Annotated in this window: 39 protein-coding genes and 26 pseudogenes (1 of these 65 cut by a window edge); 35 read left to right on the top strand and 30 right to left on the bottom strand. The window is 60.0% G+C overall.

Annotated elements, in window-relative coordinates:
- On the top strand, positions 1 to 11 hold the final stretch of the coding sequence (locus RALTA_RS30075) for a GSU2403 family nucleotidyltransferase fold protein (RefSeq protein WP_232348034.1). Its footprint begins 295 nt before the window's first position; the window shows 11 of its 306 coding nt (coding positions 296–306); the start codon falls outside the window, past its left edge; it ends in the stop codon at positions 9 to 11.
- Positions 12 to 43: 32 nt separating this feature from the next.
- On the opposite strand, the gene RALTA_RS30070 is transcribed toward RALTA_RS30075, so the two are convergent.
- Complete coding sequence (locus tag RALTA_RS30070) at positions 44 to 304, bottom strand: helix-turn-helix domain-containing protein (RefSeq protein WP_256461669.1); 261 nt, start codon at positions 302 to 304, stop codon at positions 44 to 46.
- Between the two features lie 465 nt (positions 305 to 769).
- Here RALTA_RS30070 and istB (RALTA_RS28585) point away from each other — a divergent pair, with 465 nt between their 5' ends.
- From istB (RALTA_RS28585) to RALTA_RS28570, 4 genes and pseudogenes are all read left to right on the top strand, one after another.
- Positions 770 to 1537 carry an IS21-like element helper ATPase IstB gene (gene istB, locus RALTA_RS28585; RefSeq protein WP_012354821.1) on the top strand — a complete coding sequence of 256 codons (768 nt, stop codon included), beginning with the start codon at positions 770 to 772 and terminating at the stop codon, positions 1535 to 1537.
- A 133-nt stretch (positions 1538 to 1670) separates the two neighbouring features.
- Positions 1671 to 1970 carry a tyrosine-type recombinase/integrase gene (locus tag RALTA_RS28580; protein ID WP_012354820.1) on the top strand — a complete coding sequence of 100 codons (300 nt, stop codon included), beginning with the start codon at positions 1671 to 1673 and terminating at the stop codon, positions 1968 to 1970.
- Positions 1971 to 1985: 15 nt separating this feature from the next.
- Positions 1986 to 3335: a tyrosine-type recombinase/integrase gene (locus tag RALTA_RS28575; RefSeq protein ID WP_012354819.1), complete on the top strand. Its 1350-nt coding sequence runs from the start codon at positions 1986 to 1988 to the stop codon at positions 3333 to 3335.
- A pseudogene (locus RALTA_RS28570) lies at positions 3335 to 4340 on the top strand (tyrosine-type recombinase/integrase). The gene RALTA_RS28575 and the pseudogene RALTA_RS28570 overlap by 1 nt, the downstream one beginning before the upstream one ends.
- 120 nt (positions 4341 to 4460) lie before the next feature.
- On the opposite strand, the pseudogene istA (RALTA_RS28565) reads toward RALTA_RS28570, so the two are convergent.
- A pseudogene (gene istA / locus RALTA_RS28565) lies at positions 4461 to 4994 on the bottom strand (IS21 family transposase); the annotation flags it as partial.
- An 80-nt stretch (positions 4995 to 5074) separates the two neighbouring features.
- Positions 5075 to 5245, bottom strand: a pseudogene (locus RALTA_RS30065) (Lrp/AsnC family transcriptional regulator); the annotation flags it as partial.
- Positions 5246 to 5654: 409 nt separating this feature from the next.
- On the opposite strand from RALTA_RS30065, the gene RALTA_RS28560 reads away from it, so the two are divergent.
- On the top strand, positions 5655 to 6755 hold the full coding sequence (locus RALTA_RS28560; protein ID WP_012354816.1) for an IS5 family transposase: 1101 nt from the start codon (positions 5655 to 5657) through the stop codon (positions 6753 to 6755).
- 366 nt (positions 6756 to 7121) lie between these two features.
- Here the strand turns inward: RALTA_RS28560 and RALTA_RS30055 are convergent.
- Positions 7122 to 7767, bottom strand: a pseudogene (locus RALTA_RS30055) (transposase); the annotation flags it as partial.
- A 137-nt stretch (positions 7768 to 7904) separates the two neighbouring features.
- On the opposite strand from RALTA_RS30055, the gene RALTA_RS28550 reads away from it, so the two are divergent.
- The 3 genes and pseudogenes from RALTA_RS28550 (at position 7905) to RALTA_RS28545 (ending at position 11021) form a co-directional block, all read left to right on the top strand.
- Positions 7905 to 9143 carry an IS4 family transposase gene (locus RALTA_RS28550; protein ID WP_012354743.1) on the top strand — a complete coding sequence of 413 codons (1239 nt, stop codon included), beginning with the start codon at positions 7905 to 7907 and terminating at the stop codon, positions 9141 to 9143.
- Between the two features lie 80 nt (positions 9144 to 9223).
- A pseudogene (locus RALTA_RS30585) lies at positions 9224 to 9521 on the top strand (hypothetical protein); the annotation flags it as partial.
- Between the two features lie 1164 nt (positions 9522 to 10685).
- Positions 10686 to 11021, top strand: coding sequence for a hypothetical protein (locus tag RALTA_RS28545; RefSeq protein ID WP_012354810.1), 336 nt, complete (start codon positions 10686 to 10688; stop codon positions 11019 to 11021).
- A gap of 163 nt (positions 11022 to 11184) precedes the next feature.
- On the opposite strand, the gene RALTA_RS31030 is transcribed toward RALTA_RS28545, so the two are convergent.
- Complete coding sequence (locus RALTA_RS31030; RefSeq protein ID WP_240988366.1) at positions 11185 to 11412, bottom strand: ATP-binding protein; 228 nt, start codon at positions 11410 to 11412, stop codon at positions 11185 to 11187.
- Between the two features lie 2 nt (positions 11413 to 11414).
- On the bottom strand, positions 11415 to 11594 hold the full coding sequence (locus tag RALTA_RS31025; RefSeq protein ID WP_240988367.1) for an ATP-binding protein: 180 nt from the start codon (positions 11592 to 11594) through the stop codon (positions 11415 to 11417).
- 180 nt (positions 11595 to 11774) lie between these two features.
- Here RALTA_RS31025 and RALTA_RS30040 point away from each other — a divergent pair.
- The 4 genes and pseudogenes from RALTA_RS30040 to RALTA_RS28525 form a co-directional block, all read left to right on the top strand.
- Positions 11775 to 11885, top strand: a pseudogene (locus RALTA_RS30040) (transposase domain-containing protein); the annotation flags it as partial.
- Positions 11886 to 12691: 806 nt separating this feature from the next.
- Entirely contained in the window at positions 12692 to 14194 is a 1503-nt protein-coding gene (istA, locus tag RALTA_RS28535; RefSeq protein WP_012354806.1) for an IS21 family transposase, read from the top strand.
- Positions 14181 to 14948 (top strand): annotated as a pseudogene (gene istB, locus RALTA_RS28530) (IS21-like element helper ATPase IstB). The gene istA (RALTA_RS28535) and the pseudogene istB (RALTA_RS28530) overlap by 14 nt, the downstream one beginning before the upstream one ends.
- The gene (locus RALTA_RS28525) at positions 14945 to 15151 is read left to right on the top strand and encodes a hypothetical protein (RefSeq protein WP_012354803.1); all 207 of its coding nucleotides are present in this window, start codon (positions 14945 to 14947) and stop codon (positions 15149 to 15151) included. The pseudogene istB (RALTA_RS28530) and the gene RALTA_RS28525 overlap by 4 nt, the downstream one beginning before the upstream one ends.
- Before the next feature lie 100 nt (positions 15152 to 15251).
- Here RALTA_RS28525 and RALTA_RS28520 read toward each other — a convergent pair.
- Positions 15252 to 15461, bottom strand: a pseudogene (locus RALTA_RS28520) (IS21 family transposase); the annotation flags it as partial.
- A gap of 33 nt (positions 15462 to 15494) precedes the next feature.
- Here RALTA_RS28520 and RALTA_RS28515 point away from each other — a divergent pair.
- Positions 15495 to 16715, top strand: a complete 1221-nt coding sequence (locus tag RALTA_RS28515) for an ISL3-like element ISRta1 family transposase (RefSeq protein ID WP_012353615.1) — start codon at positions 15495 to 15497, stop codon at positions 16713 to 16715.
- Here the strand turns inward: RALTA_RS28515 and istA (RALTA_RS30035) are convergent.
- Positions 16716 to 17471 (bottom strand): annotated as a pseudogene (gene istA, locus RALTA_RS30035) (IS21 family transposase); the annotation flags it as partial.
- A gap of 345 nt (positions 17472 to 17816) precedes the next feature.
- A pseudogene (locus RALTA_RS28510) lies at positions 17817 to 18389 on the bottom strand (IS5 family transposase); the annotation flags it as partial.
- Between the two features lie 156 nt (positions 18390 to 18545).
- On the opposite strand from RALTA_RS28510, the gene RALTA_RS28505 reads away from it, so the two are divergent.
- Positions 18546 to 19508, top strand: a complete 963-nt coding sequence (locus RALTA_RS28505) for an IS5 family transposase (protein WP_012354594.1) — start codon at positions 18546 to 18548, stop codon at positions 19506 to 19508.
- Positions 19509 to 20403: 895 nt separating this feature from the next.
- On the opposite strand, the gene RALTA_RS28500 is transcribed toward RALTA_RS28505, so the two are convergent.
- Positions 20404 to 20607 (bottom strand): cold-shock protein, encoded by a 204-nt coding sequence (locus tag RALTA_RS28500; RefSeq protein WP_012354797.1) that lies wholly within the window; start codon positions 20605 to 20607, stop codon positions 20404 to 20406.
- 442 nt (positions 20608 to 21049) lie between these two features.
- Here RALTA_RS28500 and RALTA_RS28490 point away from each other — a divergent pair.
- Positions 21050 to 22188, top strand: a protein-coding gene (locus tag RALTA_RS28490) for an IS3 family transposase (protein ID WP_373429608.1) whose coding sequence is annotated in 2 segments (ribosomal slippage) — positions 21050 to 21317 and positions 21317 to 22188 — 1140 coding nt in all. Because the reading frame shifts where the segments join, the coding sequence is not laid out codon by codon here.
- Positions 22189 to 22247: 59 nt separating this feature from the next.
- Here RALTA_RS28490 and tnpB (RALTA_RS28485) read toward each other — a convergent pair.
- The 7 genes and pseudogenes from tnpB (RALTA_RS28485) to RALTA_RS30930 form a co-directional block, all read right to left on the bottom strand.
- Positions 22248 to 22583, bottom strand: a complete 336-nt coding sequence (tnpB, locus tag RALTA_RS28485) for an IS66 family insertion sequence element accessory protein TnpB (protein WP_012354795.1) — start codon at positions 22581 to 22583, stop codon at positions 22248 to 22250.
- 306 nt (positions 22584 to 22889) lie between these two features.
- Positions 22890 to 23021, bottom strand: a pseudogene (locus RALTA_RS31155) (IS66-like element accessory protein TnpA); the annotation flags it as partial.
- A 425-nt stretch (positions 23022 to 23446) separates the two neighbouring features.
- Positions 23447 to 24013: a TIGR01841 family phasin gene (gene phaP / locus RALTA_RS28475; RefSeq protein WP_012354794.1), complete on the bottom strand. Its 567-nt coding sequence runs from the start codon at positions 24011 to 24013 to the stop codon at positions 23447 to 23449.
- A 314-nt stretch (positions 24014 to 24327) separates the two neighbouring features.
- Positions 24328 to 25656, bottom strand: a complete 1329-nt coding sequence (locus tag RALTA_RS28470) for an IS4 family transposase (RefSeq protein WP_041232870.1) — start codon at positions 25654 to 25656, stop codon at positions 24328 to 24330.
- A gap of 615 nt (positions 25657 to 26271) precedes the next feature.
- A complete protein-coding gene (locus RALTA_RS28465; protein ID WP_012354791.1) occupies positions 26272 to 27762 on the bottom strand; it encodes a GMC oxidoreductase in 1491 nt (496 codons plus the stop codon).
- A gap of 319 nt (positions 27763 to 28081) precedes the next feature.
- Positions 28082 to 29011: pseudogene (locus RALTA_RS30935) on the bottom strand (condensation domain-containing protein); the annotation flags it as partial.
- Between the two features lie 380 nt (positions 29012 to 29391).
- A complete protein-coding gene (locus tag RALTA_RS30930; RefSeq protein WP_012354789.1) occupies positions 29392 to 31470 on the bottom strand; it encodes an MFS transporter in 2079 nt (692 codons plus the stop codon).
- Positions 31471 to 32408: 938 nt separating this feature from the next.
- On the opposite strand from RALTA_RS30930, the gene RALTA_RS28445 reads away from it, so the two are divergent.
- A complete protein-coding gene (locus RALTA_RS28445; RefSeq protein ID WP_407637549.1) occupies positions 32409 to 33452 on the top strand; it encodes an IS4 family transposase in 1044 nt (347 codons plus the stop codon).
- Between the two features lie 131 nt (positions 33453 to 33583).
- Here RALTA_RS28445 and RALTA_RS28440 read toward each other — a convergent pair whose 3' ends face one another.
- Positions 33584 to 34684: an IS5 family transposase gene (locus RALTA_RS28440; RefSeq protein WP_012354598.1), complete on the bottom strand. Its 1101-nt coding sequence runs from the start codon at positions 34682 to 34684 to the stop codon at positions 33584 to 33586.
- 198 nt (positions 34685 to 34882) lie between these two features.
- Here RALTA_RS28440 and RALTA_RS31020 point away from each other — a divergent pair, with 198 nt between their 5' ends.
- From RALTA_RS31020 to RALTA_RS28415, 6 genes and pseudogenes are all read left to right on the top strand, one after another.
- Positions 34883 to 35557 carry a serine hydrolase domain-containing protein gene (locus tag RALTA_RS31020; RefSeq protein ID WP_018003659.1) on the top strand — a complete coding sequence of 225 codons (675 nt, stop codon included), beginning with the start codon at positions 34883 to 34885 and terminating at the stop codon, positions 35555 to 35557.
- 67 nt (positions 35558 to 35624) lie between these two features.
- Positions 35625 to 35963 (top strand): serine hydrolase, encoded by a 339-nt coding sequence (locus RALTA_RS31015; protein WP_012354785.1) that lies wholly within the window; start codon positions 35625 to 35627, stop codon positions 35961 to 35963.
- A gap of 369 nt (positions 35964 to 36332) precedes the next feature.
- Positions 36333 to 36608: an IS66 family insertion sequence element accessory protein TnpB gene (gene tnpB, locus RALTA_RS28430; protein ID WP_012354783.1), complete on the top strand. Its 276-nt coding sequence runs from the start codon at positions 36333 to 36335 to the stop codon at positions 36606 to 36608.
- Between the two features lie 110 nt (positions 36609 to 36718).
- Positions 36719 to 37528: pseudogene (locus RALTA_RS28425) on the top strand (transposase); the annotation flags it as partial.
- 991 nt (positions 37529 to 38519) lie between these two features.
- A complete protein-coding gene (locus RALTA_RS28420) occupies positions 38520 to 38753 on the top strand; it encodes a hypothetical protein (RefSeq protein WP_145987456.1) in 234 nt (77 codons plus the stop codon).
- Positions 38754 to 38887: 134 nt separating this feature from the next.
- Positions 38888 to 39358 (top strand): Lrp/AsnC family transcriptional regulator, encoded by a 471-nt coding sequence (locus tag RALTA_RS28415; RefSeq protein WP_012354780.1) that lies wholly within the window; start codon positions 38888 to 38890, stop codon positions 39356 to 39358.
- A gap of 170 nt (positions 39359 to 39528) precedes the next feature.
- Here the strand turns inward: RALTA_RS28415 and RALTA_RS28410 are convergent, their stop codons facing one another.
- From RALTA_RS28410 to RALTA_RS28395, 6 genes and pseudogenes are all read right to left on the bottom strand, one after another.
- Positions 39529 to 39819 carry a hypothetical protein gene (locus tag RALTA_RS28410; RefSeq protein ID WP_018003654.1) on the bottom strand — a complete coding sequence of 97 codons (291 nt, stop codon included), beginning with the start codon at positions 39817 to 39819 and terminating at the stop codon, positions 39529 to 39531.
- A 517-nt stretch (positions 39820 to 40336) separates the two neighbouring features.
- Positions 40337 to 40453 (bottom strand): annotated as a pseudogene (locus tag RALTA_RS30920) (hypothetical protein); the annotation flags it as partial.
- 38 nt (positions 40454 to 40491) lie between these two features.
- A pseudogene (locus tag RALTA_RS28405) lies at positions 40492 to 41277 on the bottom strand (hydrogenase small subunit); the annotation flags it as partial.
- 3 nt (positions 41278 to 41280) lie between these two features.
- Positions 41281 to 41483: pseudogene (locus tag RALTA_RS31150) on the bottom strand (hydrogenase small subunit); the annotation flags it as partial.
- A 111-nt stretch (positions 41484 to 41594) separates the two neighbouring features.
- Entirely contained in the window at positions 41595 to 42350 is a 756-nt protein-coding gene (gene istB / locus RALTA_RS28400; RefSeq protein ID WP_012354650.1) for an IS21-like element ISRme9 family helper ATPase IstB, read from the bottom strand.
- Between the two features lie 7 nt (positions 42351 to 42357).
- Positions 42358 to 43859, bottom strand: a pseudogene (locus tag RALTA_RS28395) (IS21/IS408/IS1162 family transposase).
- 96 nt (positions 43860 to 43955) lie between these two features.
- On the opposite strand from RALTA_RS28395, the gene RALTA_RS30570 reads away from it, so the two are divergent.
- The gene (locus tag RALTA_RS30570; RefSeq protein ID WP_198053012.1) at positions 43956 to 44099 is read left to right on the top strand and encodes a hypothetical protein; all 144 of its coding nucleotides are present in this window, start codon (positions 43956 to 43958) and stop codon (positions 44097 to 44099) included.
- Between the two features lie 135 nt (positions 44100 to 44234).
- Here the strand turns inward: RALTA_RS30570 and RALTA_RS28390 are convergent.
- Positions 44235 to 45320: pseudogene (locus RALTA_RS28390) on the bottom strand (DDE-type integrase/transposase/recombinase).
- Positions 45321 to 45530: 210 nt separating this feature from the next.
- Between RALTA_RS28390 and RALTA_RS28385 the strand changes: the two are divergent.
- On the top strand, positions 45531 to 45974 hold the full coding sequence (locus RALTA_RS28385; RefSeq protein WP_012354774.1) for an ATP-binding protein: 444 nt from the start codon (positions 45531 to 45533) through the stop codon (positions 45972 to 45974).
- Complete coding sequence (locus RALTA_RS31065; RefSeq protein WP_012354773.1) at positions 45923 to 46456, top strand: hypothetical protein; 534 nt, start codon at positions 45923 to 45925, stop codon at positions 46454 to 46456. Before RALTA_RS28385 ends, RALTA_RS31065 begins: the two co-directional genes overlap by 52 nt.
- 117 nt (positions 46457 to 46573) lie before the next feature.
- Here RALTA_RS31065 and RALTA_RS30565 read toward each other — a convergent pair.
- A pseudogene (locus tag RALTA_RS30565) lies at positions 46574 to 46999 on the bottom strand (transposase); the annotation flags it as partial.
- 53 nt (positions 47000 to 47052) lie between these two features.
- Between RALTA_RS30565 and RALTA_RS28375 the strand changes: the two are divergent.
- Positions 47053 to 48015 (top strand): IS5 family transposase, encoded by a 963-nt coding sequence (locus RALTA_RS28375; protein WP_012354594.1) that lies wholly within the window; start codon positions 47053 to 47055, stop codon positions 48013 to 48015.
- 157 nt (positions 48016 to 48172) lie between these two features.
- Positions 48173 to 48442 (top strand): annotated as a pseudogene (locus RALTA_RS29990) (IS66 family transposase); the annotation flags it as partial.
- Positions 48443 to 48539: 97 nt separating this feature from the next.
- Here the strand turns inward: RALTA_RS29990 and RALTA_RS30915 are convergent.
- Positions 48540 to 48959: pseudogene (locus RALTA_RS30915) on the bottom strand (transposase); the annotation flags it as partial.
- Between the two features lie 87 nt (positions 48960 to 49046).
- Here RALTA_RS30915 and tnpA point away from each other — a divergent pair.
- From tnpA to RALTA_RS30560, 4 genes and pseudogenes are all read left to right on the top strand, one after another.
- Positions 49047 to 49409, top strand: a complete 363-nt coding sequence (gene tnpA / locus RALTA_RS29980) for an IS66-like element accessory protein TnpA (RefSeq protein WP_012354501.1) — start codon at positions 49047 to 49049, stop codon at positions 49407 to 49409.
- The gene (gene tnpB, locus RALTA_RS28370; protein ID WP_012354502.1) at positions 49409 to 49756 is read left to right on the top strand and encodes an IS66 family insertion sequence element accessory protein TnpB; all 348 of its coding nucleotides are present in this window, start codon (positions 49409 to 49411) and stop codon (positions 49754 to 49756) included. The genes tnpA and tnpB (RALTA_RS28370) overlap by 1 nt, the downstream gene beginning before the upstream one ends.
- A 29-nt stretch (positions 49757 to 49785) precedes the next feature.
- The gene (gene tnpC / locus RALTA_RS28365) at positions 49786 to 51357 is read left to right on the top strand and encodes an IS66 family transposase (protein ID WP_012354710.1); all 1572 of its coding nucleotides are present in this window, start codon (positions 49786 to 49788) and stop codon (positions 51355 to 51357) included.
- Between the two features lie 40 nt (positions 51358 to 51397).
- Positions 51398 to 51520, top strand: a pseudogene (locus tag RALTA_RS30560) (ATP-binding protein); the annotation flags it as partial.
- Positions 51521 to 51611: 91 nt separating this feature from the next.
- On the opposite strand, the pseudogene RALTA_RS28360 reads toward RALTA_RS30560, so the two are convergent.
- Positions 51612 to 51876, bottom strand: a pseudogene (locus RALTA_RS28360) (transposase); the annotation flags it as partial.
- A gap of 274 nt (positions 51877 to 52150) precedes the next feature.
- Between RALTA_RS28360 and RALTA_RS29975 the strand changes: the two are divergent.
- Positions 52151 to 52766: pseudogene (locus RALTA_RS29975) on the top strand (IS30 family transposase); the annotation flags it as partial.
- Here the strand turns inward: RALTA_RS29975 and RALTA_RS29970 are convergent.
- Positions 52746 to 53012, bottom strand: a pseudogene (locus RALTA_RS29970) (transposase); the annotation flags it as partial. The pseudogenes RALTA_RS29975 and RALTA_RS29970 sit on opposite strands and share 21 nt — an antisense overlap.
- Positions 53013 to 53137: 125 nt before the next feature.
- On the bottom strand, positions 53138 to 55264 hold the full coding sequence (locus tag RALTA_RS29965) for a prolyl oligopeptidase family serine peptidase (RefSeq protein WP_012354770.1): 2127 nt from the start codon (positions 55262 to 55264) through the stop codon (positions 53138 to 53140).
- 233 nt (positions 55265 to 55497) lie between these two features.
- On the opposite strand from RALTA_RS29965, the pseudogene RALTA_RS29960 reads away from it, so the two are divergent.
- Together RALTA_RS29960 and RALTA_RS28350 are read left to right on the top strand one after the other, a co-directional pair.
- Positions 55498 to 55902, top strand: a pseudogene (locus RALTA_RS29960) (transposase); the annotation flags it as partial.
- A 412-nt stretch (positions 55903 to 56314) separates the two neighbouring features.
- On the top strand, positions 56315 to 57643 hold the full coding sequence (locus RALTA_RS28350; RefSeq protein WP_012354767.1) for an IS4 family transposase: 1329 nt from the start codon (positions 56315 to 56317) through the stop codon (positions 57641 to 57643).
- The last annotated feature ends 28 nt before the right edge of the window (positions 57644 to 57671 follow it).

The raw sequence follows: 57671 nt of genomic DNA, 5'->3' as shown, positions 1-57671 counted from the left end.
TGGGTGTTTAGCAAGCCGCGCGTTGCCTGCCACATGCTGTTGTCTACTCTTCAACCCCGGCTTTCCGCTCCCTGGCTGCATTTTTGTCCATCTTGGCCGCATGAGCCGCTGCCTGTTCGAGCAACGCCGCATGCGCCCTCGGCACGACGAGCATCGTCAAACCCAGTCCGTCCATCACGCGCAGCGCGTGCGCCAGATTGACGCCCTTGCCGTTCTCCAGCTTGGACAGCATGCCAACGGAAACGCCACAATGAGTGGCGGCCTGGTCAATGGGCATACCTTCCCCTGCCCGCGTTGCCCGTATCCGGTCACCAAGTTAGTCAATGCTGCGGATGGTCGCGCGTGATGGTGGCGTTGGATCAGGAAGAGGCCTCGGCATAGGGCGAAATAAAATTTCACGAAAATGAAATTTTACCATCGCCGTCCACGCGCAATAGGAGCACCGCTTCGGTGTTGCCTTCGCCTTGGAAGCTGACAATGCTGTTGTGGGTAGCTGTCTGGTAGTTAATTGCATTTTTGATTTTTCGCGGCTTCCTGGGGTCATGACAAGAACGTGCTCGAAACCGGTCGCGATAGGCTGACCACGGCCCCTCCTGCCGAGTGGGTCAGTCCCGACCACGCACACCTGCGCGGCCCCAGCTACTACCAGTAACGCTGTCTGCCAGGCAGCACTAACTCCCGCGATTCACCTCAATGGCCCTCGCACACCGCTGGGCAGCCGCCACAGTCGATCTTGCTTGCCTGGCGCTCACAACCGGAACCCAATCTCATGATGACCCACACCACGCTCGCGCAACTGCGCTCACTCAAGCTCGACGGCTTTGCCGCCGCCCTGGAAGAACAGCTTGCCCAGCCCGGCGCCAGCGCGCTCGCCTTCGAGGAACGCCTGGCGCTGCTGATCGACCGCGAACTGCTCTGGCGCAATGACCGCAAGCTTGCCCGTCTCTTGCAGCGTGCCCGCCTCAAGTACCCCCACGCCACCATCGAGGATCTTGACGCCCGTCCAGGCCGCGGCATTGATCGGAAACAGGTCACCAGTCTCGCGCTGTCCGACTGGATCACAACCGGACATACTGTCCTGATCGGTGGCCCGACCGGCGTCGGCAAGACCTGGCTGGCCTGCGCGCTGGCGCAGTACGCCTGCCGCCGCGGGCATTCCGTCGCTTATCTGCGCGTGCCCAGGCTGGCAGAAGAGTTACGTATTCTGCATGGCAGCGGTGGCTTCGGCAAATGGCTGCTGCAGATGGCCAAAACCGACCTGATCGTACTGGACGACTGGGCGGTGGCGCCGCTGGACGCGGTCACGCGCAATGACCTGCTTGAACTCATTGACGATCGCGGCAGCAGCCGTGGGCTACTCATTACCAGCCAACTACCCGTCGAGCACTGGCATGGCTGGATCGGCGATTCCACCATCGCCGATGCGATCCTCGATCGTCTGATGCACCGTATTCACCGCATCACGCTGGCGGGCGATTCGCTCAGAAAGTCTGCTCAAAAAACGAGCACGACATCCAGCGGCAGCCACACTGCTTAGCTTGGCAGAGTAGAATCCGTCCCCGCGCAACACCCTCAACCCATCACCGGTCACGACGCCGGAATTGCCGGTCACAATCAGCCGGAAACTGCGGGGCCACAGCGGTCACGATAAAACGGAATCAGTGGTCACGATGCCGGAATCGTCGGTCACATTCACCGGAATACGCACCAACGGCTCAAGCCTGTACACCTCACTGCGCAGGCGGCTCGATGCTGCAGGCGTGCAAACCAATGGCAAGCGCGGACCGCATGCCTTCCGGCACGCGCGTGCCATCAGCCTATTGCGCGGCGGGGTGCCGCCCAAGCTGATTGAGGACGTGCTGGGGCACCGCTCATCAAGTTCCGTGTTGCCGTACCTGAAGCTCGCTGTCGATGAACTGCGCGACGTCTCCCTGGAGATCAGCGAACTCCTGACCGACGGGGCGCAATGAATACGTGGCTCGAAGATGAAGTGCGACGCGATCGAGCGTCACGTACATCACCTGGGGCTGCGCAGTCGCGATACGGCCAAGGTCTACCGTTGTGTTTTGCGCGGGTTCCAGCGTTTCGTGCGGCAACGTGGCGATGCCGCAGTCAGCACCTCTACGATGCAGGGATGGCTGCTGGAGCGCGCGCGGCACTCGCCTGTCCACATGGTGCTGCACCGGGCGTGCATCGTTGATCGCTTCCTAGATTATCTCCACTCGGAGGGCATGATTTCGCACAACCCACTGGCGGAGCTGCGCTCCTGCTATGGTCAACGATACGGCACGCCAATCGCGCGTGCGCTGCTCGCAGCCGAACCTCTGCAGGCGCTCGAGTCTCTGCGCCCGCCGGCTCGGTTCGCCAGCTTTCTCGGCGAGATGCTGCGCGAGCATGTGGAGCTCATGCGCGCGGTAGGCTACCGTTATGAGACACAGTCGGGCTGGCTCCTGCGTTTCGACCGGTTCCTGCAAGGTCGCCCGGAACTCCCCGGGCGACCGCCGGCGGTACTGTTGCAGCAGTGGGCCGCACAGGGCCGGACGCTGAATCACGCCTGGGAGTGCCAACAGGCGGGACGCGCCCTGTTGCGCGCATGGCGACGTGTCGATCCGAGCGTCGCACTGCCGCCGCCGGATCGTCGACTGAAGCACCGCATCGAATGGGAACGTCGGCGTCCGTACATCTATACCCCGCAAGAGCTGCAGTTGTTGTTCGACACCGCGCGCGCCTTCCCATCTCCTCGCGCTCCGCTCCGGCCACTTGCGCTGTACACAATGCTCGTACTCGCCTGCTGCGCCGGACTGCGTCTTGGTGAACTCGCGCGGCTGGATCTTGGGAACTTCGACCTCAGCACGGGCATGCTGGAAGTTCGCGAGACGAAGCTCTTCAAATCCAGAAGCCTGCCCCTGTCTGACAGTGTGGTGGCAGCGCTGCGCGAGTATCTCGACGCGAGACGACGCGCCGGAGCACCGCAGGACGGCGACAGCGGCTTGTTCTGGCATCAGCAGGCTGCCGGTCGCTACTCGCGGGTGATGATCGAGAAGTTGCTGGTGGCCGTGTTGAGACGCGCCGGGCTCAAGCCCGAACAGGGACGCTGCGGGCCTCGAATCCATGATCTTCGGCACGTTTTCGTCGTCTATCGGATGCTTTCCTGGTATCGCCAAGGAATCAATCCTCAGGCGCGGCTGCCGTACCTGGCAACCTACCTAGGCCACAAGGACATCAACTCCACGCTCGTCTACTTGACCGTGACGCAGGAACTGCTGCAGCTCGCCAGCGAGCGGTTTCGACATCTGGTGCTGCATCAGGTGCACATCCCCGGGAGAGCATCATGATGAAGCCGACCGATCCTTTCCCGCGACTGCTGCGGACCTTCTTCTATGAGCGGCTGGCAGAACAGCGCAACGTCTCCGCCCACACGATACGTTCCTACCGAGACGCCTGGCGACTGTTCCTGCGTTTTGTCGCTGAGCGCCGACGTTGTCGTGTCGCCGATCTCACGCTGCAAGCGCTAAACGCAACCGAGGTCGCTGCGTTCTTGCAGCACAGCGAGCGCGAGCGCAAGGTCTCTATCGGCACGCGCAAACTGTCGTCTCGCTGCGTTGCGCAGCTTCTTCAGTTTCGTCGCCGAGCGTGACCCCACAGCCATCGAGCAGTGTTCCGAGGTGCTGCGAATTCCGACTAAGAAGGCGCCGATGCCGGTGCGCCAGGAGCTCCACATGCACAAGATCGAGGCAATCCGGGCGCAGCCGGATCGCACCCAGCTGGAAGGACAACGTGATCACGTGCTGCTATGGCTCCTTTATAACACGGGTGCGCGGATACAAGAGGTGCTCAATCTTTGTCCTGCCGACATCCGATTCGACCCACCGAACTGCGTGCGACTGCTCGGGAAGGGCCGCAGGGAACGCATCTGCCCGCTGTGGCCAGAGATCGTCGAGTTGCTAAAGGCATTGCTGCAGCGGCAACCGTGCGCTAGCAACGAAAGGTTGTTTGTCAATCGATATGGCATGCCTCTGGGACCCTCGGGAGTCCGCTTCAAGCTCACGCAGTACGTGCGTAGCGCCGCTGCGGTTGTGCCGACGTTGGCATCGAATAAGATCTCGCCGCACACTTTTCGGCACGCGGCTGCGGTCCACCTGGTCGCCGCTGGCGTCGATGTCACCGTGATCCGGAGTTGGTTGGGGCACGCGAGCCTCGACACCACCAATCACTACGCCCAAGCAAATTTGGACACCAAACGCGAAGCCCTGCAGCGGCTGCAGCCGCATTCGAAGATCGACAAGCCACCACCATGGCGCCGCAACGAGGACTTGCTCACTTGGCTGGAATCGCTTTGAGCTGGCCTACCAAATCTGAAGGAACTGTCGCTGTTGGGTATGGAGGAGCAAAGGACGGGGCGAGTTCCTTCGGATTTCTCGCTGCTGCTGATTACCTGAGTAATCGGCAGCTGCCGATTATTCAGGCACGCCGCCGAAGAAAGCCAGCGCCTCTTCCAGACAGGCGCATAGCGTGGCGGTGTCCTCGCCGGCCGTGAAACGCACGAAGCTCGCGCGGCTGTAGCCCAGCGTCGCCACCAGTGCCAGCAGTGGCTCGCGCCCGCGCCGAATGACTGTGAAGTCGGCCTGCATTTGCTTGCCAGGGGCCGTCTCGAAGCGCACCAGCGGCTCGGGCTCGGCGCGCTTATGCGGCGCCAGAAACACCTCGAGCTGGCTGACGCCACCGTCGTAGCCGCGTTCGCGCAACTCGCGTAGCAGCACGGTCGCCGGAATCCAGCGCGGGCGTGCCGCTTCGATGCGCTCCAGCAAATAGCCGTGGTGCGGCGCAAGCTTCGTTGCCCTGAGCTCACGCGGCCTGTACCGACCCGCGTGTTCGTCGCCCAAATAGCGCCGCACCGTGTTGCGCGACAGACCCGTCTGCCGTGCTATCTCCCTCACCCCCGCACCTCGTTTCGCCAATACCCTGATTTCCACTGCTTGCTCCTGTGTCAGCATCGGCGGCAAATCCGCCATCCTCCACCAGGTGGGTCAGTTTTACTTCGGCGGGGTGGGTCAATTTTACATCGGCGCTAACAACTAACAAGTGCGACATAGCGCCGTATTACGCCGGCACTCGCGAGGGCTCTGACCCGAGCGAGACACGGCGACGGAGAAAGATGAACGCGGCGCGCTAGTTCAACGTTCGTTAGAGCGCTGTTCTGCTGGAGTTCATCGAGAATTCGCAGATCTGTTGTGTCGAGATTCATTGATGCCTACACAATATTTTCGCCCCGCATTGTCCAGTCCCAGTCAATCTCCACGCCGGCGTAAGCTGATATCAGACGCCGACAATTGCGACGATGCCAACATCGATTCGCTTGGACAGACTCAACGCGTTGAACTACCAGGCACGCTCGGGGTACAACGAGTTTCCAGCCTAGCAAAATGCCGACCATGGCTGGCAATGTGGATCTTGTAATGGCGGTTTCGCCGACTGATGCTGGCGCCGGTTCGTGTTCCACAACCTTCACATATTGATGCTTGGCGGGGAGTTGGAAAGAAGACTGGCTTGCCTCGGCGCTGGCGCCCTAGCAGGCCGCTGAAATACCTCCAGCGGACGTCAGCGCGACGACTGGCTGAAGCGTTGCTTTGAGGATCCCATCCAATCCCACATTCATGCGCGGCGCAGATACCTTCACGGAAAGCTTGTTCACTATGCGGAGGCTGGAGGATTTCGTGCCGCAGTCCCATCCGCTGCGCTCGATCCGGACTATGGCCAACCAGGCGCTGGTGAAGATGGACCGGCTGTTCGCGCAGATGTACGAGGCCGATATCAAGGGTGGCCGCCCCAGTATCGCGCCGGAGAAGTTGCTGCGGGCCATGCTGCTGCAGGTGCTCTACAGCATTCGCTCTGAGCGCCAGCTCATGGAGCAGACGCAATACAACCTGCTGTTTCGCTGGTTCATCGGGCTGTCGATGGACGACTCAGTTTGGGTGCCCACGGTCTTCACCAAGAACCGCGAGCGACTGATCAAGCATGATGCGGTGATCCAGTTTTTCAACGAGGTGCTGGCCATCGCGCAGAAGAAGAACTGGCTGTCGGGTGAGCACTTCAGCGTGGACGGCACGCTGATACAGGCGTGGGCAGGCCACAAGAGCTTCGTGCGCAAGGATGGCGACGACCAAGACGATGACGCCGGCGGCAGCTTCAAAGGTCGCAAGCGCAGCAACGAGACACACGAATCCAAGACCGATCCCGATGCCAAGCTCTACCGCAAGGGCAAGACATCCAGTGAGCTGCGCTACATGGGTCATACCCTGAGCGACAACCGCCATGGCCTGGTGGTTAGCGCCATGGTGACCAAGGCGGACGGACACGCCGAGCGGGAGGCCGCAAAGGTCATGCTTAACGATGCCAGGCAGGTGATTGAAGACCTGAATGTGGAAGTCACCGTGGGCGCGGACAAGGGCTATGACGCGCACGAGTTCATTGAGGCCTGCCTGGAAATGAAGGTGACGCCCCACGTGGCGCAGAACACATCGGGTCGTCGCTCGGCCGTTCCTGATGCCATTGCTTCCAGCGCCGGTTATGCCGTCTCGCAACAGAAGCGCAAGCTGATCGAACAGGGCTTCGGGTGGGTCAAGACCGTGGGGCGCATGCGTCAGGTGATGGTGCGCGGTCTGAAGAAAGTCGATCAGATGTTTGTGCTGAGCATGGCCGCCTACCACCTCGTGCGCATGCGCTCGCTGGGACAAATCCGTTCGCAGTTGCAGTAATCGCGCTAATGAGGCCGGAATGGGCGCCAAAATGCGGAAAAAGCCGAGGCAGTGACGTCCGGCTTCCGGATTGTGAAAAACAGCGCTCCCCGCCTTGCGGGGAAAAACTCATCGCTAGCGCGATGAGTACTTCAGCAGCCTGCTAGATCAATTGGTGAAGCGCCACATCAGACCGGCAGAGCGTTTAACTCGGCAGAGAATAGGGTGAGAAGCTTCGATAAGCTATTGTTCACACGACATCGTACGGGTCCCATCGAGAACCACTACTTGAATGCCGCAGATTTTGCTCCCGGTCTAAAACAGCAACTCACTGTGAAAGCATAACAGTTCGGCCCGTCATCCTGACAAGCTACCGGCGCACGCCTCCGCGCCGGAACGCGAGACGGCGCCCGACGTACTTTCAGACCAAGGCTTCGCTCCATCGCGTGGTGGAATAGCGGGCTGTGCAACTCGCGCGGCAATTTCGGCGTGGCTTGCCTTATTGTCGTAAGCGCCGTCACCTCCGATGGTATCAATCGGCGTATCTGGTGTTGGCGTCCATAGCAAGATGGACCGTGCGCCAGGTCCGTCGCTTGAAGCAACTGTGCTTGCGAACCTTCCACTCGTCTTCGCCGTAAAGTTTCAGCCCCGCGCTATCGATCACCAGATGCGGCGGCTCGCCAGTACGCGAGACGGGCAGCACGACGTTCAGATTCTGCGCGCGGCTCATTGTCGTGTAGTTCGGCGCTGGCAACGTTGGGAAGGCCAGGCTACGCAAGCTCTACTCGAAGCCTTGCAGCACGCGCAGCGGCAGCGGGAACCCCTGCTTGAGAGCGATCAGCTCCTGGATCAGCGCATCCGTATAGGCGAGCGGGTGGCCACGATAGGGCGACAGGGCTTTAGCCGGCGGCCCGAGCAAGTTCCTCACCCACCTCGGGATATCTCCTCGGGGTATCAATCCCTTGTCGAACTGCGCCCAGTTCTTGACACGGTAGCCCCCCCTGGAGCCAATCCACCCAAGTTTAGCCGTCAATAGAATCGCGATTTGCCCCCGCGAACGCTTGACATGTGACGAGGTTCGAGCGGCCGCCGCCCTGCTTGCGCTGGCTGTTTAGCGCAAGCAGGGCGGCGGCCAATAGAGGATCGCTTCTCGATCTTCGCTTGGCTCTCATGCCCCTGACCGATTTGTTCGCTTCGCTTACCGAATATCTGCACACCAAGGTCTTTCACGATCTTGCTCGCCATCCCGAACGACCCTCCGCATTCACCCGTCAGCGCAAGCTCACTCTGCCGACACTGATCGCCTTCATGCTTGGCAACTTGCGCATGGGCGTACAAGCCGAACTCGATCAATTCTTCGCCGCGCTCGCGCGCCAGAACATCTTGCGCCGTTGCGTCAGTGAACAAGCCTTCGCCCAGGCTCGCAGCAAACTCAGCGGCGATGTCTTTGCTCACCTCAATGACTGGCTGCTTCGGCAGGTGTCAGACCATTTGCCGCGCTGGCATGGCTTTCGGCTAGTCGCCGCGGACGCCTCACACCTGCGTTTCGCCATCCGCCACAGCCATCTGCCTCGAGCCGCCACTCGCGATCAACTCGCCTTCGGCCTATACCTGCCCGGGGCCGAGATCATGCTCGCCGCCTCACTGCACAGCGTGCACGAGAACGAACGCCAGATCCTGTTCGAGCATCTGGACCGCCTGCAATCCGACGACTTGCTCTTGCTCGATCGCGGCTACCCCGCCCGCTGGCTGGTGGCCGTGCTCAACCAACGAAAAATCCCTTTCTGCATGCGCGCCGACGGTAGCGGCTTTGCTGCCGTGCGGCACTTCGTCCGCTCCGGTCGCGACGAGGCCATCGTCACGCTCCCGGCTCCAGCCCGAAATGACGCGCGCGACTATGAGTGTGCGGCTACTCCGCAGACCGTCCGGCTGATCCGGCAGATCTCGCCAGCCGGCAAGGTGCGCGTGCTCATCACCAATCTGCTCGACATGCACCACTATCCGGCTGCCACCTTCCGCGATCTCTATCACCAGCGCTGGCGCCTCGAGGAGGCGTTCAAACGCCTCAAACACCGCATGGCACTCGAACATCTGTCCGGCCTCTCGCAGTTGGCCGCCAGGCAGGACTTCGGCGCCAAAATCCTATGTGACAACCTGCACGCCCTATGCTGCCTCACCGCCGCGCAGGAACATGACATTGACTCGGACCATCGGATCAACCGTACCTACGCCATTACCGCGCTCAAACCTGTCCTGCCTGCGGTTCTGCTCGGCCTGCGCTGGGCCAGGGCTGCTCTGAATGAGACCTTGGCCTTGATCGCAACACGTATCCATCGCGTGCGACCGGATCGCGCCAAGCCCCGTCCGCCTCGCCAGAAGCCTCATCATGCTGCCTATAAGGCTTGTTGATGCTTACAGTAACTTGGGTGGATTGGTGCCGGCCTGGCCATCTCCATACCAAAGCTTACGCACCCCGCGAACGATTTTCGATGCAAGACACGATGATCTCGCCCGATTTCCCCGACGCCGCCGCCTTGGCGGCCCTGCGCGCCTGGTACGCGGGCGCGTCGTCGCGCCAGGCGGTCGCCCGCGCGCCCGAAACGTTGCGGTCGCTGCCCCTCCCCGAGCCGCAGATCAGCGATTCAGCGGGCGCGCGCCCTGGTCACGGCGGCACTGCCCGATCCGGTCGTGCCGTGGGAGCAGATCCGGCTGCCGCATGAGATCGACGGATCACGTGGAGCCTTCCGGCCCCTCCGCCAGATGTGCACGCTCGATGCCAACAATGACTAGACGCCATCGGGGTGTTGGTAGGAAGATGGAACAGAGGCGGCGCGGCCGCGAAGCAACCCAGCTTACTGTTATCACTGTGCATTCTGTGAGCCCCGGCGAACCCATTGCCGTCTGTTTCTGGTTACGCATCCATGGTCATTAAGGATGGTCGTATCGTTGTTGAACGGAATATCCTCGCATTGGTAATACACCCCTCAAAGTTAGACGGGCGTCAAACTTTGAGGGAGCGGATTAAAGAAGGTGTCCATATTGACGGGCATGGAGCGTACTATCCAGGCCTTTCAATTCTTAGTTACAAATGCAGGTCTTCAGCACCGCATCATACTCGCATGTCTGCCCTGGATGCTGGGGTTGGCATACTGGCTGAGCTGATGCAGACACCGCGCCCCCGAGCAAAGTGATGGTCATTAGCGCGCCGAACACTGCCTTCTTGATGTTAGACATGATTGGATCCTTGAAAGTTTGAAGTTTAAATGTCGAGCCACAATTACAAAGATTTGAGAAATGCCGTCGAGGCAAAACACTGGGCCCATTCCATTCCAATATTTCCTGCTGGATGCCAAAATGGCACGAACTCGCTATGTTCGTCATTCCTGAAACAGCACGAGGAATGGCTAGAGAAGTCTAGGCAATATGGTATGTGCGAGGCAAGGCAGAAAGAATGGCCAACTTCCCTGTTGTTGATCAAAATCAAGTTTTGCTACGTCATTGCTTGAAGCGGCGTTGTTGCATAAATCGAGATTGAGGGGCTCCTCGGTGAGGCTGCGGAAGAGGTGCGACTTCCCCGATAGGGCCGGTGGGTTAGCGGTTTTTCACAACGTTCGCTGGAGGTATTTCAGCGGCCTGCTAGGTCAGTGGCGGGAACCGGGGGCAGCGGTGTACAGTTTAAGACAACATGATGTTCAATGATATAACAATTATAACAAATCACCCAAGAATAAGTATTGATTTATTCACTTTTCGGATGGTTATCAGTTTTCCTGGGCGCCAGGAACATAGATTGCATTTACTTCATTATTGATATCCCGCGACCTTCTCTTCCTATAGCCGCAGAAGTGCTTTTGGCGCGACTTATCTCGACTGACCAAGGAGAAGACCGAGCATCGCTAAGCAGAGAGTCCCTTTACGTCATTCCTATAATTTCTTCGCATGGGAAAAATCATGATCCAGGCTCAAAAGATCACAGTAAAAAACAAAACCGGCTATGTGTTCTGCTTCTCAGTCCAGTGGCAGAGTAGCGACGGCACGTGGCATGCCACGACGATATCGAGCGGCGATTATCCCGCGATGCAGTCTAGAACCCTCACGCTCGACGAGATAGGCGTGCCGGGCGATGCGGTCGCAGTGACGCCCTACGGGCATACGGTGAACCCACAGTTGGGTCATGTTCAAGGAACGCCGCACGTTACTTTCGCGTCGAACGATCACATCGCAATCTACGAAGCAACCGTGACACCTAAAGAAAGGCTTCAAATCACTCTTGAGAAGAATGGTTAAGGATACTCTGCACAAACGCAAATCGAGTGTGCTTGGCCGTTTAACAGGGAGCTGAATGCGCCACGACTCCAACCTATCAGCCCGGAGCGGGGATTTGACTGGTGACGACGGTTGAGCGCGAGCCGTGCTGAACATCCAGCAGGCCAAGCAGATCACGGCGCGCCTAGTCGGCAAGGGGCGTCGTCGCAAAGTCGTCCACCACTAGAATGTCGGGTTTGGCCCATTGGGCCAGCAACGTCCCGAAGCGCCCGCTGCCATCGACCATAGCCATCTCCTCCCTGAACTTCGGCATGCGCAGGTAGCCGACGGAGTAGCCATGTCGGCAAGCCTGGTTCGCCAAGGCGTACGCCAGCCAGCTCTTGCCGAGGCTTGTCTTGCGGATGAGGATCACGTTCAGGTGTCCCCAGTACATTCCCCGGTCAACAGGCGGGCCAGCAGGGCCCGGTCCAGGCGGCGGGCAGCGCGGTAGTTGATGTCCTCGGGGACGGCGTCTGGGAAGCGAAGTTGTGCGCGCCGCAGCCGGGCCGAGAACATGCGCGACTGGCGCTTGCTGCATTCGCGTTCGACGAGCAGCCCGAGACGTTCTTCGAAGCCGAGCTGGTCGATGCTGACCTGCGATCGAGAGTGCCATGGTTATCCCTGCATCCCAGCGCTCTACCAGGCGGGATTTCCTACCCCGGCAAGATGGTCGGCTTCCCGTGGAATCCATGGTTGCTTTGCCGTGGAATCGCCGGTTGGATTCGGGTGGAGTGAAAAACCTGTAAGGCCAACGACGTAGATCCGTATCAGTATCTCGTTGCCTTGTTCAAGGCGTTGCCACAGGCACAGACAGCCGACGACTATGAGGCTCTGCTGCCCTTGTGAACGGCTGTTTAAAACCGGCACTAAACGGTGGCGTAGCTTAAAGATGCAGAACAACTCCTGCATTGCAGGACTGTCCCAAGGTCTTCTGATTTGATATTGAAGGGTTGTCACCGGGCGCGTCGGAACGAGCCCGTAGGGCGAGTGCAGACGCGCCCGGTGACGGGCATTCCGCAAGGTGGTGACGTCGCAGTAGGGATGCGGTAAAAAGGTCGGATTTACCGCCGAAAAGAAACAGGCACGACACCGGTCCAAACCGCCAAGTTCATCCCGATGTCGTGCCCCACTCGTGCCAAGGGCGCGCGTGCCGGGCCAGTATGGCACGGCTCGTCCAGCCCGTCGAGGCCGTTTCGGCATAACGGGGGATTGCCGATGCCGGCCACGGGCCGCCTCTTTGTGTGCGCTCATTGCCGGGCGCAGGTCATTGTTTGCCGCCGCTGCGACCGCGGTCAGGTCTACTGCAATGGCGGCTGCTCGCAAGCAGCGCGCCGCGCCAGTCTGCGCGAGGCCGCTCAGCGCTACCAACACAGCCGCCGCGGCCGCCTGGCGCACGCGGAGCGGATGCGCCGCTATCGCTGTCGCCAAAAGAAAGTGACGCATCAGGGTTCCGTCGCGCAGGCCGCCGATGCTCTACTGCCGCTGACCTTGACGACGCCGGCCAGAGCACCGGCGCCCGCTGGCGCCTCAATACCTGTGTCTGAGCATTGCCACTTCTGCCGTTGCGCATACTCGGGCTTTGTTCGCCTCGGACCACTGCGTCGTAGGGTCTTCCGTGATGTTCGTACGACTGACCGCACAGGACACGACCCATGACCATTGGAGTAGAACTCGAAGCCCAGATTCTGCGTTACTACCACGTCGAGAAATGGCGCGCCGGCACCATCGCGCGCCAGTTGCATGTGCACCGCGACACCGTTCAACGTGTGCTGGCACAGGCCGGCCTACCCCGGATTGGCACGGTGCAGCGGCCCTCGCAGATCGACGCCTACCTGCCATTCATCCATGAGACGCTGAAGAAGTTCCCGTCGCTCACGGCCAGCCGCCTGTATGCGATGGTGACCGAGCGTGGCTACCGCGGGAGCCAGCACCACTTCCGGCACATGATCGCGCTGCACCGGCCGCGCCCACTGCCCGAAGCCTATCTGCGTTTGCGCACCCTGCAGGGGGAACAAGGGCAGGTTGACTGGGGACACTTCGGCCATCTGCAGATCGGCCGCGCGCGCCGGCCGCTGATGGCCTTCGTGATGGTGCTGTCGTGGTCGCGGCAGATCTATCTGAGATTCTTCCTCGATGCGCGCATGGATAGCTTCCTGGCCGGCCATGCCGGCGCCTTCGAGGCTTGGTCCGGCCTGCCCAGGGTCCTGCTCTACGACAACCTGAAGAGCGCCGTTCTGGAACGCCAGGGAGATGCGATCCGTTTCCATCCGACGCTGCTCGCGTTCGCGGCGCATCACCGCTACGAGCCCCGGCCGGTTGCCGTCGCCCGTGGCAACGAGAAAGGGCGCGTGGAGCGCGCCATCCGCTACGTGCGCGAGAACTTCTTCGCCGGACGCACCGTGACCGACCTCGATGAGCTCAACGCTCAAGCCGCCCATTGGTGTGCGGGACTTGCGGCCGATCGCCCCTGCCGGGAAGAACCGACGATCAGCGTACGCGAGGCGTTCTGCCGCGAGCAGCCCAGCCTGCTCGCCTTGCCGGAGAATCCCTATCCGTGCGAACCGCAACAGAACGTCAAGGTCGGCAAGACACCGTACGTGCGCTTCGGCCTGAATGATTACACGATCCCGCATACCCATGTGCGACGCACGCTCACGGTGCGGGCCAGTCCCCGGCAGGTACGCATCCTCGATGGCACGGAACTGCTCGCCACTCATGAGCGCAGTTACGATCGCGGCGCGCAGATAGAAATTGCCGCACACATCAACGCCCTGGTCGAACGCAAACGCGAAGCCCGCCACCATCGCGGACTTGACCATCTGGCTCGGGCGGCGCCGGCCAGCCAGGCGCTGTTGCTGCGCGCGGCGGAACGGGGCGGCAATCTGGGCAACATCACCACCCACCTGCTGCGGCTGCTCGACCGGTATGGCGCCGCCGAACTGCAAGCGGCGATCGAGGAAACCCTCGCCAGCGACGCGGCACCTCACCAGAATCCGGTGCGCCTGGCGCTGGAGCGCCGGCGCGAAGCGCGCCATGCACCCCCGCCGGTGGGCATCCATCTGCCTGAACACGTCCGGCACAAGGACAAGCTGGTCATACCCCACCGGCTCGACATCTACGATCAGATCGCTGGAGATGCCAATGAACACGCCTGAGAACCTGCAAAGCCGTACGAATGCCTTGCGCCTGCATGGGCTGCTGGCGCACTGGCCGGAGGTCGCTGATGCTGGATGGGTAGCGCCGCTGCTGCAATGGGAAGAAGAGGAGCGCTCGCGTCGCTCGCTGGAGCGACGCATCCGGGATGCCCGCCTGGGCAACTTCAAGCCATTGTGCGACTTCGACTGGACGTGGCCGACGCGCTGCGACCGGGCCGCCGTCGAGGAATTGATGTAGCTGGAGTTCGTCAAGGACTCGGCCAACGTCGTGCTGATCGGCCCGAACGGCGTCGGCAAATCGACCCTGGCGCTGAATCTGGCCTATCAGGCGCTCGTCCACGGGCACACGGCGCTGTTCACCACCGCCTGCCAGATGCTCGGCGAGCTGGCCGCTCTTGACAGCGATTCGGCCTTGCGTCGGCGCCTGCACCGCTATGCCTCGCCGGACGTGCTGGTCATCGACGAGGTCGGCTACCTGTCGTACTCAAACCGACATGCCGATCTGCTGTTCGAGCTCATCAGTCGCCGATATGGCGCCACCAGTACGGTGGTTACAACAAACAGACCATTCGTCGAATGGTCTGAGGTGTTCCCGAATGCCGCCTGCGTCGTCTCGCTGGTTGACCGACTGGTGCATCGTGCCGAAGTCATCGCGATCGAGGGCGAGTCGTATCGCGTCAAGGAAGCGCGCGAGCGGGCCGATCAGCGAGCAAAGAAACGCAGCGTGGCCCGGGCGGAGAAAAAACCATCATGACGCATCTGCATCTGCCGTCAGGCATCACCCAGGGGCTCGACTTCCTGATCCCAGACAACTGGTCCGCTGAGCAGGCGCTCGCCGTCGTCGAACTCATCGACGATCTACGCGAGCGGATCTGCGCTCACTACCAGCTCGCATTGCATGACCTGCTGAGTGAGCAGCGCTCGCCCCCCGAGAAAAGCCTCGACGATCCGTTCTAACCTGCTGTCCAACCCAAACAGCAAGGGGCCGCATGCGGCCCCTTGCTGTTGACCTTCTTACCCAACCGTACGCCGCCATTTACTGCCGCTTTTACACCGCCGTCAACAGCTGCTGGCGCGTCGTGCCGTGGATGCGAGTGCCGGCCTCGGCCATGACCCAGGCGCGCACCTGGCGGTTGGCATCGGCGAGGTCGCGGAAGTCGCGCAGCGGCCCGAAGCTGTTCTTTACGTACTTGACTCCCGATTCCACGATGCCCTTTTTCTGGTTCTTCGCAGAAAACCGTGGCCCGAAAGAGCACATTTTGTATGCTGATGTCTGTTTCTTCAGGTATCAGGGGGATGTGTGCTGGATCGCAAGACGCTGCAAGCACTGGGTTGCTGGAAGGGCTACCGGCTGGAGCGCGTGGAATGGCCGGAGGGAGAGAGCCGTACGCTGTCGTTGTACTTGAAGCCGGTCAGCAAGGTCATGCATTGCGAGGAGTGTGGCGCGCGCTGCCATCAGGTGCATGAGACAGTGGTCAGGCGAGTCCGGGACCTTCCGCTGTTCGAGTATCGGGTCGTACTGCACGTGCCGCGCCGGCGCGTTTGGTGCGACCGTTGCGGCGGTCCGAGGCTGGAGCGGCTGGAATGGCTTGGGCGCTACCAACGCGTGACGGCCCGCTTGGCCCAGGCTTGCGGCCACTTGTTGCGCCACTGTACGGTGCAGGCGGTGGCGGCCTTCTACGATCTGGGCTGGCACACAGTTAAATCGATCGATAAGGCTCGCTTGCGTGAGGCAGTGGCCGAGCCGGACTGGTCCAATATCCGCTACCTGGCCATGGATGAGTTCGCGCTACACAAGGGGCATCGATATGCCACGGTGGTAGTCGACCCCATTGGGCGGCAGGTGCTCTGGATCGGACAGGGGCGCTCACGCGAGACCGCCCGAGCCTTCTTTGAGCAGCTCCCCGCCGGCGTTGCGCAGCGCATCGAGGCCGTCGCCATCGACATGACGACCGCGTATGAGTTGGAGATCCGGGCGCATTGCCCGCAAGCAGAGGTGGTCTTCGACCTGTTCCACGTGGTAGCTAAGTACGGGCGTGAGGTCATCGACCGAGTACGGGTGGATCAGGCCAATCAGCTGCGGCACGATCGGCCGGCCAGACGGGTGCTCAAGTCCACACGCTGGCTACTGCTGCGGAATCGGGAGAACTTGAGCGTCCCCCAGGCGGTTCATCTGGATGAGGTCCTGGAGGCGAACCGGCCATTGCTGACAGTCTATCTGTTGCGCGACGAGCTAAAGCGGCTATGGTTCTACCGCCGCCCGGCGTGGGCGCAAAAAGCTTGGGAGCAATGGTGCGAGCAGGCTCGGCAGAGCCGAATACCTGCCCTGGAGTTGTTTGCGAAGCGCCTGCAAGGCTACTGGCATGGCATCTTGGCCCGCTGCCGCCACCCATTGAACACCAGCGTGGTCGAAGGCATCAACAACACCATCAAGGTCATCAAGCGCCGCGCGTACGGCTATCGCGACGAGGAATACTTCTTCCTCAAAATCCGCGCAGCCTTCCCCGGAATTCCTCGATGAACCCTTTTTCTGTGGGTCCCGTGGCGGACAGGGGTCAATGCGGAAGCCATAGCCCTCGGCACATTGCGCGTAGGCCCGCTGAACTTCCGGTTCGTAGATGCAGGCCCTGGTGATGGCGCACTTGGGGTTATCGATGATGAGCCGCACCGGCACCCCATGAAACCATTCGAAGGCATGTCGGTGACACTGCAGCCAGGTGGCAATGGTCTGGTCGCGCACGATCTCGACGTACTGGTGCCGGGACCAGCAAAGCGTCATGACAAAGTACCAGGTCTTGTGGATCTCGCCGGTATACACATCGGTGAGCGTCGGGCCGGCGCCAAAGTCAATCTGCGCGGCCTCAGCCGGCTTGAACTCTAGCCGCATGGGGACTTCCGGTACCTCAGATTCCTTGATTTGCTTGAGGAACCGGTAAATGGACGACGTGCTACCGCAGTAACCATGGTTGCGCTCGAGGGCGCTGAGGATCGTCGTGCCCTGAATGCCGGCCGCGTGCCACTGCACAATCTGTTCGCGCCAGGCTTCCAGCGGCGACACGCAACTGGGGGGCAACGGTGCTGCCATGCTGTCGCGGCCGAAGACCTCGGCCAGCTCCGCGTCGGTGGGCAACGGGGTGTCGGGACCTAGCCAGCCCCGGTTGCTCGCGGTCTCTCGGACCTGGGACAGCTTGCGCCGCCCCATCGTCTTGGATCGGGCGATGTCCCGGTCAGAATCGCCCTGGCGCATCCGCACCAGGACCTGTCGGTAATGAAACATCTCGAACCTTCTGTTCATGCTCCCTTCCGGCCAAAAGCCGGAAGCGTAGCGGTCAATGAAAGGAGATCGCCGCCGTAATGGACGACCAAAGCCATCAACTACATGCTGAATGTGAATCGCCGGCATGATGGAGCCAATCCGTCGCCGGCGTATTGGCGCCACCAGATCTTCGGCGTAATGGCGCCAGGGAATCACCGGCGTAATGGCGCCGGCGAATCTGGAGCCACTGCCTGGCTCGGGCTCGAACTTCAACAGGTGCGGCAGCAAAGGAGGTCCCGGCCCCTACTGGACAGCTTCGAAGTGTGGTTGCGAGAGCGGCTATTGACGCTCTCGACGCAGTCGGAAACGTGATTCGTGTGTCTCGTTGCTGCGCTTGCGACCTTTGAAGCTGCCGCCGGCGTCATCGTCTTGGTCGTCGCCATCCTTGCGCACGAAGCTCTTGTGGCCTGCCCACGCCTGTATCAGCGTGCCGTCCACGCTGAAGTGCTCACCCGACAGCCAGTTCTTCTTCTGCGCGATGGCCAGCACCTCGTTGAAAAACTGGATCACCGCATCATGCTTGATCAGTCGCTCGCGGTTCTTGGTGAAGACCGTGGGCACCCAAACTGAGTCGTCCATCGACAGCCCGATGAACCAGCGAAACAGCAGGTTGTATTGCGTCTGCTCCATGAGCTGGCGCTCAGAGCGAATGCTGTAGAGCACCTGCAGCAGCATGGCCCGCAGCAACTTCTCCGGCGCGATACTGGGGCGGCCACCCTTGATATCGGCCTCGTACATCTGCGCGAACAGCCGGTCCATCTTCACCAGCGCCTGGTTGGCCATAGTCCGGATCGAGCGCAGCGGATGGGACTGCGGCACGAAATCCTCCAGCCTCCGCATAGTGAACAAGCTTCCCGTGAAGGTATCTGCGCCGCGCATGAATGTGGGATTGGATGGGATCCTCAAAGCAACGCTTCAGCCAGTCGTCGCGCTGACGTCCGCTGGAGGTATTTCAGCGGCCTGCTAAGGATGCTCTGCACAATTAGCCGGCGGATGTGCTTGCAATGAATCGTCGAGCCAGCGAGCATGTGGCGCATGAAACAAACTGACCTTGGACTGAACTTGTCGACCAAGCGCACCCGCAAGCGCGAATTCCTGGACGAGATGAACCGTGTGGTGCCATGGGCCGATCTGGTGATGCTGATCGCTCCGTACGCCCCGGAAGGCAAGCGCGGCCGTCCCCCGTTCGCGGTCGAGGCAATGCTGCGCATCCACTTCCTTCAGCAATGGTTCGGCCTGTCGGACCCGGCGATGGAAGAAGCGCTGCACGACGTGCCGCTGTATCGGGAGTTCGCCGGGCTGGACAACTGGACGGTGAGGCTGCCCGACGAGAGCACCATCCTGCGGTTCCGTCACCTGCTGGAGAAGCACAAGCTGGCCGCTCAGATCCTCGCGCTGGTCAACGACATCCTTCGCGACAAGGGATTGATGCTGCGCGCGGGCACGGTGGTGGACGCGACACTGATCAGCGCACCGAGTTCGACCAAGAATGGGTCGGGCGAACGCGACCCAGAGATGCACCAGAGCAAGAAAGGAAACCAGTGGTATTTCGGCATGAAAGCGCACATTGGCGTGGACGCCGAAAGCGGGCTGGTGCACACGGTGCGGGGCACGGCGGGCAAGGTCAACGACGTGGTTGAGGGCAACAGCCTGCTGCATGGAGAGGAAACCGACGCGTTCGGCGATGCGGGCTATCAGGGCGTGGAGAAGCGTCCGGACGCGCGGGCGGGCGTGAACTGGCACGTAGCGATGAAGCCAGGCAAACGTCGCGTCCTGGACCAAAGCAAACCACTTGGCGCGCTCGTCGATCAGGTCGAGCGAATCAAGGCGGGCATCCGGGCCAAGGTCGAGCATCCGTTCCGGGTCATCAAGCGGCAGTTCGGCTACACCAAGGTCCGCTATCGAGGGCTGAGGAAGAACACCGCGCAACTCATGACCTTGTTCGCACTGTCCAACTTGTGGATGGCGCGCGGCAAACTGCTGGCTGCCGGGGCATGAGCGCGTTTCTGGCTCACGCCGATGCCTCGCGCGCAGCCCGCGAATGCTGCTTCGCGCGTGCGAGATAGCTTCGCTCCGAGCTGATAGGTTGGCGTCGTGGCGCATTCAGCTTCCTGTTAAACGGCCAAGCACACTCGATTCGCGTTTGTGCAGAGTATCCCTAGCGGCGCGGAGCCGCCTCGATTGAGTTCAGGTTCAAGGAGTTGCTCAGCGCGAAGCATGAGACTCCACGATGTACTGGAGTGCTTGTTCGCATTGTTCCAGCGACAACACATGAATGCTCGGGGTTGCGACATTCAGATCAAGCGATGCGAAAAAAAACATTTCATGCCCCGGGCGTTGAAGTCAACGACACCGTCGCGCCTAATCTTTACAGCGACTAATAGTTCGAGCGCATCGTGCAATTGGACCTTTCGCTCCCGCAACGCTGCGTTGGCAAGCCGACCCAGTGGCATGTTGTTCTTGCTCCATTTGCGCACGTCGATCCAAATTCGGCAGGCGGCGCAGATCCATACATGCCCAAGATCATCAAGAGGCGATACGCCGCTTCACCCGCGTCAAGAACCGACCTGACGCCACAGTAATTTCCGACCGGTTGGGGAAGTGCAGAAATCGGGCGACCAACGGATGTGGCTGGGCCGTACTTTAGCGCCCGACGATTCAGTCTGCTCCCACTACTACAACGCACCGATTGCTGGCGCCACTTGCGGATAACGAAAGCACTCAAATATTATATGCCCTGCTGCGAGGGTCTTGTGGAAGTGGTAATTACAATCCTGAATTGCGCATATCTTCCCAGCGATTTCCGGAAAAAAATACAAAGGAGCGACGATGGTGCCAAACTCGCGGACAAATTAGCGCCACGCCGCCAGATAGTTAAATGGCTATCAAGTGCTCAGAGCTTACGAATCTTTGACGCCTGCGGCCCCTTCATACCCTGCGTGATTTCAAATTCTACTTTCGCGCCCTCCTCCAGTGACTTGAAGCCGGCACCTTGGATTTCCTTGTAATGAGCGAACAAGTCTTTACCGCCATCATCGGGCGTGATGAACCCATATCCTTTTTCACTGTTGAACCACTTTACAATACCAGTCGCCATTTCATCCTCAAAGTTGCTATTGTTTTGGCCTTGGGCCACATCTCTTGCTGGAAAAACACTACTATGTGTGCAATAGCATAAATATAACCACGCTTGACGCTATGACAACATAGTAATGCGGATTAAAAAGCCTTCTGAAGAAAAACTCAATTCATCAGTGCGAACCGAATCCGTGACGAAAGTTCGCCCCGTCAACGGCCCATGCGCCGCTAGTTTCGCCAACGGCGCGTCAGTTGGCGCTAAAATGCCGCCACCTGCATTCTTCTACGTTTCCTGTCAGAATGCGTATTGCACTTGCTTAGATGAAGCCCAATGCAGTTAGTTCATAAGCGCCGGCGAAAAGAATCGAGCGCAGAGGTGGCGGCGGAAATTCGGACAGTCGGCTAAGTGGAAGAGCTGGGGCCTGAGCCGGCCATAATGGCGGGCATAAAGGATCCAGAAGATGACGAAACGAAGCAGACGGACCCACTCGGCAACCTTCAAGGCCAAGGTGGCCATGGCCGCGCTCAAGGGCGACAAGACGCTGGCGGAATTGGCCCAGCAGTATGACGTGCACCCGAGCCAGATCACGGAGTGGAAGCAACAGTTGGCGGAGCACGCCGCGGACGTGTTCGGCGGCGGCAAAACCAAGACTGCGGCCGAGCCGCCGGTGGACGTGAAGGCGCTGCATGCAAAGATAGGCCAATTGACACTGGAGAACGATTTTTTAGAGCACGCGCTCGGCAAGGCGGGATTGCTGAGCGGAAAGCGATGATTGACCGCGATCACCCGCTGCCGGTGAGCCGCCAGGTCAAGCTGGTCGACATTTCCCGATCGAGCGTCTACTACCAGCCGCGTCCAATCAGCGACGCGGATCTGAGGCTGATGCGCCGGATCGACGAACTGCATCTGGAGCATCCCTTCGCGGGCGCACGCATGCTGGCCCGCCTGTTGCGACGGGAGAGCATCCCGGTCGGCCGCCGGCACGTGCGCACGCTGATGAAGCGCATGGGCATCGAGGCGCTGTACCGTCGCCCCAACACGAGCCGCAAGCATGCGGCGCACAAGATCTGGCCATACCTACTGCGCGACCGGACGATCGATCGCGCCAACCAGGTGTGGGCGCTGGACACGAGCTACATTCCGATGGCGCGGGGCTTCGTGTATCTGACGGCGGTGGTGGACTGGGCGAGCTGCAAAGTACTGGCCCACCGGGTGGCGATCACTCTGGAGAGCTGCCATGCTGTCGAGGCGCTGGAGGAGGCCTTTGCGAAATACGGCACGCCGGAGATCGTCAACACCGACCAGGGCAGCCAGTTCACCGCGACGGGGTTCACAGACGCTGTGCTCGACCGCGGCATCCGACTGTCGATGGACGGCAAGGGCAGTTGGCGCGACAACGTGTTCGTCGAACGCCTTTGGCGCAGCGTCAAATACGAGGAGGTCTACCTGAAAGCCTACGACTCGGTCAGCCATGCGCGCCGCTCTATCGCTAACTACCTAACTTGGTACAACCAACGACGGCCCCATTCCAGTCTGGCGGACCAGACCCCGGATGAGGCATACTTCGCCACGCTGGCAGCGATCAAATCGGCAGCCTGACTGCCCCAGCGCTTCCACTTAAAAACTCCGGATCTCTGTCCAAACAAACGGCGCCACCTCTATTCTCGGTGCGGGTGCCGGCGCATCGCCTCGATGTCGATTCCCTGGAGCAGCCAGTGCAACGGTTCGACCGTCAGCATAGCCACTGTCGCCTCGCGTGGCCAGGCAAACCGGTCCGCCTCCAATCGCTTCAACAATAGCCAGAAGCCGTTGCGATCCCACCCGAGAATCTTGATACGATCGGCCCGCTGGTTACGGAACACAAATACAGCCGATGCAAACGGATCCAGCCCGAGCGCCTGCTCGACCAGCAGTGCCAGGCCGTTGATGTTCTTACGGAAGTCCACTGCGTCGCGATGCAGATACACCCGCAGCCCAGCGTCGAGGCGGAACATCAATGGCCTCCACTCAGGGCTTCGATCATTGCCTTTACGAGCCCAACGTCTCGCTCGCTGCATTCCAGCTCGAGCGATACACCGTTGGGCAGCTTTGCGCTCAACAGCGCCAGCGGTTGCGCTCGCCGCGGTGGCGGATCGCCAGACACCACAACCTGTGCGGGTGTCTTGATTGGCCGCGAATCTAGAACCTCCTCGACAACCGGCACGAATGCCGGCAACGCACCTTGCGCCTGCGCTGAATCTCGGATCCCGAATCCATTTGCGCAACTGGTTAGCGTTGATGCCCGCCTTGAGAGCCGTGCCTGAAACCGATGCTCCCGATTGAAGACAGAACTCAATCAGACGCCGCTTGGCCGCTGGCTCGTAGTCTCGCTTCCCATTGGAGCGGACTCGCACCGCCTGCAGCGGAAATAGGTCAATCTCGTCTTGGATCATGCTTGCGTCCGCAAAGTCTTTGCGGACGCAAGCCTGCCAACGTTCAGCCTCCAATACCAGACGTCGTCAATTGAGCGCTTACTTAGAAGGCCTCGCCAAGTATGGTGCGTTAGCTAGTATCTGGCTGTCCAAGCCCAAAGTTCTTACGCAGATTATCTACTGACGGATGCCACGTGCGCTTTGCGACCGCAGGTTGTTTCTAAGGAGGGCAGGATGAAGGGTGCAATATTCGCATCAAGTGTGCTCAACGAGGCATCGGAATATCCCCAAGGCGCCAGTCTTCTTGTCGGCGGCGCTTGACTATCACATGCTACCATCGAAGCGCTGAACTGCTGATTCTAGGTGAGGCGTTTGGATAGGCTCAGCCATCAATCCGACTTTTTTGGGCGGGACCCTCCGTGAAGACTTCCCGCCGCCGCAGCGTGCTAGCCTTTGTCGGCCCGCGCAGCGTTACTAGACGGCTGCAGGGCAGAGGACGATGCGAGTGAGGCCGCGAGGTTCACGTTGTTCTCGGTGATGTTGCCCACCTGCTTGGCTGTTCGCTGCATCGCATCGAGAAAGCTTGTTGTAGCGGTCAGAGCCGACTTCCAGGCGGCCATGGCAGTTCCCGAGCCAGAAGGAGCGACACGCTCGACCGCATCAATATAGTCCTGCATTACGCGCTTGCTCTGTTCATATTGGGCTTCGACCACCGTCGCAAGGTCGGCACGCGTCTCCGCGGCTATCTCGAGCCCTTGCCGGCAGTATGCTTGAGCCTTTTCGGCCAGCGGTAGCAAAATCCTGGCTTCCATCACCGGTAGGTCGCCATCGTTTTTGGCTTCAAATGCCTTGCGCGTGCACGCCTGGGTTTCAGCTAACGTCCATTTCATCGTCTGTAAGTTCAGTTCCGCAACCTTGTGAAATCCCTCGAGCGTTCTACTGGTAAGCCCGTACAGGATCTCAACACCCGCTTTTTGCGCTGCTGCAATCGCTTCTATGTCTGACGTAGGCATGACAAAGCCCCTGGAAATGTGCCCCAGTTGTCCCAACGAGGGCTTTCACAAGAAATTGTCCGTACAGTTCGATACAAGGATAGCTCGGATAGATGTCTACGAGACTTTCGACCAGGGCGCTCCAGCGTGTCGAGGTCTTGGGCATCCACCCCTTCCGAATGATGGGCGATAAATGGCACGGTCTCAAGAGGACTCAGGCGCCACAATTTTGGCAGACCCGATTCTGCGCACAAGCACACACTAGACAATCCCCCTATTGGCATGGTCCGTTGGAATACGGCCTCCCTCCTTGAGTGCATTTCCTTATACGGAAGTCATGACTCTTCCCTCAGTGTTTGAATAGTGAGCGCGGCGTCCATGGTTCGCTGCATGCCGATCCAGATCGTCTTGGCGCCGGGCTCGCCATCGTTCTTCCGCCCAAGGAACCCGCCCAGGGAAGCAACCAACCGAATCATCTGATTGAGTGTGACCGGTGTCTTCGGGCAAGCTTTCTTGGAGAGCACGTATGCCCCCCGAATCTCGTCGGCATCGAAGAACAGCGACGCATCCAGATCCGGACAGGTTCTGCCCAACCGCATCAGGCGGGCAATGCGCCATGCCACCACCATATACAACGCCAAGGCCCGCTCCACACGATCCATGTGCGATAGCTGTAGCGCCTCGACCTTGCAGCCGGTCTTCAGGACATGGAAGAACATCTCGATCTCCCACCTTGCCCGATACCATTCAACAAGTTCGTTGACCGCATCAGCGTCCTGCGCTTCTCGGTTCGTCACCAATCGCCAAACCACTGGCTTGACGCCTGCGGGCGCTTCGATCTCCCTTGCCGCCACACAGGTGAACTCCGCTCCGACCAGACCCGGCAGCTTCATACGCTGGGCGCGTAGTTCCTGTTTGACCTCGCGCGCCTTCTGGCCTGCTCGCCCTGGCAAGATAAAGGTGATTTCCCCGAGTACCGGGCTGGCGTCGACGCTATCCCACAACTTGCCGCCCTCGGCCAGGTTGCGGTTGTGTTGGCTGCGGATCAACCAGTCGGCCGGTTGGCCAAGTTCCTGGGCGCGCGCCATCAACTCGGCAATATCACCCTCGCGGTCTGTCACATACACCAGCCGTGTCTGCGGCAATAGCGCGGCTTGCTCCGCAACCCGTTCATATCCTTCAATCCAGCGTACGCTTTCCTTGATCCCGCCCCGGTTGCCATCGGCGTCCTTGGGCTCCCGAGCCCACATCCAGGCATCGATCACCCCCAGCGGCTCGCGGTCAGGCGTCACCGCGTAGGTCGGATGCAAAAACATGCCCCGCTGGGCTTCATAGGTCAACGGACCCAGCCCGTCGATCTCCTGGCCATTAAAGTTCAATTCGGTTGTATCAGCGATGCACAGCACCACCGGAAACTGCGCGGCCCTCGCTGCAGTGCGCTCCCAATGCGGCTGCATTACGTCCCGCCAATCGATCTGCTCATTGCCGAGAAACCGATATGCCGCGATGGTTTGCGACCAGTCATCGCATGCGCCGGGGATGCTCGCCGTCGGCAGAGCCGCAAACCGCTTGAGCAGCTCCTTGGCGCGCCGATCCCGCCGCGGATCACCAAGATCCAGACTCTCGAATTCCTCGTCCACCCATGCCCCCGACTCGTTGCTCATTGCTGCGCGAAAATCCGAGAGTAAACGCGAGTCTGGCGAAGTTAACAACCCCCTTACCTCGAAATTCCCGGAACTTCAAGCTCCAAGCCTCGCCGCGGAGACGGTCCTACTTCCGTATAAGGGGATGCCTACCACCTCGTGCGCATGCGCTCGCTGGGACAAATCCGTCCGCAGTTGCAGTAATCGCGCTAATGAGGCCGGAATGGGCGCCAAAACGCGGAAAAAGCCGAGGCAGTGACGTCCGGCTTCCGGATTGTGAAAAACAGCGCTCCCCGCCTTGCGGGGAAAAACTCATCGCTAGCGCGATGAGTACTTCAGCAGCCTGCTAGGTGTAGTCGCGAATCTCTTTGAGATTCTTGCAGCTAGCATCTGGCGCTGCTCGCTTACTGGGGATGGAAGAATGTCGGCATCGCTCTCCATAGCTTGAGAGAGTCTCGCCTTAAATTCAGGGTTGTTACTACCCAAGGGTGAGGCGCCGCTGCAAGATGACATGTCAAGATAGATCTTGCCATCGATATCCTCCGCCATCGAGCCCCAGGCGGATTTAAAAATGATGGAAGAGCGGATTTCGCGCTCCCATTCAGCCAAATGGCCAGTGGATCCAGAACAGGACATTTAGTTTTCCTTTTCGGCGAGTGACAGCGCCATTCGTTTTGCGTTGGCCATTATGGTATGCGTGGGATGGCTATTTCCGGCGAAATTCATAACGGAGCCATCCATAACATAGATGTTCGTTAGCCCGTGAATCTTGCCGCAGTGATCCACGACTGATGTCTTTGGAAAAGAACCCGCACGCATGGTGCCGTGTAGATGTGAACTGCCTTTGCCTCGCGAGAAAGGCATTCGTTCGATACAGGATGCGCCTAAGCGGCGGAGAGTGTCTTCAGCCCGGTTGGCGAGAAAACTGATTCGTGCCCTATCATTTTCTGAGTTTTTATACGCTATACGGATGTAAGGAATGCCGTGTGGGTCGATGGCGCTGTCAAGCATTACACGGTTGTGTGACCATGGTTCCTCACCAGCGATATAGTGAAGTCGCACGCGACCGATGTTTTCCCCTGGCGAATCCAAATTTGCCTCGTAGATTAACCCCCCAAATCTGCATGGCACGCCAGGGTGCTCATAGAAGTCGTCCGTATACACAGTCGCATGCGGGCCCCAATGCGCAGGAAGCGCGGCTGGATTCTTCACGTAGCCAACGGAGTACCCGCTTATCTTGAATGAGAGGCCGCGCCCTACGAGGTCAGAATCATTTCCAATGCCTGTAGGTGCATGTCGGCTCTTCGAGCGAAGCATTAAAGCCGCCGACTGAATTGCATTTGCACACACAATGACCGCTTTAACGGGGATACGAATCCGCTGCGAGGAAAGCGGCACATAGCACTCAAGGGCTTCTGCGTGGCAGTCGCTTCGGAGCTCGATCGAATTGACAAAGCATCCGTACAGCACCGAAATCGATCCTGGGAAAGCGGAATCGTCTAAAACACTCTTAGCTAGGATGTTGGCCTTTGCATTCGTAGGGCAGACTAGGTGGTTGCAAGAGGAGCATTCAATGCATCCATTGGTGGTTTTGGGTGGCCGGATCGCCAGCGGAACACTCTTTGGCGTGATTCCAAGTTCTCGCATCGCATTGGATATAAGTAGACCTCTTTGGCTTGCTGGATAGGGCTGAAATCCGTACGTACCGCTAATCTCTAAGAGACTTTCGATTTCGGAATAAAAAGGTTCGAGGTCCAGAAGTGAAATGGGCCAATCTATCTCCATGTCAGTCCTAAGGTATTGGGATGCCGAGAGATCTGCTTGACGGTATCTGAACATGATAGCGTTGTAAAATTGCATTCCTCCCCCAACGGCACATGCTGTCCATGGATTTCCATCGGCGCGACCGTGTGGAGATGTTCGTGCCTTACTATAGGTTGCTTGGTTGGGGGCGTATAGCGCACCTGGGGATACCAAGGCTCCATATTCGAGGAGGGCTACGTGGAAACCTTTTTCCGCAAGTGTTCGGGCAGCAATTGAGCCTGAAGCGCCTGAGCCTACGATAACAACATCGAAGCTTGTGTAATCGCGAGATGCGGTCGCCGCAATGTGTTTGATGTCTGTCATGTGCAATTCTGTCCTTTTTGGGAAGGGATGTTAGCGCGGGCCAGTCGCCGTTGCGCGCGACAGACCTAAGCAATTCTTTGGTACGTTCCACGTAGTGTGGGATGGCAATGCCTGCCAATTTGGTGGCCGGGTGGCGATAGCTAACGTGGAAGCCATCATGAGTGCGTATGAACCAAAAGAACACCTCATCAGGATCAGTGCAGCGGCTACGGAAGACGGCAGTTCCCCAGGTGTTCCAATTGCTCGCACCAGGCGTATGGCGAAGGTCCATGTACGACACCATGAAAGGGTCGCGCAGGGGCTGGCCGAGGAGTTCGGCCACACGGGGCAGCGGAATTCGCGCGATATTCCTCAAGCCGTCTAGCCCTGCTACGGCCGAACGCACCACCTCACCGAAAGAGTCTGTTTGCTTGATGGAGAAGGCCACGGGCCCCATACCAACATACCATCCTATGGAAAATTGGAAGTGCTCCGTCTGTGTATTGACGGGTACCATGGTACGGAATACGTTCGAACTGCAGATTTCTTGGCCCGCTTTGGCAAGGCAGGCTAGCAACCCAGCAAACGAGTTGCCCTCAAGTGTGCGGCAGACTCGACTGAAGGAGAGTGCGTCAGATGCGTTGAGAAGTTCTGTGTATCCGCTTGGCTGATCGGCGGGGCTTTCGGTCGCCTCGCTTACTGAGGCAGGGAACTGAGGTAGCCGGCCGCCGCTCTCGCTGAGAAAGGTCCGCCAGCGCGCTATAGATTCGTGTTCAGCGTTCAACGCACCGGCGGCGCTCCGTTCAGCCTCTGCGAAATCCAAGTAGCTTGGCGGCCGTTCGGGAAGAATGGACGCAGCCGTCCTCTGTGAGGACGCGTGTGCTGACGCATACAGTAGTTGAATCTCATACGTAGTATGGAGAATGGAGTAGCAGTCCATTAGGGTGTGGTCTGCGGCGACATAGACGGTGGTTGCTTGTGGACGGCTCACTGTGGCCCAAAGATAGCTAGGCCAGCCTATAGCGAGAACCTCGCTGTCGAACAGATTCTCCAGATATCGTGACAATTTACGTCCATCTGTGAAGTCCGCAGCCGCACTGCGGCGGATTCTCACGGCATCGGCCGGTAGCGTCGTGCGAATAAATCGTTCGCCAGGCGGAAGCGGAAGGGCCACGATGAACTGGCTACGGAGGGCTTCGTGGCGGGTTACCCAGGCACGCAAAGCTTCGGTGAAAGCAACTGCATTGAATTCACCCGGGAGATCGAACATGCAGGCCAGCCAAGACGGCTGCAAGGGACCGTTGCCAGCTGTCTCAAGTGCATACGTGATGTGGGCTTCCTGGACGTAGGAGGGCAGCCGACCGTCGGCTGTCCAATTGGGATTGGACACATGCGGTGCGCAGGGCCGCCAAATGGTGAGGTGGCCCGGAGATAGGATGACCGATAGCATGTCGGCGAACTTCGTGATGAGGCCTGTGTTGGCCGCGAGAAGTAATGGAGGTAGCCGTTCTTAAGTGTCTGCCCCCACGAACTGCGGTGTACACACGGATTGCAGAGGGGATGCCCAGATCCACCCAGCGGCTCCGGCAATGAGGGCTCCGCTAAGCAGTAACGTCGCGCGGGCGCCGAGCCATGTTCCACAGGCGCCGCCTAACACGGCTCCGACTGGAGCAAGGGCCGCACTATGGTCCGGATGCTTGCGTTTACACGGCCGTGCAGTTGCGGCGGAGCCAAGGCGTAGCGGATTGGTGCCTGATGGACGCTGTAGACCTGCTTGCCGATCCACAATACAAATTGCGACAGTCCCAATGCAAGCCATCCTGGCACTTCGAGCAGCGGGGTTAGCATTGCGCCAACGGCACTGGTGAGGAGCGCTGCTATTAACACGCGACCCAAGCCTAACGTTCGAGCAAAAGGACGTGCAAGCAAAGTACCGATAACACTTCCGATTGCAGCGATGCCTGAGACGGTCCCGATCGTTGTGGCGTTCAGCCCTAAGCCCTCGGTTAGATACAGCAGAAAGACGGCGGAGTAGGCACTGTACCAAAATATGGGAGTACCGGTAGCAAAGGTGATTGCGCGGAGTTTGGGAGTACGTAACACGAATAGCGCGCCCTCTGCAGCTTCCGAGAGAACGCGTTCAAGGATGCTCCTAGTGTCGTAGTCACTTGTCATCGACGCGCTTGTTGTCGGCGCTATTATCACGTATGGGAGCAGCGCCGTCACCAGAAGGAACGACGCCGCATCTGCCAGTATCGCGATAGGTGCCGAAAGCGAATAGATCAACCAGCCTGCGAGCGGAGGACCAAGTACCAATGCCGCTGATTGTCCTAGTTCTATCCAGCTCTGAGCCTGTACAAGTTGTTGGGGCGGCACGACAGTTGGCACACATGCCAAAAAGGCCACGTCGGCAATCACCGTAAGCCCGCCCATCAGTGTAGCAACGGTGTAGAGATGGGGCATGCCGACGTAGCCGATAAGCAAAGCAGATACAGGTACTGTGGCCAACGTTAGCGCCATTATCCAATTTGCCGTAATCAGAAGGATTCGATGTGAGAATCGATCGGCGAAGACGCCGGCAAGCGGGCCTAGCGGAAGGTACGGGGCACGTCCACATGCAAGCAAGAAGCCTGTCTCGAGTGATCCTGCTTGGTGTAGTTGGATCGCGGTCAGAGGTAGGGCGATGAGCGTCACTTGGGCGCCGACGCGGGAAACCATCTGGCCTAGGAGAGATAGAAGCTGCCGGGCAAGCGTTGTCGTCGCGTTTGCGTTGCCACTGGAATCACTCCCTGCTCGAGAGAGTCGGCACGGACAGCGTGTAGACGAATTTCCTGCTAAGCGTTCGAACTGCTCAACCTCCTGAGGCGTGAGGTCGCGCACGTACCGCCCAATACATCTGGTGTATAGGGGTTGAGCAGCTGCGTCAGCTGAGGGATGGCCCCAGGGTTTGTCGAAAAGCGCGTGCTCGTGCTCTGCGTGATGCAGAACCCTCTCACTCCATCCCAAGCCCAGGTACTCCAGCATCCGTGCAGCTGTCTCACGCGGGGCGGTGACCAGATCCTCATATCGCACTTGGAGATAGCGACCACTGGGCGCACCCAAGTGTGCCTTGGTGACGACATTTATCCGGCCTTGGACCGCCTCGCCGATAGTCCGATGGTCCCACCCAGAAACCTTTTCATGGGATGCTGCCACGTCGCGGCCATCGCGAATGATGTGGATAAAATGTGCTTGCGGCCAAATGGCGGCATATTTGCAGAGGTTCTGGATCCGTCGCTGAAGCTTTAGACCCCATCGCTTCGCCCCGGTCTGTTGTCGCCGGAACTCGCCGATAGAGTCGATAAGCAGACAGCGATCCTCTAGTGTAGCCAGGACGGTTCCACGCTCCGCAATCACACGCGTCACCAATGTCTTTACGTCGTCTCGGTCCAAGGCCGAACGTTCACACTGCCAGACGAAGTGCACGCCCTCGAACCATTCAGGGTCGATGGCTTCCTTCGTCGTACCGATAACCCGTGGATCCCGACACGCCATCAAGGCGCATACTTCAAGGATATGTGAGCCAAGGTTGATTGGCTCCGTGAAATCGATTTCCGGACCTACGACCAAATCCGGATGCGCGTCGAGCAGAATGCTAAGCAAGGTTGTACCGGAGCGGTCTTCGCCCCCCAAAAGGACAGGGTCAGAACGTAGAGGGACTAAAGTGTGGTCTGGTGAGGAGTTAAACATGGGCCTGGAGGGCAAGAAAGAACATGGCGGCCCAACAATTAGCGCTGCTGTTCATTTGTCAAAACAGTGAGCACTGGGACCAATTGCGGCCGAGTCAACACCATTAGTGCAAGCGCTGTGCCTGGGAGCGGTTTAGAGCAAAACTACACTGCACGCTGGTATGGAGGCCCTTGCTTTCGTTCTGCGCGGTGCAAAGTGCTGTTGAAATTGTTGCAATTTGTCCCCTACTGAACATTGTCCATCTCGCAGGGCGGACTAAAGTTCCGCATCTAAAAATAGACAATTCTATTGCTTGCCTATAGCCCGAGAGTCAGCGGCACACGGGATTTTTATCGGAAGCCGAAGTTTCATGCTGCTAAACCGGTCCTGCGAAGCCGCCGCAGGAATGTATATGGAACGAGGTTACAAATGTCTTGCGCTATTCAGTGCGCTGGGGCTAGCTAGCGCCATGTTGTCCGAGGATCGGACATAGCGACCTGTGTACAGGTTGCCTCCCCACTGTGTGTTGATGTCTATCAATATGCAGCTTTTTTTGGCCGACTCCTGACTGGGCGTGGCATGTACTTTGCATATTCCGATCGAGATGTTTTTGATACTCGAGATGTTTTTGAAAAAACTGAATGCGTTGGTCAGAATGATCATCGATGGCAACATCATGGAGCACGTGTTACTCGGGGTGGTAGTGATTGTTCTTGCCGTCACCCTTGTTGTGCCTATGTGTAAGCCAAGGGGCGCGCGGGGTTCGTGCTTCCGTCTTCCGGGAGTGCCTCCAACCCAACCTCATTACACACTGGTGCTCTGCAGAAAGTCGTTTACGGTCAATGACATAGCGGGTGGGGTTGTAAACTCTTTCGGAATGTCGTTCACTCTTGCAATTTGGGCGGCACATGCAGCGAGAGGCGACGAGTTGGGCAGCGGCGGAATTCAAGGACATTGACTTGGGCGACCAGCGCCTGAACAAGCGGGCGGTGCTGCTAGCGGAGCGGCTCGCAGAGAAGCCGACGGCAAGCATACCCAGCGCATGCGGCGGCTGGGAGGAAACGGCTGCGGCGTACCGCTTCCTGGCTCAGGATGAACTGGACTGGCGCGATATTCTGGCGCCCCACTGGCAGAGTTCAGCCGAGCGGATGCGAGCTTGCGAAGTGGTGCTATGCATCCAAGACACGACGGAGCTGGACTTTAACGGCCAGGCCATCGCAGGCCTGGGACCGCTGTCGTATGAGGCGCAACGTGGGCTATATCTGCACCCGACTTACGCGGTAACGCCAGCGCGCGAACCGCTGGGCGTGCTTGACGCCTACATGTGGGCGCGAGCCCAAGGGTGCGGATGGCGTTCGCCCCGGCATCAAGGAAAGTACCATTGGACCGAAGGATATGAGCGGGTTGCCGAACAGGCGACCGCACTGCCTGCCACGCGACTCGTCTATGTGACTGACAGAGAGTCGGACATCATGGCGTTGATGATCAAGGCAAAGGAGTTGGGCCACCCGGCGGATTGGCTACTGCGCTCGCAGCACAATCGCACCTTGCCTGGCGGCGGCAAGCTGTGGGAGCAAGTAACTGCGGGTGAGCCAGTGGGCAGGATTCACTTCACGCTGGCAGCCCGTCAGGCTCAGCCGGCGCGCGCGGTACGGCAGCAGGTGTGGGCGCAACGTGTTGCGTTGCCTGACGCTGCAGGCGGCGTGGTGAGTGCCACTTGTATTGTCGCCCGGGAGGTCGACCCGCCGGCAGGCGTCAAGCCGATTGAATGGCGACTGCTGAGTAATCGCGAGGTGAACGACCTTGACGCGGCCGCGCAGCTTATTGACTGGTACCGCGCGCGTTGGGAGGTGGAATTGTTCTTTCATGTGCTCAAGAACGGCTGTCGAGTCGAGGCGTTGCAACTTGCATCGATGGCACGGCTTGAGCGTGCCTTGGCGCTGTTCATGGTGGTGGCAAGAGGTGGCGGCGGAAATTCGGACAGTCGGTTAACAGGCTGCTGAAGTACTCATCGCGCTAGCGATGAGTTTTTCCCCGCAAGGCGGGGAGCGCTGTTTTTCACAATCCGGAAGCCGGACGTCACTGCCTCGGCTTTTTCCGCGTTTTGGCGCCCATTCCGGCCTCATTAGCGCGATTACTGCAACTGCGGACGGATTTGTCCCAGCGAGCGCATGCGCACGAGGTGGTAGGCGGCCATGCTCAGCACAAACATCTGATCGACTTTCTTCAGACCGCGCACCATCACCTGACGCATGCGCCCCACGGTCTTGACCCACCCGAAGCCCTGTTCGATCAGCTTGCGCTTTTGTTGCGAGACGGCATAACCGGCGCTGGAAGCAATGGCATCAGCAACGGCCGAGCGACGACCCGATGTGTTCTGCGCCACGTGGGGCGTCACCTTCATTTCCAGGCAGGCCTCAATGAACTCGTGCGCGTCATAGCCCTTGTCCGCGCCCACGGTGACTTCCACATTCAGGTCTTCAATCACCTGCCTGGCATCGTTAAGCATGACCTTTGCGGCCTCCCGCTCGGCGTGTCCGTCCGCCTTGGTCACCATGGCGCTAACCACCAGGCCATGGCGGTTGTCGCTCAGGGTATGACCCATGTAGCGCAGCTCACTGGATGTCTTGCCCTTGCGGTAGAGCTTGGCATCGGGATCGGTCTTGGATTCGTGTGTCTCGTTGCTGCGCTTGCGACCTTTGAAGCTGCCGCCGGCGTCATCGTCTTGGTCGTCGCCATCCTTGCGCACGAAGCTCTTGTGGCCTGCCCACGCCTGTATCAGCGTGCCGTCCACGCTGAAGTGCTCACCCGACAGCCAGTTCTTCTTCTGCGCGATGGCCAGCACCTCGTTGAAAAACTGGATCACCGCATCATGCTTGATCAGTCGCTCGCGGTTCTTGGTGAAGACCGTGGGCACCCAAACTGAGTCGTCCATCGACAGCCCGATGAACCAGCGAAACAGCAGGTTGTATTGCGTCTGCTCCATGAGCTGGCGCTCAGAGCGAATGCTGTAGAGCACCTGCAGCAGCATGGCCCGCAGCAACTTCTCCGGCGCGATACTGGGGCGGCCACCCTTGATATCGGCCTCGTACATCTGCGCGAACAGCCGGTCCATCTTCACCAGCGCCTGGTTGGCCATAGTCCGGATCGAGCGCAGCGGATGGGACTGCGGCACGAAATCCTCCAGCCTCCGCATAGTGAACAAGCTTTCCGTGAAGGTATCTGCGCCGCGCATGAATGTGGGATTGGATGGGATCCTCAAAGCAACGCTTCAGCCAGTCGTCGCGCTGACGTCCGCTGGAGGTATTTCAGCGGCCTGCTAATGCTCATTCTTCCAACATTCGCAAGACTCAGCGTTGCGCTGTCGCTTCTCGCGTCCACTACAGTAGCCTGCGCGCGCCTGCCCGCGCCAGTGGCGGCAGCCGAGGTCGGAATGTCCGCGGGACGGCTCGGCGCGGTCGGCGACTGGATGCAGTCCCAGGTGGAATCCAAACGCGTGCCAGGGGCAGTGATGCTGATCGTGCGGAACGGCCAGGTCGCCTACTTCGAAGCTGTGGGGCAGCAGGATCCGGTGCATGGCACGCCCATGAGCAAGGACAGCATCTCCCGGATCTACTCGATGACCAAGCCCATGACTTCGGTTGTCGCCATGATGTTGGTGGAGGAAGGCAAGCTGCAGCTCGATGCACCGCTGTCGCGGTTCCTTCTCGCCTTCGCCACCATGAAGGTCGGTGTCGAGCGGAAGGACCCGGCCACTGGCGCAAAGACTCTGGAGTCGGTGGGTACCTTACGGCCGATAACCGTGCACGACCTGTTGCGGCATACTTCGGGCATCACCTACGGCGTCTTCGGCGATTCTGCGGTCGAGCGCCTGTACCGGGCCGCACAGATCGGACTCCACGGCGACTTCACGAATGCCGAACTGGCAGACCGGGTAGCGGCGCTGCCGCTGCAGAATCAGCCAGGCACGGCCTGGGAATATGGATTCTCCACCGATGTCCTGGGCCGCGTGCTGGAAGTAGTGGAAGGCCAAACCTTGGGCACCATCATGCGCAGGCGGCTCTTTGCCCCACTGGGAATGAAGGACACTGGGTTCGGCCTTCCCTGAGGCTGCTAAGCATGCCAAACTTGTCCAGCCCTTCTCCGACGACGAGGAGGTCGTGCCGGGACTCCGCATGTTTGATCCCCGCATGCCCCGGAAGTTCGAGTCGGGCGGTGCCGGCCTCGTTTCCACGGCGCAAGACTATGCCCGCTTTGCGCAGATGCTGGCCAACGGCGGCTCACTCGATGGTCGGCGCTACCTCAGCCCCCGGACAATCGAGTCCATGACTGCGGACCACGTGGCCAATGGGATCGCACCTGGATCGCTCTATCTGCCCGGAGCCGGCTATGGATTCGGACTGGGATTCGCCGTGCGTCGCACGGCCGGCGAAGCGCCCTCCGTCGGCTCGCCCGGCGAGTACAACGTAAGCAGTCTTTCATCGGCGTCTATCAAATGGCATGCTGAATGGTGATGATGTTCTCCACCTACTTCAGGAGAACATTGATGAGCGAAGCATCGCCGGAACTGAAAGTTGTCAGCGGCAACAGCAGGGGTCGCAAGCGATACGACAACGCCAGCAAGCGAGCACTGGTTGAGGCCTGTCTGCGGCCAGGGGGCCCGGCGCGCCTGTGCAACAGACGCAGACGAGAACAATGACCGAGAACCGACCCTTAGCATTCGTGGCCGTTGAGTCTATCTCAGAGGCGACGTCAGTCGATCCAACCTCCGCCTGTATGGCCGTCGCGTTGGATGTGCGATTGCCCAATGGCGTCGAACTGGATCTGAGCCAGGCGGATCTCCCAGGACTGACGATGATTGTCCAGATGCTGGGGAGGATGCCGTGTTCCGGTTCGACAGCGGGCTGAAGGTATTCCTGCATCGCGAGCCGGTGGACTTCCGGATGGGGATCAACGGGCTGTCGATTCTGGTGGAGCAGGCGATGTTGCTCAACCCGTTTGACCACTCGCTGTACGTGTTCGGCAACCGACGGTGCGACCGTATCAAGATCCTCGGCTGGGACGGTGCTGGTTTCTGGTTATTCCTCAAGCGATTGGAAGCCGAGGATCGCTTCGTGTGGCCGGACACGACCGATATCGTCACGCTCACCGTCGATTAGTTGCATTGGTTGCTGGACGGCATCGACATCGCAGTCATCAGGAAGCATCCCCAACGCATCTACGTGCGAACGAGTTGAACTCTCGGATGGGCATGTCGGTCCAACCGGCCATGCCCGTCAACGTCACGATCACTGCTGAAGAACTTGAGGAGTTGCTCGCAGAACGCGACGCAGCGCGCCAGCTTCGCCTCGAACGTGATGTACTTCGGGGTGAGTTGCGCTTGGTAAAAGCTGAACGCGAGCTGGCAGAAGAACGACTGCGTGCCTATCGGCGCGAATTGTTCGGTGCCAAGAGCGAAGCACGTGATACGGGCCAACTCGGGCTGTTCAACGAGGCCGAAGCACTCACCGCCACCGCACAGCCTGCACAGGAAGACGTGCCCGGCACGAAGATCGCCGCTCACACCCGCAACAAGCGTGGTCGCAAGTCCCTCGTCCCAAGCTGCCACGCGAAGTGGTGCGTCACGACCTGCCGGAGTCCGAACACTTCTGTGCCCACGATGGCCACGCGCTGGTCGAGATCGGCGTTGAGATCAGCGAACAACTGGACGTGCTCCCGGAACAGGTCCGTGTCATCCAGCACCAGCGCGTCAAGCGTGCCTGCCCGTGCTGCGATCTGGGCATCAAGGTCACGCCGGCGCTGCCGCGTATCATCCCCCGTGGCCTGTTCACCGAGTCGGCGCTGGCCTGGATTGCCCCGGCAAGTACCAGTTAGGCATGCCCCTGTATCGCCAAGCCGCATTGCTGCGCCGCTTCGGCGGCGCATCTCGGCCAATACCATCGCCGCCAGCATGGTGCGCGTGGGCCAGGCCGTGCAGCCGGTGATCAACCTGCTTCGCGACACGCTGCTTGATTCCGACATCATCTACGGCGACGAGACCACTCTCCAGGTCTTGAAGGAGCCAGGACGGCGACCACAGAGAGGTCTGGCTACGCTCGGCGCTGAGCAAGGTATCGTCCAAAAGCGATACCGCGAAGCCGATGGGCTGCGCATTGAGTCAGTCGACAACGGACGTAGCAGCGAACGCGGCGCCGCCGTCTATTCGGCGGTGGCTCTAGCCAACCTGAATGATCTCGATTCGGAGGCTTACCTGCGGCGTATTTGCTCGCCTCCCACTTCACCCGTGTCGCCGAACTAATGCCATGGGACAAGGTTGTACAGATCCGCTTGGACGCCGCTTGAAAGTAACCTTCCTGTCACGAACGGGTCGAGCGGTTGTCCTGGCCCATTGGAGCACTCGAGAGATTCAGGCCGTTGCCAATGACCTCGAAAAATCGCTTGGTTGGCGACACCCGCCAAAGCCGTAGATGAAAATCTGCAATCTGCCCAGCCTTCTGTGCTTGCGCCTACCGGTCTAAGCTGCCCGGTAGGCGAGCGATGAATATTAAGCCATGCATAGGTAGCATCAGGAGATTTTCAGCATCAGCCGGAAGGGAAATTGTTGGGGCAATGCGGTGATGAGGCGGCTCTTCCTGAACTCCAATATGGAGCATGTGTGGGAGCCAATAGGCGGATCACGACGAGGGTCGACGCGACATGATTTAGTAGGTCGCTTCAAAGCTCGCAGAGCAAGCTAGTCGATCGAACGGGGATTCGACCACGCCAATAACTGACGTTGTAGGACTATTCGCTTTCAGGCTGTAGAGGCGGCGCAATGTTGGGTAGGCAGTGGGAATCGAAAATACTTGACATGCTTCGTGTGAGGCGGGCGCTGCATCGATAAGAGCGAAATATCCCTGATGTTGTCCTTATGTCGCCGGAGTGCGTCAATAATAAAGCGATCACTCAATTCTTCAACGATCCCATCGGACACCCCGGAGGGGAGAAATGCGCGGCCGTACATGATAGGCGTGTTGTTGACGTATATCACCTTGCGGACACAGAGGAGCGTTCTATCCGGTGGACTAAAGATGTTTGAGGCCGAGTCCATGATCTTCTCCTTTGTGATTGAAATCAATTCCATCGTCGGTTTCCAACTCCCCACCAAGCATCAATATGTGCAGGTTGTGGAACACGAACCGGCGCCAGCATCAGTCGGCGAAACCGCCATTACAAGATCCACATTGCCAGCCATGGTCGGCATTTTGCTAGGCTGGAAACTCGTCGGACGTATCCACCGGTTGTACCCCGAGCGTGCCTGGTAGTTCAACGCGTTGAGTCTGTCCAAGCGAATCGATGTTGGCGTCGTCGCAATTGTCGGCGTCTGATATCAGCTTACGCCGGCGTGGAGATTGGCTGGGACTGGACAATGCGGGGCGAAAATATTGTGTAGGCATCAATGAATCTCGACACAACAGATCTGCGAATTCTCGATGAACTCCAGCAGAACAGCGCTCTAACGAACGTTGAACTAGCGCGCCGCGTTCATCTTTCTCCGTCGCCGTGTCTTGCTCGGGTCAAAGCCCTCGCGAGTGCCGGCGTAATACGGCGCTATGTCGCACTTGTCAGTGCTTCCGCTCTAGGCCTAGGGCTGAATGTCTTTATCTCAATTAACTTGAAATACCAAAGTAAGGACTCCTTGACAGAGTTCGAACGCCGCATCGCCGAATACGACGAAGTGATGGAGTGCTATTTAATGACAGGCGATAGCGATTATTTGATTCGGGTAGCAGTGGCCGACATGGCTGCCTTGGAGAGATTCATCCTGGAACAACTTACGCCGATTCCAGGAATCGAGAAAATTCGCTCTAGCTTCGCGCTCAAGCAGGTTCGTTATAAGACCGCACTGCCCCTACCGTTGCAGCGTTAGGTTCATCGTCGGATGTGCCCTCTCCCTTCAAGGTTGCGTTGCATGACCAGTACAGCTAGCGCCGGGGCAAAGGCTGTTGGCGTGCCACGCACCAGTAGCCGCCGGGTAATCTCTTCGGCCGACGTGCCGTCCCCCACGCGGCTGAACGCGTCGGATCGCTTGCGATTCAGTCATTCGCGCACTTGCGGAAAAGACTGATCGCCATCAAGTGGTTTCGTCAATATTTCGAGTTGCTCCTGCGCCTTGCGCTCAGGGGCTGGCGCGTCCAGCAGTTGTCGTAGGCGTTCGCGAAGCGTCTCATCCAGCGGCGGCTGCCTCTGCCATTCGCCGCGTCGGCGCCCGATCGACCAGTCGCCCACCATGGTCCGCTGCCAGCGCTCGGCTGCGCGGCCGATGAGCTTGAAGTCATCGTCTCGTTGGATGTAGCCAATTGCCTCCGTCAACTCTGCAAGCAGACCCAAGCCGGTGATTCAGCCGATCTCGCCGCCCGCCGACAGTGCTACTGCCCCCCAAAATCTCATCCCTGAGCTGCTCGTCTGCGGCCGCGATCACCCTCGCGGCCCAAGCGACGGCCCCACGCAGACTGGCGCGTCCCTCCATGACTAACATGGTTGTCCGCGAAGGTAGCATACGCAAATATCCGTCTGGAGAGCACATTTTGTGAGCGCGCTGCTCCGGGCGCCACACTGTGAAGCCGCTGGCGTCCCAGTTCCACGGCAACGCCTGCTTCCTTGCCAGTCGCGCCGACCCAACACTCGTTGGCGGCAATGTTCAATCGCCGCTACTTCAGCCACGTTGGCCTGGGGCTCTCGGTGCTTGCCGACGAGCATCGCTGACGGCCGAAGGCGACACAGATTACCACTGCGTGCCGCGCGCAGGTACGCTAGCCCGCTGGGGTCACCCGGCGCATCATGAGTTGAGCGTCAAGCGCCGTGTCAATGACGCCGGCGAGCAGGGCGAGTACTTGGCCGCCGACAGGTTGGCGTCGAGATTGACCTCACAGCGCATGTGACCCTCGATCCGAGTCACCGGGTCGACGACCACGCGTCGCCCGCTGTTGTCAAGGTTGAATCCTTGGGTGGAATGGGCAGTCATGAGACGTCCTTGTCTCTCTTGAATCTGGTCAGCGCGGCTCAATGCTCGGCGCCGCTGGTGCCTTGGTTCTTCTTCTGAGCCGTACGCTTGATGGCCGACACGGCCGCGTGGGCTGCCACGGCAGCGCCGACCACTCCGGCCGCCGCGCCGCCGACCTTGTCGGCGTTGGCCTCGATGCCGAACTGGTGGATGTTGGTGAGGCGGTCGTAGAACGAGCCCTTGTCCCAAAAGCCATCTTCCGAGCAGCCGATGCAGCCGTGGCCGGCCTGGATCGGGAAGCTCGTGCCCTCGTTCCATCGCGTCGTCGAGCAGGCGTTGTAGGTGGTCGGACCCTTGCAACCGACCTTGTAGAGACAATAGCCCTTGCGCGCGGATTCGTCGTACTAGGCCTCGACGAACTGGCCGGCATCGAAGTGTGGGCGGCGGTAGCACTTGTCGTGGATACGCTGGCTGTAGAACATCTTCGGCCGGCCCTGGCGGTCCAGCTCAGGGATACGGTCAAAGGTCAGCATGTAAGTGATCACGCCAATCATCGCCTCGGCGATCGGCGGGCAGCCGGGCACCTTGATGATGGGCTTGTCCGTGATCACCTTGTGCACCGGCGTGGCCTGCGTCGGGTTCGGCTTGGCGGCCTGCACGCAGCCCCATGATGCGCAGGAGCCCCAGGAGATGACGGCCTTGGCGTCCTTGGCCACATGCTTGAGCTGGTCGATGAAGGGGCGCCCGCCGATGATGCAACTCATGCCCACCTGGTTCAGCGGACGGTTGCCTTCCACCGCTAGGATGTAGTTGCCCTTCTACTTAACAATGACCTCCTCGAGGATAGTGAACGACTCCGAACAACAAGTGCATTCCAGCCCATGCAGCCACAGCATCGGCGTGCGCGGTTTGGTCTCCATGGCGTGTGCGATCTGCGGCCCGAACGTCGGGGCCCACCCGAGCGAGGTGGCCGTGAGCGAGCAATACAATACTTGAGGAAGGTGCGTCGCGAAATGCCTTGTCGTCGCATGACCTCATAGCAGGTTTCCATCCTTCAAGTATCCAGAGTTGCGGATTTCGGTGAAGGTGATCAGCGGTTTCGGCGAACGTGATCAGGGAAGGAAGGTGGTACTGCGCGGTCAGGAGATTGTAGCGTAGGTGATCACGATGCCCGTTTCTTGGCGTCGGTTGCCGTGCGCTTGCGCATGGATTCGCCTTTGAGCGCCACCTTGTGCGCCTGGTGGACCAGCCGGTCCAGGATGGCGTCAGCCAGCGTCGGATCATTCAACCACTGGTGCCAATGCTCGATCGGGAGCTGGCTTGTCACGATGGTCGAGCGGGTACCGACGCGGTCGTCCAGAACTTCCAGCAGATCGCCGCGAGCGCTTTCAGAAGGCTCCTGTAGGCCCCAGTCGTCCAGCACCAGAACATCGATGCGTGCGAGTTGCGCCAGGCGGCGCGTAAAGCTCCCGTCGCCGTGGGCGATCTGCAGTTCCTCGAACAGTCGAGGCACCCGCAGATAGAGAGCAGAGAATCCCTGTCGACAGGCCTGCTGAGCAAACGCACAGGCCAACCAGGACTTGCCGGCACCGGTCGCCCCGGTCAGGATGAGGCTCTGAGCGTTGCGGATCCAGTCGCAACTGGCCAGGGTAGCGACCAGCCGCTGATCAAGGCCGCGACTGCCGTCATAGACCACATCCTCGAGGCATGCCTGGGTGTGCTTGAGCTTGGCCGAGCGCAGCAGCCGCTCCAGGCGCCTGGTGTCGCGCCAAGCAATCTCCCGGTCGACCAGCATGGAGAAGCGTTCTTCGAACGGCAGGCTGGAACTGGCGGTCAGGGCAGACTGTTCCTCGAAGGCCCGCGCCATCCCGTCGAGCTTGAGGGCCTTGAGCTGGCCGACGGTGTGTTGCATCAGCATAGTTTTCCTAATGGTAGTAGTCGGGTCCGCGCACGTTGTCGTGCATGGGGGAATGCCACTCGGTTTGCGATACCGGCAGAGTGGCTTGCCGGTCCAGATGGTTTTCAAGGATGGAGACCACAGACTTACGCGTGAGCGAGCCAATGGCGACGGCGCGAGCGCAAGCGGCTTCGAGCCGCTCCTTGCTGTACTTCTTGGCCAGACTCAGCAGACCCAGGCAGGCGCGATAGCCCATCTCGGGATGGCTCTTGTGGGTGAGCTGGTATTCGACGATGACGGCGACGTTGGGCCCAATCGAGGCTGCCCAGTTGAGCAGCCGGCCGGGCGTCCATTCGAGGTGCGCGCGGTGGGCCACCGGCATGTGTTCCTTGACCGTGCTGTGGCTGCCCTTGCGGGTATTGCGCGCGTGCAGCGCCACCCGTTTGCCACCGTACAGGATCTCGATGGTGTGGCGGGTTACGCGAGCCTCGACCGCCTTTCGCACCAGGGCATGCGGCACGCTGTAGTAGTGACCGTCGATCTCGACGTGGTAGTCGACGTTGACGCGGCATTGTTTGAACGTTGCAACTTCGTAGCGCCGCGGCGGCAGCGGTCGCAACACTGGCCGGTCCAACCGCTCGAACCACTCCCGGCGCGTGCCAGGCAGCTTCTTGAACGATCGGTCATTCAGGTCGGCGACGAGCTTCTTGATGGCCTTGTTGAGCTCGCCCAAGCTGTAAAAGCGATGGTTGCGCAGCCGCGCCAGGATCCACCGCTCGACGATCAGCACGCCGGTCTCGACCTTGGCCTTGTCTTGCGGTTTGCGCGGCCGTGCCGGCAGCATGGCCGTGCCGTAGTGATGAACGAAGTCTTCCCGGGTTGTCCGGCACAAGCAGCTCAGGCACGCCGCCGGCGAATTCCATCGCACAGACCATTCCCCCGATCCAGTCGGCGGTGGTCTGCCCCCGGGTGGCGCACGCGTATGTGTAATTCGACGCGCCAAGCACAGCGACGAAGATGCTGGCTTCAAACGCAAGGCCGCCTTCCGGGTCCAGAATCGGCACCATCTGACCTGCGAAGTCCGCAAACAGCTTCTCGCCGGCGCGGTGCTGCTGGCGCATGGACCGCTTGAGTGTCGCTGCCCAGTCCCGGTAACGGCAGCAGAACTGCGTGTATTGGTAAATGGGGACCCCGGGATTCGCGTCCAGGTATTCCTCCCACAGCAACTGCAGTGTCACGCCCTTGCGGCGCAGCTCGCGGTGCAGGTAGGGGAAGTCCGGCGTCACCCGTCCGCCCGGGCTGTTGGCCGGCTTCTGTGCGCCGAACAGCCGCTGACTCCAGCGTATCCTCGTTCAGGCTATCCGCCTGCGCCCAATCCAGCCCCGCTGCCTTCGCCATCGCCGCGTACTGCGAAACGGCACCAACACTCACACCCGTCGCCCTAGCGATCTGCCAGTGCGAAAGGCCACACGCCCATTTCAGGCGAAGCACTTCCTTGATCTTGCGCATGGTCATCCGGTTGGCCGGCATCAGCTTGCTTCCTTGCAAAAAGGAAGCAGCGTATCGCCGGCGTTCTAGTCCATGCGCAGTCCCACCCCCAGCCCTTGCCCGGCCCCATTACGGTGCGTGATCACCCGTTTCGGCTGCTTGATCACCTATTTCGGCAACGTGATCACTCGTTTCGGGATCGTGATCACCGATTTCGGCAGCGTCGTCGAAGTGATCACGTTCCGCCGAAACCAGCGAGCAGCTTCCCGCCGAAACAGGTGATCACGTTCCCCCGAAATCGCTGATCAAGCGCCCCGAAATACGCACTCGGACAGCAATAGCTCGCTTTGCGAGCGCTATGGCATCAGCGCGAGACCGACTACAAGTCGGCGCGCGTCGAGGTAGATGTTGCCTCATTCATGCAACCAAACGCTGGTATTCCGCGCCTGGGATGACTCTGCTGGGCACCACAACATCGCGCTCGGGGTTGAGCGTGACCGTCCCAATTGGCGACCAATCTGGTGTGTGGCGTGACCAACGACGCAGATTGCGCTCACGAGCCTGAACGTCAGAATGTTGGTGTCTTGTCCGGCGTGGCGCTATGCCGGGCTCACGTAGCGGATGCCGCTGTGCCGGTGCTCATGTTGTACCAGTGCAAAGTGCGCCGCCCACGTACGCGCCGCAGTCAGATCGGCAAAGCCCTTGGACGGGAACTCCGGCCGGTACTTGGCCGTGCAGAAGAGGCTCTCCACAAAGGCGTTATCGTCCCTCACCCGTGGACGCGAATACGAAGGCTTGACGCCCAGCCAGAACAACATCGCCAGCACCGTAGTGGCCTTGAGCGTGGCGCCGTTGTCACCATGCAGCACGGGCTTGGCCGCCAAGGCGTGAATACCCTCGGCCAGCGCCGTGCGTTTGACTAGATGCGCCGCGTGGTCGGCATCGTCGCGATCGTGGACCTCGAAACCTACGATCTTGCGGCTGTAGACGTCCAGGATCAGATACAGATAAAACCAGCGCCCGGCGACCTCGGCCGGCAAATAGGCATGTCCCAGCACCACAGTTGGCGTGGCCCGGTGGCCACGTGCGTGGTGGGCGGACGGCTTTGGCGCGGCGCCTTGGCGCGTCGTCGGTGCCGGGTCTGCCCATGGGCGCGCAGCACTCGACCGAAGCTCGATTCGCTGGCCAGGCCTCTGGCTCAGCCAGCGCCTGCGTGGCGGCAGTGCGCCACTGCTCCAACTCCTGCGGATACACGCCGTTCTCACGGCACCAGGCGTTCTTGCTGGCCTCGTCCATCGCCGCCATCGCCAGCACCGCCTCAAACCTTGCCGCCGCTGTCCATGCCCGCTCGCGAGCGGGCATGGACATAGCGTCTGCACGCCAGCGCTCAAGCGTGGCCACTGCCACACCCAATTCCCTTGAAACCACTTCCACCACCGCACTCTCCAGCGGTAACAACCGTGCTACCGCCCGGTCCTTGAATGCTTGTCCGTAACGAGCCACTTCTCTCTCTTATCGCCCCAGGGTTTAGACTCTATCGGGGCGACATCTATTCTGCCGCGGGGGAAGTAGATCGAGCATTACGCCAATGAAGGCGCCCGCGGGCTCGCGGACCCACAGCCGCCGCCATGCGCAGGAGCGGATCGCGCATCCGGTCCGCGAGGCGATCCTGGAATTGGGCGGCCCGGCGGACCCGACTCCGCCTACGAAGCCATGATGCAACCAAATCTGCTGGCCTTGTATGGCCTCAAGTTCAATCCCTTCGCCCAGGACATCCCCGTCAAAGCGGTCTTCCTGAACCCCAAACTCGATGGCGCATCGAGCACGGCCTGGCACGCGAAGCGGCTTTGCCATGGTTGCTCCATGGGCTCGATTAACCACCCGCAAAGCAGCCTGTCCGACTTCTACCGGGAGCTGAGCGACATCCTTGCGGTGCCGATCGAGTCGCAGAACCGCTGGGGCGGCTTCAAGGCCCAGCGCGGACGCTGGCTGGCGCATCTGCAAGCCAGCCGCCGTCGCTGCGTGCTGCTGATCGACGAAGCCCAGGGGATGAGCGCGCCGGTGCTGTCGGAGTTGCCCTGCTGGCATCGGCGCTGCTGTGCGTTGTGCTCGCCGGCGATGCCCGCCTGCGTGAGAAATCCACCCGCGACCATCTGATCCCCCTGGACAGCCGGATCCGCGCGCGTCTGGCGATGGAACAGACATGCCGGAGCCACTTGCTCGACAGCGCCGGCAGCGCGAGCCTGATGACCGAACCGCTGCGCCAGACCCTGGGCGAACACGCCGCCGGCAACCATCGCCTCTTGATGAACCTAGCCAGCGAACTGTTGGCCCCCGCCGCGCAATGCGAACTGTCGCAGATCGACGAGAAGCTCTACCTCAAACCTATACCGCATACCAGAGCCGCCGCGGCAATCGCTGAGAATCCGATGACAGACCTGACCTTTCTTCCCCGGCTCGGACCAATGCTGCCCAAGCTAACCGACGCAGACGCCGCAGCGGTCCGGGACTATTTCCATGAACTTGTGATGCTCGTCGAATCGCACTACCTCGTGCAGATCCGGCGTCATGCCCAATCGCAACTGCAACTAGCCGAGCAAGCTCCGCCCCGAAAATCTCGGCGTGAGCAGCGGCGTTAGCAGGCCCATCAACAATCCACCCCATCGCGATCAACAGGCGTGATGGCCATCACCGCGAGCCGCCCCTGCGGCTCGCTCCGGCTCCATCATTTACCTTGACGGCTTCTCCGCCGCTCGCGCGATGGCGGTGAAGTTCGTATGTGCCAGAAGACTTGGATCTCGGCGCACGGTCATGCCACGGACATATATGGCGATGATCTTGTTATTTAACCCGGTGAAGCGCCGCTGGTGCTTGGGCATCAGGATCGGATCGAAGCAGCCGTCGCGGTCGCGCGGAATGTCGACCCGCAGCGGCCATCTTCGGTTAGCACGGTCTTGGCGCGCTTGCCATTGGGCTGCGCTGATTAGCCGACCGGCTGGCGCTGCGCGCCCGGCGGGTAGCTCAGGTGTTGACCCAGCTCGTAACCAGGGCGCGTTTGATCAGGGGCCTTCTTGAATGACATCGAGGCATCCTGAACGGCCTCCGCCATCATATGACCCTTCACGAGATGGACAAATCAGGTTCTCAGGGATATAGTCGGCAATTAAGGATGCTCTGCACAATTAGCCGGCGGATGTGCTTGCAATGAATCGTCGAGCCAGCGAGCATGTGGCGCATGAAACAAACTGACCTTGGACTGAACTTGTCGACCAAGCGCACCCGCAAGCGCGAATTCCTGGACGAGATGAACCGTGTGGTGCCATGGGCCGATCTGGTGATGCTGATCGCTCCGTACGCCCCGGAAGGCAAGCGCGGCCGTCCCCCGTTCGCGGTCGAGGCAATGCTGCGCATCCACTTCCTTCAGCAATGGTTCGGCCTGTCGGACCCGGCGATGGAAGAAGCGCTGCACGACGTGCCGCTGTATCGGGAGTTCGCCGGGCTGGACAACTGGACGGTGAGGCTGCCCGACGAGAGCACCATCCTGCGGTTCCGTCACCTGCTGGAGAAGCACAAGCTGGCCGCTCAGATCCTCGCGCTGGTCAACGACATCCTTCGCGACAAGGGATTGATGCTGCGCGCGGGCACGGTGGTGGACGCGACACTGATCAGCGCACCGAGTTCGACCAAGAATGGGTCGGGCGAACGCGACCCAGAGATGCACCAGAGCAAGAAAGGAAACCAGTGGTATTTCGGCATGAAAGCGCACATTGGCGTGGACGCCGAAAGCGGGCTGGTGCACACGGTGCGGGGCACGGCGGGCAAGGTCAACGACGTGGTTGAGGGCAACAGCCTGCTGCATGGAGAGGAAACCGACGCGTTCGGCGATGCGGGCTATCAGGGCGTGGAGAAGCGTCCGGACGCGCGGGCGGGCGTGAACTGGCACGTAGCGATGAAGCCAGGCAAACGTCGCGTCCTGGACCAAAGCAAACCACTTGGCGCGCTCGTCGATCAGGTCGAGCGAATCAAGGCGGGCATCCGGGCCAAGGTCGAGCATCCGTTCCGGGTCATCAAGCGGCAGTTCGGCTACACCAAGGTCCGCTATCGAGGGCTGAGGAAGAACACCGCGCAACTCATGACCTTGTTCGCACTGTCCAACTTGTGGATGGCGCGCGGCAAACTGCTGGCTGCCGGGGCATGAGCGCGTTTCTGGCTCACGCCGATGCCTCGCGCGCAGCCCGCGAATGCTGCTTCGCGCGTGCGAGATAGCTTCGCTCCGAGCTGATAGGTTGGCGTCGTGGCGCATTCAGCTTCCTGTTAAACGGCCAAGCACACTCGATTCGCGTTTGTGCAGAGTATCCCTAACGCTGTATGCCAGCGATGGTCGCGTTGAGATCGACAATAACGCCGCGGAGCGGGCGTTGCGGGCTGTTGCTCTCGGTCGAAAGAACTACTTGCACTTCGGCTCCGACAGTGGCGGCGAACGCGGCGCCGCTATCTATTCGCTGGTGGCCTCAGCCAAGCTGAACGGTCTCGACCCCGAGGCCTACCTGAGCCACGTTATTGCGCGCATCGCCGACCACCCCGTCAATCGCGTCGCAGAGCAGATCCGCTCAACCGCCACCTAAAGGTAACCCTCTCGTCAAGAACGCTGACCGTCGGACGGTTACGACCGGACCTTGACTTCTCTTGTTTCATGCAGGCAGCGGCTGGCCGGCGATTAAAAGCATCGAATGGAGTGTGCTTCGCAGCGATAGCCCATGCCTCGAGCTAGCTTGTTGGTCAAGGCGCAAGCCACCACGCTCTAGTGTCTACGCGCCGACCGCGCACATTGTAAGAGCAGCCGTCGGGTGTTCTTTTCTCTTCGCTTGCTGATCCCCAGCGGATTGGCTCTCCCGCCTGCACGTACTGACGTGGCACAACGCCAATCGATGCCGCAAAATCTCGGCTGTTGCGGTACTGCTTTCCGTCACCCGCTCCTGCTGATAGCACGCTCGCAGTAATGAACCCCAATGCCAGGATCCTCATTAGACGCTGCCCAAAATCGTCGGCGGCAAGCTAACGTACGAGTTTTTTGTCGATCTCCGCAATCTGTGCATCGATATACTTGTAGTGGGTGTGGAGGCGCTCGAGGCTCTCTACTAGCGTAAGCGTGGCCCCAGCACCGTCTGTTCATGAAGAGCCATAGGCGGCAATCTGGTTCCCACCAGAATTTGGTGGGAACCAGAAGAAATGGAAATCAAGGCGCGGGGTCGCCGGCGAGGCTCCAAGAACTACTCGAAGGAATTCCGCACGCAGGTCGTGGCGGAAACGCTGGACCCGGCAAGCTCACTGGCAGAAGTTGCGCGCTCGCATGGCCTGAACGCGAATCTCGTGTCGAAGTGGCGGCGGGATTATGAGCGAGCTGCGACGTCAGCATCCGAGCCTTCGGAATTATTCCTGCCCGTTCAGATAGCATCGCCGCCGAGGCCGGAGCCGATTGGATCGACCGGGCTCGTCATCGAATGTCGTGGCATGCGTGTGAGTTTCGAAGGCAAGCCCGAGCCTGATGTCCTGCAGCTCGTGCTGGCGAGCTTGCTGGGAGTGGGTTCGTGATGCCGGGCCTTCCCGCTGGAACGCGGGTGTGGCTGGCTGCTGGTGTGACCGATATGCGCTCTGGCTTCAACAGCCTGGCCGCGAAGGTGCAGACCGTGCTAGAGCGGGACCCGTTCAGCGGCCACGTGTTTGTGTTCCGTGGCCGACGAGGCGATCTGGTCAAGGTGCTTTGGTGGAGCGGTGATGGCATGTGTCTGCTGATGAAACGGCTTGAACGCGGCCGCTTCGTCTGGCCTCGTGCGGATGGAGGTGTCGTCAGCCTGAGCCAGGCGCAGCTCTCAATGCTGCTGGAAGGCATCGACTGGCGACAGCCGGTGCGCACGGCGGAGCCGATCTCGGCGTTGTAAACCTGAGTGCCGGCGCGTAGACTGCTGGCATGACGACGGCGAACGCGTACCCGGACGACATCGAAGCGCTCAAAGCCCTCTTGCTGGAGCGCGATGCCCGCATCGGGCATCTGCAAGACGTGGTCGAATCGCAGAAGGCAGCGACGGCAACGGACAAGGCGGAGATCGAGCATCTCAAGTTGCTGATTGCAAAGCTGCGCCGCATGCAGTTCGGCCGTCGCTCGGAGAAGCTGGACCGCCAGATCGAACAGCTCGAACTTCGCCTAGAAGAACTCGAGGCCGACGAAGGTGCCGCACCCATCGAGATCCACAGGACGCCGCGTACGGCACCGGAACAGGTACAACGTAAGCCGTTGCCAGAACACCTGCCGCGCGAGTTCCAGACTCATTGGCCCGAATCACGTGATACCTGCACGGCATGCGGTGCGCCGATGAAGCAGCTTGGCGAGGATGTCTCCGAACAGCTCGAATATGTGCCAGCGAGCTTCCGGGTCATCCGGCATGTGCGACCCAAGCTGGCGTGTTCATGCTGCGATCACATCGCCCAGGCTGCTGCGCCGAGCCGCCCCATCGAGCGAGGCATGGCTGGCCCGGGACTGCTGGCCCACGTGCTGGTCGCGAAGTTCGCGGATCACCTGCCGCTCTACCGACAGTCGGTGATCTATGCGCGTGAAGGCGTCGAGCTGGATCGCTCGTTGCTGGCGAAGTGGGTTGGTCACAGTGCGGCGCTGCTGCAACCACTCGTCGACACACTGCGTCGACACGTCATGGCGGCGACGAAGCTCCATGCCGACGATACGCCAGTGCCGGTGCTCGCGCCAGGCAATGGCAAGACTAAAACTGGACGCTTGTGGGTGTATGTGCGTGACGACCGGACGTCGGGCGATGCTACTCCGCCGGCCGTCTGGTTTGCCTATACGCCGGACCGCAAGGGCATCCACCCGCAGCAGCATCTTGAATCGTTCAACGGGACGTTGCAGGCCGATGCCTACGGCGGCTACCAGGCGATCTACGAAACGGGACGGGTTGCCGAAGCAGCGTGCTGGGCCCATGCCCGGCGGCAGTTCTACGAATTGTATGCAGCTCGCCCCAATTCCTTGAATACCGAGGCCCTGGAACGCATCGGCGCGCTCTACAAGATCGAAGAGCAGATCCGGGGCAAACCACCCGATGTGCGCCAGGCGTATCGACAGGCGCAAGCGCGTCCACTACTCGATCAACTCCACGCGTGGCTGAGAGCCACGTTGGAGACGCTCTCGCGCAAATCTGACACGAGTCGAGCGATCCTGTACGCACTGAACCGGTGGGAGGCGCTCACGCGCTATTGCGACGACGGACGACTGGAGATCGACAACCTGCCGGTCGAACGTGCGCTGCGCGGGGTGGCCATCGGAAGACGTAATTACCTGTTCGCGGGTGCTGACTCAGGTGGGGAACGCGCCGCTGCAATTTACAGCCTGATCGGCACGGCAAAACTCAACGGCGTCGATCCCGAGGCTTACCTACGCTTCGTGCTCGCACGCATCGCGGATCACCCGATCAACCGCGTCGACGAACTCATGCCGTGGGTCGTCACTGAGCAACTGGTTACGCCAGCGTAACTGCTGCGGCCGTCAAGACGGTACTGGCTACTCGCTTACGAATGATCCGACGCTGGCTGACGCCATCCTGGACCGGCTGGTCCACCAGGCGCACAAAGTGGCGCTCAAAGGCGAATCCATGCGCAAGCGCACGGCAACCGACGCCAAGAAACGGGCATCGTGATCACCTACGCTACAATCTCCTGACCGCGCAGTACCACCTTCCTTCCCTGATCACGTTCGCCGAAACCGCTGATCACCTTCACCGAAATCCGCAACCCGGCGAACTCCCGATACAGCGGAACGTCGTGCAGCGCTTCTTCCATCGCCGGGTCCGACAGGCCGAACCATTGCTGAAGGAAGTGGATGCGCAGCATCGCCTCGACCGCGAACGGGGGACGGCCGCGCTTGCCTTCTGGGGCGTACGGAGCGATCAGCATCACCAGATCGGCCCACGGCACCACACGGTTCATCTCGTCCAGGAATTCGCGCTTGCGGTTGCGCTTGGTCGACAAGTTCAGCAAGGTCAGTTTGTTTCATGCGCCACATGCTCGCTGGCTCGACGATTCATTTCAAGCACATCTGCTGGCTAATTTTTGCAGAGCATCCTTAACTTCAAGTTTCGCGTCACATCCATCCCTGCAAAATACAACTCTGACTCGAGGAAAGAAAATGCAGTCATTCGCAAATTTAATTCTGAATTCTATAAGTAATAATCACGGCGACCTCAAAATCTGAAGTGCAACACCTTGCCATCCGGTAAGGTGTGGTGAATGACAAAAACGAAGTACCGCAACTGCAATCCGAAGAGCGCATGCGCATCGAGATTTGGAAGGCGGAGAAAGTCAGTCAGCGCGAGATGGGCGCAGGCTGGGGCGTGCGCCTTCAACGCTGAAGCGCGAGCTTCGCCGCAACGCGACAGCAAGCGGTGGCTATGGGGCAATGACAGCGTAAGCCCGCCGCGCGCAACGCCGCCAGGCCAGCCGTCCCGCCCGCAAACTCGCTGCCGACAGTGTGCTGTGGCGCGTGGTGCGCCACTTCCTTGACCAAAAGTGGTCACCCCAGGAAATCCCGCTACTCTCAAGCGCGCCTTTCCTGACCACCGCGAGCGCCACGTGTCCCACGAGACCATCTACAACGCCATTTACGCCTACCCGCGCGGCGAACTGCGTCGCCAGCTCATCGCTTGTCTGCGCCAGGGCCACGCTAAGCACCTGCTGCGCTCGCGTGGCACCGACCGGCGTGGCCAAATTCCCGACATGGTCAGCATCCATGAGCGCCCGCCTGAGGTCAACGACAGGCTCATGCCCGGGCACTGGGAAGGCGACCCCATCAAGGGTGCGGGTAACCGCTCGGCAGTGGGCGTACTGGTGGAGCGCATGAGCCGCGCCGTGCTGCTGGTCAAGATGTCCGATGCCACCGCGGCTTCGGTCTGCTGGCCCCCGGGGGCTGGCCACTGCCGCAGCATCGATGCTTGCCCGACTCCAATCGATCTGACCATGCTCGCGCAGGCGGGTTAGCAGGGCCAGGTGCATGCGCGTCCAGACGCCACTGGCCTGCCAGTCACGCAGACGACGCCAGTAGGTCATGCCGCTGCCAAAGCCCAGTTCCTGCGGCAAGTCTTTCCACGGAATGCCGGTGTGCAAAGCAATCACGATGCCGCTTAGCGACAGTTTCACCAGAAAACACGCCTATATCGCTAATATAGGTTAGCGGTGGGGAGTCGTAGGACGATCATCGGTATTTGCACGGGGGACTATTCTTGCCGCAAGAAAGCCAGTGTGTGACGCTTAAAATCGGGTCACGCGTTCGGTCGTAACGACGCCCCAATCTTTGCCCGCAGGAACTCAAATGTCGTTGCACTGGCGCGGGCTCTGGTTTCGGGTTCGACGCCAGCGCCATGACCGCCATCGCGCTGTTCTAGGTAGAAGACCTCGCGATGTCCGAGTGCCTGCATTTTCGCGACCATCTTTCGTGCATGGCCTGGATGCACGCGATCGTCAGTGGACGATGATGTGAATAGAACCGGCGGATAGGAGACGTCCGGCTTTACGTTGTGATAGGGTGAGTAAGCCATAAGCATCCGGCGATCGTCGGCATCGTCGGGATTGCCGTACTCGTCGACCCACAAAGCGCCCTGCAACAACAGGTGAAAGCGTGACATGTCGAGCACTGGCACATGCGAGATAACGGCACCGAATAAATCCGGACGCTGGATCATGCACGCTGCGGTTAACAACCCGCCGTTGCTCGCCCCTTGGATCGCGAGTTGCCCCGGGGTGGTAACACTGGAGCTGATCAATGCCTCAGCGACGGCAATGAAATCACCAAATGCGACCGGACGTTTTTCTCGTTGCGCGGCTTGATGCCAGCCAGGCCCGAACTCACCTCCCCCCCGGATGCTCGCGATTGCGTACACACCGCCCGGTTCTAGCCAGGAGAATCCCAAAGTGCCCATATAGGCGGGTGTATCGAGCCGGATTTCGAATCCGCCGTATCCATAGAGCAGGCAAGGTCGAGGGGTACCCTGAAGATCTGCCTCGCGGCCGATCACCCAATAGGGAATCTGCACGCCATCGGGTGCCATGGCATGCCGGCGCAACGCGAGGAATCCGGTTGAATCGAAGCGTGCGGGAAGCTGTCCGAGCTGGTGCCAAGGTGTGTCACTGGAGAGATCGGCATGGTACAGCGCTGGTGGTGTCAGGAAGTGATCGACGTAGATCAGTACAGTGTCATCGCGTGCTCTATCGACGGCGGTCACAGATGCTTCGCATCCGGCCGGCAACGGATACGCTCGAGATTGCCACGTGTCGTCGACCGAGTCTGGCGGACGCCAAAGCGTCACGCGGGTAACGCTTTCGCTCTTGTCAGAGACGATTAGCCAGTGCTTCGTATAACGCACCCCCGACAGTACATTCTCGTCAGTTGGCGTGAAAAGTACGGTGAAGTGGCGATCACCGTCGAGAAATGCGTCACGTCGAATGGCCAGTAAAGAACCGCCCCGATAAGCCGTCTCGTTGACGTGCCAATTGGTGCGCGGCGTGACGAATAGCCATTCGCTCCACTCAAACAAAGCAGCCGTATTACGCGGCACATCGTACAACCGCCATTCACGAGCCTTTTCATCGAGCCAGAATTGCTCCCGTTCGTAGAATGTCGTGCTGCGGCTTGCAATATGACGTGCTTGGATTGGGTCGTAATTCGCTGACGCACCCAAGTCGTCAGGCTCGCATTCGAACACCACCGGCGCATCCGCTACTGGCGTTCCGCGCTTCCATCTGCGCACCTGTCGCGGGTGACCGGAAACAGTGACAGCGGGGGCCGCGTTTACTGCGCTGTCATCCCAGCTCGCATAAACCGTATCTCGATCGATCCATGCAACGCTGTGGTGACCGGAATCTGGTAGTTCGAATCCGTTCTCAACAAACGCACGCGCTTCCACGTCGAATTCCCGCACGATACAAGTATCGGAACCGCCGGGCGACAGGAAGACCAGTGCGCGATCAGCAGTGGGATAAATAAGATGAAAGCCCGCCAGAGCCCAGCGCGTGCCGTCCCCGTTTCGGTTGTTCAAGTCAAGCGCATCGACCTCCAGTACCACTTCCCATTGTGGGTTGCCCTCGATCCAGGCATTCCAGGGCGTACGCCGTACGAAACCGAGCGGATGCGCTCCGTCAAGCCAAGTATTGTAAGCCCAGTTACCCCAGCGCGAGCATATGACGATGCGATCTTGGTCCATCATGGTCTCGACGAGCCGCTTAGTTAGCACGTCGGCGGCTGACGTGCGTCCGTACATTTCCATAGTACGGGCTGTCTGAGCGAAAACCCATGAATTGACAGTGGGACTATCGAGTTCTTCGAGATCGATATACGGATCGGCAGCGTTACCTGTCGGCGGCCAAATAATTTTCGATTGCGAATTTATCATAATGAATCATCCATTAAAGTACTTTCAGAAGGAACAGCTTCATCTTTCAAATCGCCCGATTCGGTTCAACTAATCGTGCCATTTCGACATGGTTGAGGTAGTCGAGTTCCATGATGATTTGCGCGCTGCGCGGCACATCGATTGGCTACCACTCGCCACACGTGACCTGCGCGTCCAACTCGATCGAGCCAGAGGTTTTCGACTTGCCCCGAAACCAGCATCGCAAGCAAGCCCTTGCGAAGGGGATTGCGTGGGAAGACTTGCCGCAGGAACTGGGCTTCGGCCGCGGTATGACTTGCTGGCGTCGCCTTCGTGATTGGTAGGCCAGCGGCATCTGGGAACGCTTGCAACTGGCCCTGCTGACGCGATTGCGTGAGCATGACCAGGTCGATTGGAGCCGGGCGAGTATCGATGGTGCGGCTGTGACTAGCCTCCAGGGGGGCAGCAGACCGGCCCGAACCCCACCGACCGTGGCAAGCTCGGCACCAAACGCCACCTCGTCGTAGACCGGCGCGGCGCTGGCCGTGACCGGTGCCAATTGGCACGACTCGGTGGTCTTCGAAGCCCTGGTTGATGCCATACCCGCAGTGCCGGGGCTGCCTGGCGGGCCGCGCAGCCGCCCCGACAAGCTCAACGCCGCGATTGAAACACCGCCGCCGAACCGTCATTGCATCCTGATGGCGGACACTTCGGTTACGATTCACCCCGTCACTCAGGACGCCAGCGCAAGGTGTCCGCCTTCGCATGGAACACTGTCCGCGATGAGTCTGGAATCACTGTCCGCCATCAGTGGAATGCGCACGAATCTTGCGGGCTTGCGTTCAACGAAGGAAAGCAATAGCAGTCCTGAGCCCAACGCAAACGATTGAATGTGACTATACAAAAGTCCTACGAACTCAATTTAACGGCGATCAGTTATAAGGCATCCCCTTATACGGAAGTAGGACCGTCTCCGCGGCGAGGCTTGGAGCTTGAAGTCCCGGGAATTTCGAGGTAAGGGGGTTGTTAACTTCGCCAGACTCGCGTTTACTCTCGGATTTTCGCGCAGCAATGAGCAACGAGTCGGGGGCATGGGTGGACGAGGAATTCGAGAGTCTGGATCTTGGTGATCCGCGGCGGGATCGGCGCGCCAAGGAGCTGCTCAAGCGGTTTGCGGCTCTGCCGACGGCGAGCATCCCCGGCGCATGCGATGACTGGTCGCAAACCATCGCGGCATATCGGTTTCTCGGCAATGAGCAGATCGATTGGCGGGACGTAATGCAGCCGCATTGGGAGCGCACTGCAGCGAGGGCCGCGCAGTTTCCGGTGGTGCTGTGCATCGCTGATACAACCGAATTGAACTTTAATGGCCAGGAGATCGACGGGCTGGGTCCGTTGACCTATGAAGCCCAGCGGGGCATGTTTTTGCATCCGACCTACGCGGTGACGCCTGACCGCGAGCCGCTGGGGGTGATCGATGCCTGGATGTGGGCTCGGGAGCCCAAGGACGCCGATGGCAACCGGGGCGGGATCAAGGAAAGCGTACGCTGGATTGAAGGATATGAACGGGTTGCGGAGCAAGCCGCGCTATTGCCGCAGACACGGCTGGTGTATATGACAGACCGCGAGGGTGATATTGCCGAGTTGATGGCGCGCGCCCAGGAACTTGGCCAACCGGCCGACTGGTTGATCCGCAGCCAACACAACCGCAACCTGGCCGAGGGCGGCAAGTTGTGGGATAGCGTCGACGCCAGCCCGGTACTCGGGGAAATCACCTTTATCTTGCCAGGGCGAGCAGGCCAGAAGGCGCGCGAGGTCAAACAGGAACTACGCGCCCAGCGTATGAAGCTGCCGGGTCTGGTCGGAGCGGAGTTCACCTGTGTGGCGGCAAGGGAGATCGAAGCGCCCGCAGGCGTCAAGCCAGTGGTTTGGCGATTGGTGACGAACCGAGAAGCGCAGGACGCTGATGCGGTCAACGAACTTGTTGAATGGTATCGGGCAAGGTGGGAGATCGAGATGTTCTTCCATGTCCTGAAGACCGGCTGCAAGGTCGAGGCGCTACAGCTATCGCACATGGATCGTGTGGAGCGGGCCTTGGCGTTGTATATGGTGGTGGCATGGCGCATTGCCCGCTTGATGCGGTTGGGCAGAACCTGTCCGGATCTGGATGCGTCGCTGTTCTTCGATGCCGACGAGATTCGGGGGGCATACGTGCTCTCCAAGAAAGCTCGCCCGAAGACACCGGTCACACTCAATCAGATGATTCGGTTGGTTGCTTCCCTGGGCGGGTTCCTTGGGCGGAAGAACGATGGCGAGCCCGGCGCCAAGACGATCTGGATCGGCATGCAGCGAACCATGGACGCCGCGCTCACTATTCAAACACTGAGGGAAGAGTCATGACTTCCGTATAAGGAAATGGGTCAAAGGC

It is taken from the genome of Cupriavidus taiwanensis LMG 19424, from assembly GCF_000069785.1.
GTDB lineage: Bacteria > Pseudomonadota > Gammaproteobacteria > Burkholderiales > Burkholderiaceae > Cupriavidus > Cupriavidus taiwanensis.
Note: the sequence above shows the minus strand (reverse complement) of the source record. Positions and strands in the feature narration are given on the sequence as shown.

What these genes read in the sequence shown, in the direction of transcription:
- istA (WP_012354806.1), top strand. Translation starts at nt 12,692, where the DNA reads ATGACCATTGGAGTAGAACTCGAAGCCCAGATTCTGCGTTACTACCAC.
- RALTA_RS28350 (WP_012354767.1), top strand. Translation starts at nt 56,315, where the DNA reads ATGAGCAACGAGTCGGGGGCATGGGTGGACGAGGAATTCGAGAGTCTG.
- RALTA_RS28375 (WP_012354594.1), top strand. Translation starts at nt 47,053, where the DNA reads ATGAAACAAACTGACCTTGGACTGAACTTGTCGACCAAGCGCACCCGC.
- RALTA_RS31015 (WP_012354785.1), top strand. Translation starts at nt 35,625, where the DNA reads ATGTTTGATCCCCGCATGCCCCGGAAGTTCGAGTCGGGCGGTGCCGGC.
- RALTA_RS28385 (WP_012354774.1), top strand. Translation starts at nt 45,531, where the DNA reads ATGATGCAACCAAATCTGCTGGCCTTGTATGGCCTCAAGTTCAATCCC.
- tnpA (WP_012354501.1), top strand. Translation starts at nt 49,047, where the DNA reads ATGGAAATCAAGGCGCGGGGTCGCCGGCGAGGCTCCAAGAACTACTCG.
- istB (WP_012354650.1), bottom strand. Translation starts at nt 42,350, where the DNA reads ATGCTGATGCAACACACCGTCGGCCAGCTCAAGGCCCTCAAGCTCGAC.
- tnpB (WP_012354795.1), bottom strand. Translation starts at nt 22,583, where the DNA reads ATGTTCCGCCTCGACGCTGGGCTGCGGGTGTATCTGCATCGCGACGCA.
- tnpC (WP_012354710.1), top strand. Translation starts at nt 49,786, where the DNA reads ATGACGACGGCGAACGCGTACCCGGACGACATCGAAGCGCTCAAAGCC.
- RALTA_RS28470 (WP_041232870.1), bottom strand. Translation starts at nt 25,656, where the DNA reads ATGAGCAACGAGTCGGGGGCATGGGTGGACGAGGAATTCGAGAGTCTG.
- RALTA_RS28545 (WP_012354810.1), top strand. Translation starts at nt 10,686, where the DNA reads ATGATCCAGGCTCAAAAGATCACAGTAAAAAACAAAACCGGCTATGTG.
- RALTA_RS28500 (WP_012354797.1), bottom strand. Translation starts at nt 20,607, where the DNA reads ATGGCGACTGGTATTGTAAAGTGGTTCAACAGTGAAAAAGGATATGGG.
- istB (WP_012354821.1), top strand. Translation starts at nt 770, where the DNA reads ATGATGACCCACACCACGCTCGCGCAACTGCGCTCACTCAAGCTCGAC.
- RALTA_RS28525 (WP_012354803.1), top strand. Translation starts at nt 14,945, where the DNA reads ATGACGCATCTGCATCTGCCGTCAGGCATCACCCAGGGGCTCGACTTC.
- RALTA_RS28440 (WP_012354598.1), bottom strand. Translation starts at nt 34,684, where the DNA reads ATGCGCGGCGCAGATACCTTCACGGAAAGCTTGTTCACTATGCGGAGG.
- RALTA_RS31020 (WP_018003659.1), top strand. Translation starts at nt 34,883, where the DNA reads ATGTCCGCGGGACGGCTCGGCGCGGTCGGCGACTGGATGCAGTCCCAG.
- RALTA_RS28505 (WP_012354594.1), top strand. Translation starts at nt 18,546, where the DNA reads ATGAAACAAACTGACCTTGGACTGAACTTGTCGACCAAGCGCACCCGC.
- tnpB (WP_012354502.1), top strand. Translation starts at nt 49,409, where the DNA reads ATGCCGGGCCTTCCCGCTGGAACGCGGGTGTGGCTGGCTGCTGGTGTG.
- RALTA_RS28560 (WP_012354816.1), top strand. Translation starts at nt 5,655, where the DNA reads ATGCGCGGCGCAGATACCTTCACGGAAAGCTTGTTCACTATGCGGAGG.
- RALTA_RS28550 (WP_012354743.1), top strand. Translation starts at nt 7,905, where the DNA reads ATGCCCCTGACCGATTTGTTCGCTTCGCTTACCGAATATCTGCACACC.
- RALTA_RS29965 (WP_012354770.1), bottom strand. Translation starts at nt 55,264, where the DNA reads ATGATAAATTCGCAATCGAAAATTATTTGGCCGCCGACAGGTAACGCT.
- RALTA_RS28575 (WP_012354819.1), top strand. Translation starts at nt 1,986, where the DNA reads ATGAAGTGCGACGCGATCGAGCGTCACGTACATCACCTGGGGCTGCGC.
- RALTA_RS28415 (WP_012354780.1), top strand. Translation starts at nt 38,888, where the DNA reads ATGAATCTCGACACAACAGATCTGCGAATTCTCGATGAACTCCAGCAG.
- RALTA_RS30930 (WP_012354789.1), bottom strand. Translation starts at nt 31,470, where the DNA reads ATGTTTAACTCCTCACCAGACCACACTTTAGTCCCTCTACGTTCTGAC.
- RALTA_RS28580 (WP_012354820.1), top strand. Translation starts at nt 1,671, where the DNA reads ATGCCGGAATCGTCGGTCACATTCACCGGAATACGCACCAACGGCTCA.
- RALTA_RS28420 (WP_145987456.1), top strand. Translation starts at nt 38,520, where the DNA reads ATGTTTGAGGCCGAGTCCATGATCTTCTCCTTTGTGATTGAAATCAAT.
- phaP (WP_012354794.1), bottom strand. Translation starts at nt 24,013, where the DNA reads ATGCCTACGTCAGACATAGAAGCGATTGCAGCAGCGCAAAAAGCGGGT.
- RALTA_RS28465 (WP_012354791.1), bottom strand. Translation starts at nt 27,762, where the DNA reads ATGACAGACATCAAACACATTGCGGCGACCGCATCTCGCGATTACACA.